This is a genomic window from Raoultibacter massiliensis (genome assembly GCF_900199545.1).
Lineage (GTDB): Bacteria > Actinomycetota > Coriobacteriia > Coriobacteriales > Eggerthellaceae > Raoultibacter > Raoultibacter massiliensis.
Genome location: NZ_LT962671.1, coordinates 1,282,419 through 1,340,089, shown reverse-complemented (window position 1 = coordinate 1,340,089; position 57,671 = coordinate 1,282,419). Strand labels below are relative to the sequence as shown.

51 protein-coding genes and 2 tRNA genes (2 of these 53 cut by a window edge) are annotated in these 57,671 nt (G+C 60.4%); 43 read left to right on the top strand and 10 right to left on the bottom strand.

Annotated elements, in window-relative coordinates; translation table 11 throughout:
* The 6 genes from rplU to nadD form a co-directional block, all read left to right on the top strand.
* Positions 1–316 carry the 3' portion of a 50S ribosomal protein L21 gene (rplU, locus tag C1719_RS09990; RefSeq protein WP_102374966.1) on the top strand. It extends 257 nt beyond the left edge of the window, so 316 of the gene's 573 nt are visible here — the last part of the coding sequence; the start codon falls outside the window, past its left edge; the stop codon is at positions 314–316.
* A 20-nt stretch (positions 317–336) separates the two neighbouring features.
* On the top strand, positions 337–588 hold the full coding sequence (gene rpmA, locus C1719_RS09985) for a 50S ribosomal protein L27 (protein WP_102374965.1): 252 nt from the start codon (positions 337–339) through the stop codon (positions 586–588).
* Positions 589–713: 125 nt separating this feature from the next.
* Entirely contained in the window at positions 714–2,108 is a 1,395-nt protein-coding gene (gene obgE / locus C1719_RS09980; protein ID WP_102374964.1) for a GTPase ObgE, read from the top strand.
* A 13-nt stretch (positions 2,109–2,121) separates the two neighbouring features.
* On the top strand, positions 2,122–3,237 hold the full coding sequence (proB, locus tag C1719_RS09975; protein ID WP_245874483.1) for a glutamate 5-kinase: 1,116 nt from the start codon (positions 2,122–2,124) through the stop codon (positions 3,235–3,237).
* Positions 3,234–4,541, top strand: coding sequence for a glutamate-5-semialdehyde dehydrogenase (locus C1719_RS09970; protein WP_102374963.1), 1,308 nt, complete (start codon positions 3,234–3,236; stop codon positions 4,539–4,541). Before proB ends, C1719_RS09970 begins: the two co-directional genes overlap by 4 nt.
* Before the next feature lies 1 nt (position 4,542).
* Positions 4,543–5,199, top strand: coding sequence for a nicotinate-nucleotide adenylyltransferase (gene nadD / locus C1719_RS09965; protein ID WP_102374962.1), 657 nt, complete (start codon positions 4,543–4,545; stop codon positions 5,197–5,199).
* Positions 5,200–5,265: 66 nt separating this feature from the next.
* Here the strand turns inward: nadD and C1719_RS09960 are convergent, their stop codons facing one another.
* Entirely contained in the window at positions 5,266–6,951 is a 1,686-nt protein-coding gene (locus C1719_RS09960) for an FAD-dependent oxidoreductase (protein WP_102376027.1), read from the bottom strand.
* 196 nt (positions 6,952–7,147) lie between these two features.
* Between C1719_RS09960 and C1719_RS16215 the strand changes: the two genes are divergently transcribed.
* From C1719_RS16215 to rsfS, 3 genes are all read left to right on the top strand, one after another.
* Positions 7,148–8,605 carry a LuxR C-terminal-related transcriptional regulator gene (locus tag C1719_RS16215; RefSeq protein ID WP_146007886.1) on the top strand — a complete coding sequence of 486 codons (1,458 nt, stop codon included), beginning with the start codon at positions 7,148–7,150 and terminating at the stop codon, positions 8,603–8,605.
* Positions 8,606–8,714: 109 nt separating this feature from the next.
* Positions 8,715–9,359 carry a bis(5'-nucleosyl)-tetraphosphatase (symmetrical) YqeK gene (gene yqeK / locus C1719_RS09950; protein WP_102374960.1) on the top strand — a complete coding sequence of 215 codons (645 nt, stop codon included), beginning with the start codon at positions 8,715–8,717 and terminating at the stop codon, positions 9,357–9,359.
* Positions 9,356–9,805, top strand: a complete 450-nt coding sequence (gene rsfS, locus C1719_RS09945; protein WP_102374959.1) for a ribosome silencing factor — start codon at positions 9,356–9,358, stop codon at positions 9,803–9,805. The genes yqeK and rsfS overlap by 4 nt, the downstream gene beginning before the upstream one ends.
* Positions 9,806–9,926: 121 nt before the next feature.
* On the opposite strand, the gene C1719_RS09940 is transcribed toward rsfS, so the two are convergent.
* The 3 genes from C1719_RS09940 to rlmD form a co-directional block, all read right to left on the bottom strand.
* A complete protein-coding gene (locus tag C1719_RS09940; protein ID WP_102374958.1) occupies positions 9,927–11,210 on the bottom strand; it encodes a chloride channel protein in 1,284 nt (427 codons plus the stop codon).
* Between the two features lie 9 nt (positions 11,211–11,219).
* Positions 11,220–12,209, bottom strand: coding sequence for a P1 family peptidase (locus C1719_RS09935; RefSeq protein ID WP_102374957.1), 990 nt, complete (start codon positions 12,207–12,209; stop codon positions 11,220–11,222).
* A gap of 116 nt (positions 12,210–12,325) precedes the next feature.
* Complete coding sequence (rlmD, locus tag C1719_RS09930) at positions 12,326–13,645, bottom strand: 23S rRNA (uracil(1939)-C(5))-methyltransferase RlmD (protein ID WP_102374956.1); 1,320 nt, start codon at positions 13,643–13,645, stop codon at positions 12,326–12,328.
* Between the two features lie 68 nt (positions 13,646–13,713).
* Here rlmD and C1719_RS09925 point away from each other — a divergent pair.
* The 25 genes from C1719_RS09925 (at position 13,714) to C1719_RS09805 (ending at position 41,398) form a co-directional block, all read left to right on the top strand.
* Positions 13,714–13,789, top strand: a tRNA-Arg gene (locus C1719_RS09925).
* A 446-nt stretch (positions 13,790–14,235) separates the two neighbouring features.
* The gene (locus C1719_RS09920) at positions 14,236–14,769 is read left to right on the top strand and encodes a peptidylprolyl isomerase (protein ID WP_102374955.1); all 534 of its coding nucleotides are present in this window, start codon (positions 14,236–14,238) and stop codon (positions 14,767–14,769) included.
* A 47-nt stretch (positions 14,770–14,816) separates the two neighbouring features.
* Positions 14,817–16,184, top strand: coding sequence for a tetratricopeptide repeat protein (locus C1719_RS09915; protein ID WP_102374954.1), 1,368 nt, complete (start codon positions 14,817–14,819; stop codon positions 16,182–16,184).
* A gap of 121 nt (positions 16,185–16,305) precedes the next feature.
* A complete protein-coding gene (gene ndk, locus C1719_RS09910) occupies positions 16,306–16,710 on the top strand; it encodes a nucleoside-diphosphate kinase (RefSeq protein WP_102374953.1) in 405 nt (134 codons plus the stop codon).
* A 68-nt stretch (positions 16,711–16,778) separates the two neighbouring features.
* On the top strand, positions 16,779–17,816 hold the full coding sequence (locus C1719_RS09905) for a 4Fe-4S dicluster domain-containing protein (protein WP_102374952.1): 1,038 nt from the start codon (positions 16,779–16,781) through the stop codon (positions 17,814–17,816).
* Entirely contained in the window at positions 17,806–18,717 is a 912-nt protein-coding gene (locus C1719_RS09900) for an FAD/NAD(P)-binding protein (RefSeq protein WP_102374951.1), read from the top strand. Before C1719_RS09905 ends, C1719_RS09900 begins: the two co-directional genes overlap by 11 nt.
* A 1-nt stretch (position 18,718) precedes the next feature.
* A complete protein-coding gene (locus tag C1719_RS09895; protein WP_102374950.1) occupies positions 18,719–19,504 on the top strand; it encodes an NADH-quinone oxidoreductase subunit B family protein in 786 nt (261 codons plus the stop codon).
* A 6-nt stretch (positions 19,505–19,510) separates the two neighbouring features.
* A complete protein-coding gene (locus C1719_RS09890) occupies positions 19,511–20,800 on the top strand; it encodes a Ni/Fe hydrogenase subunit alpha (protein ID WP_102374949.1) in 1,290 nt (429 codons plus the stop codon).
* A 174-nt stretch (positions 20,801–20,974) separates the two neighbouring features.
* Positions 20,975–22,030, top strand: a complete 1,056-nt coding sequence (mreB, locus tag C1719_RS09885) for a rod shape-determining protein (protein WP_102374948.1) — start codon at positions 20,975–20,977, stop codon at positions 22,028–22,030.
* A 63-nt stretch (positions 22,031–22,093) separates the two neighbouring features.
* A complete protein-coding gene (mreC, locus tag C1719_RS09880) occupies positions 22,094–23,746 on the top strand; it encodes a rod shape-determining protein MreC (RefSeq protein WP_245874481.1) in 1,653 nt (550 codons plus the stop codon).
* On the top strand, positions 23,736–24,362 hold the full coding sequence (mreD, locus tag C1719_RS09875) for a rod shape-determining protein MreD (RefSeq protein WP_180963556.1): 627 nt from the start codon (positions 23,736–23,738) through the stop codon (positions 24,360–24,362). Before mreC ends, mreD begins: the two co-directional genes overlap by 11 nt.
* Positions 24,363–24,374: 12 nt before the next feature.
* Positions 24,375–26,534: a penicillin-binding protein 2 gene (gene mrdA, locus C1719_RS09870; protein ID WP_102374945.1), complete on the top strand. Its 2,160-nt coding sequence runs from the start codon at positions 24,375–24,377 to the stop codon at positions 26,532–26,534.
* Between the two features lie 8 nt (positions 26,535–26,542).
* A complete protein-coding gene (locus tag C1719_RS09865; protein ID WP_102374944.1) occupies positions 26,543–27,730 on the top strand; it encodes an FtsW/RodA/SpoVE family cell cycle protein in 1,188 nt (395 codons plus the stop codon).
* A 12-nt stretch (positions 27,731–27,742) separates the two neighbouring features.
* Positions 27,743–28,933 carry a hypothetical protein gene (locus C1719_RS09860; RefSeq protein WP_102374943.1) on the top strand — a complete coding sequence of 397 codons (1,191 nt, stop codon included), beginning with the start codon at positions 27,743–27,745 and terminating at the stop codon, positions 28,931–28,933.
* A complete protein-coding gene (locus C1719_RS09855) occupies positions 28,930–30,798 on the top strand; it encodes a TIGR03960 family B12-binding radical SAM protein (protein ID WP_102374942.1) in 1,869 nt (622 codons plus the stop codon). The genes C1719_RS09860 and C1719_RS09855 overlap by 4 nt, the downstream gene beginning before the upstream one ends.
* Positions 30,791–31,411: a TIGR03936 family radical SAM-associated protein gene (locus C1719_RS09850; protein ID WP_102374941.1), complete on the top strand. Its 621-nt coding sequence runs from the start codon at positions 30,791–30,793 to the stop codon at positions 31,409–31,411. Before C1719_RS09855 ends, C1719_RS09850 begins: the two co-directional genes overlap by 8 nt.
* Positions 31,412–31,631: 220 nt before the next feature.
* Positions 31,632–31,708 (top strand) — tRNA-Asp (locus tag C1719_RS09845).
* Positions 31,709–32,023: 315 nt separating this feature from the next.
* Positions 32,024–32,524: a MarR family winged helix-turn-helix transcriptional regulator gene (locus C1719_RS09840; RefSeq protein WP_102374940.1), complete on the top strand. Its 501-nt coding sequence runs from the start codon at positions 32,024–32,026 to the stop codon at positions 32,522–32,524.
* Positions 32,525–32,558: 34 nt separating this feature from the next.
* A complete protein-coding gene (locus C1719_RS09835) occupies positions 32,559–34,712 on the top strand; it encodes an ABC transporter ATP-binding protein (protein WP_102374939.1) in 2,154 nt (717 codons plus the stop codon).
* Positions 34,709–36,577 (top strand): ABC transporter ATP-binding protein, encoded by a 1,869-nt coding sequence (locus tag C1719_RS09830; RefSeq protein WP_102374938.1) that lies wholly within the window; start codon positions 34,709–34,711, stop codon positions 36,575–36,577. Before C1719_RS09835 ends, C1719_RS09830 begins: the two co-directional genes overlap by 4 nt.
* Before the next feature lie 62 nt (positions 36,578–36,639).
* On the top strand, positions 36,640–37,455 hold the full coding sequence (locus tag C1719_RS09825) for an HAD family hydrolase (protein WP_245874479.1): 816 nt from the start codon (positions 36,640–36,642) through the stop codon (positions 37,453–37,455).
* A 214-nt stretch (positions 37,456–37,669) separates the two neighbouring features.
* Complete coding sequence (locus tag C1719_RS09820) at positions 37,670–39,175, top strand: ribonucleotide reductase subunit alpha (protein WP_102374936.1); 1,506 nt, start codon at positions 37,670–37,672, stop codon at positions 39,173–39,175.
* Positions 39,176–39,178: 3 nt separating this feature from the next.
* Positions 39,179–39,712 (top strand): RrF2 family transcriptional regulator, encoded by a 534-nt coding sequence (locus tag C1719_RS09815; RefSeq protein ID WP_102374935.1) that lies wholly within the window; start codon positions 39,179–39,181, stop codon positions 39,710–39,712.
* An 18-nt stretch (positions 39,713–39,730) separates the two neighbouring features.
* On the top strand, positions 39,731–40,588 hold the full coding sequence (locus C1719_RS09810) for an HhH-GPD family protein (RefSeq protein WP_102374934.1): 858 nt from the start codon (positions 39,731–39,733) through the stop codon (positions 40,586–40,588).
* 228 nt (positions 40,589–40,816) lie between these two features.
* Complete coding sequence (locus tag C1719_RS09805) at positions 40,817–41,398, top strand: manganese efflux pump MntP (protein WP_102374933.1); 582 nt, start codon at positions 40,817–40,819, stop codon at positions 41,396–41,398.
* Between the two features lie 113 nt (positions 41,399–41,511).
* On the opposite strand, the gene pheA is transcribed toward C1719_RS09805, so the two are convergent.
* Positions 41,512–42,360, bottom strand: a complete 849-nt coding sequence (gene pheA, locus C1719_RS09800) for a prephenate dehydratase (RefSeq protein ID WP_102376026.1) — start codon at positions 42,358–42,360, stop codon at positions 41,512–41,514.
* A gap of 269 nt (positions 42,361–42,629) precedes the next feature.
* Between pheA and rbr the strand changes: the two genes are divergently transcribed.
* The 6 genes from rbr to C1719_RS09770 all read left to right on the top strand — a co-directional run bounded on the left by rbr (position 42,630) and on the right by C1719_RS09770 (position 48,972).
* The gene (rbr, locus tag C1719_RS09795) at positions 42,630–43,169 is read left to right on the top strand and encodes a rubrerythrin (RefSeq protein ID WP_102374932.1); all 540 of its coding nucleotides are present in this window, start codon (positions 42,630–42,632) and stop codon (positions 43,167–43,169) included.
* Between the two features lie 284 nt (positions 43,170–43,453).
* On the top strand, positions 43,454–44,674 hold the full coding sequence (locus C1719_RS09790) for a hydrogenase small subunit (RefSeq protein ID WP_102374931.1): 1,221 nt from the start codon (positions 43,454–43,456) through the stop codon (positions 44,672–44,674).
* A complete protein-coding gene (locus C1719_RS09785) occupies positions 44,675–46,333 on the top strand; it encodes a nickel-dependent hydrogenase large subunit (RefSeq protein ID WP_102374930.1) in 1,659 nt (552 codons plus the stop codon).
* A 1-nt stretch (position 46,334) separates the two neighbouring features.
* Positions 46,335–47,021 (top strand): cytochrome b/b6 domain-containing protein, encoded by a 687-nt coding sequence (locus C1719_RS09780; RefSeq protein ID WP_102374929.1) that lies wholly within the window; start codon positions 46,335–46,337, stop codon positions 47,019–47,021.
* A gap of 156 nt (positions 47,022–47,177) precedes the next feature.
* Positions 47,178–48,059, top strand: coding sequence for an AraC family transcriptional regulator (locus C1719_RS09775; RefSeq protein ID WP_102374928.1), 882 nt, complete (start codon positions 47,178–47,180; stop codon positions 48,057–48,059).
* Between the two features lies 1 nt (position 48,060).
* A complete protein-coding gene (locus C1719_RS09770) occupies positions 48,061–48,972 on the top strand; it encodes a DMT family transporter (protein ID WP_102374927.1) in 912 nt (303 codons plus the stop codon).
* A gap of 65 nt (positions 48,973–49,037) precedes the next feature.
* Here the strand turns inward: C1719_RS09770 and C1719_RS09765 are convergent, their stop codons facing one another.
* Complete coding sequence (locus C1719_RS09765) at positions 49,038–49,601, bottom strand: NADPH-dependent FMN reductase (protein WP_102374926.1); 564 nt, start codon at positions 49,599–49,601, stop codon at positions 49,038–49,040.
* Between the two features lie 267 nt (positions 49,602–49,868).
* On the opposite strand from C1719_RS09765, the gene C1719_RS09760 reads away from it, so the two are divergent.
* Positions 49,869–50,306, top strand: coding sequence for a viscotoxin-A3 (locus C1719_RS09760; protein ID WP_245874476.1), 438 nt, complete (start codon positions 49,869–49,871; stop codon positions 50,304–50,306).
* 2 nt (positions 50,307–50,308) lie between these two features.
* Entirely contained in the window at positions 50,309–50,899 is a 591-nt protein-coding gene (locus C1719_RS09755) for a hydrogenase maturation protease (protein WP_245874474.1), read from the top strand.
* Between the two features lie 148 nt (positions 50,900–51,047).
* Here the strand turns inward: C1719_RS09755 and C1719_RS09750 are convergent, their stop codons facing one another.
* The 4 genes from C1719_RS09750 to nth form a co-directional block, all read right to left on the bottom strand.
* Positions 51,048–52,676: a vWA domain-containing protein gene (locus C1719_RS09750; RefSeq protein ID WP_102374924.1), complete on the bottom strand. Its 1,629-nt coding sequence runs from the start codon at positions 52,674–52,676 to the stop codon at positions 51,048–51,050.
* Positions 52,677–52,882: 206 nt separating this feature from the next.
* Positions 52,883–53,518 (bottom strand): hypothetical protein, encoded by a 636-nt coding sequence (locus C1719_RS09745; protein WP_102374923.1) that lies wholly within the window; start codon positions 53,516–53,518, stop codon positions 52,883–52,885.
* Positions 53,515–54,033 carry an RNA polymerase sigma factor gene (locus tag C1719_RS09740; protein ID WP_102374922.1) on the bottom strand — a complete coding sequence of 173 codons (519 nt, stop codon included), beginning with the start codon at positions 54,031–54,033 and terminating at the stop codon, positions 53,515–53,517. Before C1719_RS09740 ends, C1719_RS09745 begins: the two co-directional genes overlap by 4 nt.
* Before the next feature lie 95 nt (positions 54,034–54,128).
* Complete coding sequence (gene nth / locus C1719_RS09735) at positions 54,129–54,818, bottom strand: endonuclease III (protein ID WP_102374921.1); 690 nt, start codon at positions 54,816–54,818, stop codon at positions 54,129–54,131.
* 245 nt (positions 54,819–55,063) lie between these two features.
* Here nth and mfd point away from each other — a divergent pair, with 245 nt between their 5' ends.
* Positions 55,064–57,671 carry the 5' portion of a transcription-repair coupling factor gene (gene mfd / locus C1719_RS09730; RefSeq protein ID WP_102374920.1) on the top strand. 845 nt of this gene lie beyond the right edge of the window, so the window shows 2,608 of its 3,453 coding nt (coding positions 1–2,608); it begins with the start codon at positions 55,064–55,066; its stop codon lies beyond the right edge, outside the window.

Sequence of the window (57,671 nt, the reverse complement as noted above, 5' to 3'; positions counted from 1 at the left end):
CGGCCATCGCCAAAACCTGACCCGTATTCAGATTGCGGTCGTCGGTTCTGCAAAGGCTGAGGTCAAGGCCGGCAAGCCTGCTGCGAAGAAGGACGCTCCCGCCAAGAAGGCCGAGGAGAAGCCCGCCGCAGAGAAAAAGACGGCGGCAAAGGTCGAGGCGGCGGAGAAGAAGCCCGCTTCCAAAGCGGCTACCGCTGAGAAGAAACCTGCAGCCAAGAAGACTGCAGCCAAGAAGGACGAAGCGGCCGAGAAGCCTGCTGCCGAAAAGAAACCGGCAGCGAAGAAGGCTGCCGCCAAGTCTGAAGACGCCGAGTAACCGAGGGAGGAGGATTCGACATGGCACATAAGAAAGGTCTTGGATCTACCCGCAACGGCCGTGATTCGCACGCGCAGCGCCTGGGCGTCAAGAAGTTCGGCGGCGAGGTTGTGACCACTGGCAACATCATCGTCCGTCAGCGCGGCACCCATTTTCATCCTGGTGAAAACGTAGGCCGCGGCAAAGACGACACCCTGTTCGCCCTGTGCGACGGCACCGTCGAGTTCACCAAGGGCAATCGCCGTAAGGTGCACGTCCGTCCGAGCGCGTAAAGCGCCTCGACAGCGTACATTAACCGTGTACTTTTCGCCCCCTGCTTGGCAGGGGGCATTTTCATATACAATGGGTAAAACCAAAGCAGGAACCCGCGAGCGCATCCAAGGGAGTAGCAAAGCCCATGTTCATCGATAAAGTACGAGTATTCGTAAAGGCCGGCAACGGCGGTGCCGGATGCATGTCGTTTCGCCGCGAGGCCCATGTTCCCAAAGGAGGCCCCGACGGCGGCGACGGCGGGCATGGAGGCAACGTCGTCATCGAGGCGGACGCCGCCGTATCCTCGCTCATCGACTACCGTTTCAAGCATCATTTCAAAGCGACGCGCGGAACGCACGGCAAGGGGTCGAGGATGCACGGCGCCAACGGCGATGATCTGGTGCTCAAGGTGCCGATCGGCACCGTCGTGCGCGAATATTTCGAAGACACCCGCGAAACCGGCGAGCTGATCGCCGATCTGACCCATGACGGCGAACGGGTTGTCGTCGCCCAGGGCGGCGTGGGCGGTCGCGGCAACATACATTTCGTCACGCCTACGCGCCGCGCACCGGCGTTCGCCGAGCTCGGCGAACCGGCGCAGGAAGGCTGGATCGAGCTCGAGATGAAGCTCATGGCCGACGCAGCGCTTGTGGGCATGCCCTCTGCGGGCAAATCGTCGCTCATTTCGAAGATGAGCGCAGCCAAGCCTAAGATCGCAGACTATCCTTTCACTACGCTTGTGCCGAACCTCGGGGTCGCCCGCAGCGGCGATTACAGTTTCGTCGTAGCCGATATTCCCGGCCTGATCGAGGGTGCGCATGAGGGCAAGGGCCTGGGCCACGAGTTTTTGCGCCACATCGAACGCACGGCGCTTATCGTCCACGTGGTCGATTTAACGGGCGATTACGAAAAGCGCGATCCGCTCGAAGATTACCGCATCATCAACGAGGAGCTTGCGCTCTACGCCGATGAGCTGGCCTGCCGCCCCCGTATCGTCGTGGCGAACAAGATCGACGTTGAAGGTACCGAGGAAGCGGCAGAAAGGCTCGCCGCTCAGGTGAAGGCCGACTCGGTTGCGGCTGCCGATGGCGACGAGTTCGCACCAAGCCCCATCGACCCGAAGCTGTACCGCATCAGCGCGTTGACCGGCGAGGGCGTCGATCAGCTCAAGGCGGCCATCGCTGCCAAGGTGCACGAATTGCGCGAAGCGGCCCGCGAGGAGCTTGCAGGCGAAATTCAATACGACCACGTTTGGGAGCACAAGCGCGAGGAGCGCGACAAGCGCTTCGAAGTCGCGAAGCTGTCTGACGGCATCTTCCGAGTACAGGGCCCGATGATCGAGCGCATGGTCGTTCAGACCGATTGGGAGAACGACGAGGCCATCGCGTTTCTGCAGCATCGGCTCAAGCGAGCCGGCGTCGAGAAGGCCCTTGAGCGGGCAGGTGCGGTCGACGGCGACGAAATCCGCATCGTCGGGCGTTCGTTTGAATTCGAATCGGCGCAGACGGCCGAGGATATATACAAAGACCTCGATCTGTAGGGATGCGGTTCGCGTGAGTAGGAAGATCGTCATAAAAATCGGTTCGTCCACGCTGACGACCAGCGAGAGTTCTATAGATTACAAGTTCATGGGTGCGCTCGTCGATCAGATTGCACGGGTGCGCGCGCTTGGCTGGCAGCCCATCGTGGTGACGTCGGCAGCGATCGCCTGCGGCCTCGAAGCGCTCGGCATCAAGCGCAGGCCGAGCGATATGCCGAGCCTGCAGGCTTCAGCCTCGGTGGGGCAGAGCGTGCTTTCGACCGCGTACGCCGAAGCATTCAAACCCTACGGCATCACGACCTCGATCGTGCTGCTCACGCGTCGCGACACGGCCGACCGAACGGCGTACCTCCATGCGCGCGATACGCTTTCTCGCTTGCTCGAGCTTGAAGTCGTTCCCATCGTGAACGAGAACGACACGGTTTCGGTCGAGCAGATCCGCTTCGGCGATAACGATACGCTTGCTGCGCTGGTGGCGTGTTTGGTGGATGCGGACCTCATGGTCATCCTGTCCGATATCGACGGACTCTACGATGCGAATCCGCACTTCAACCCTGATGCCCAACTGATATCGCGCGTCGAGAAGATCGACGAATCGATTATGTCTGTAGCGGGCGAAGCGGGCACGACCGTCGGCAGCGGCGGCATGATAACCAAGATAAAAGCCGCGCGCGTACTCATGGTGGCGGGTATACAGATGGTTATCTGCAACGGCCGCACACCCGATGTGCTCGTCGATATCGTTGCTGAAAAACAGGTGGGCACGCGTTTTCTTGCAGCGGGAAAACCCCACGAGATCACTCCCAAGAAACTCTGGATCGCGCTTGGCGATTCGGCGCGGGGCGCGCTTATCGTCGATACGGGCGCGAAAACCGCGCTCATCGCAAAAGGGGGTTCGCTGCTTCCCGTGGGCATCGCCGATGTCGAGGGGAGCTTCGAGTCGGGCGATATCGTGGATATCAAGGATCGTGCGGGACACCTGTTCGCGCGGGGAAAGGTTTCCGCCTCGAGCGACGAGCTCGAGCTTGCCCGCGGTCTTTCGCAACAGGCGCTCAGGGCCAATCGGCTCCTTGAGGGGCTTTCCCGCAAACCAGTTGTTCATCGAGACGAATTGGTGGTGTTCGAATGACCGAACGAATGGAATCGACGGAATCGGTGCGCGCGATCGCCTTGGCGGCGAAGGCGGCTTCTCGGGAATTGGGAACGACGACGGGCGAAAAGCGGAATCAGGCGCTTGCCGCCATGGCGCAGGCTCTGCGCGCGCGTGCACCTGAAATCGTAGCCGAAAACAGCCTCGATATGGAGGCGGCGCGCAGGGCGGGCACGGCCGAAAGCCTGCTCGACCGCCTCATGCTCGATGAGAGCCGCGTAGAGGCCATGGCGGCGGCGCTCGAAGACCTCATGGTGCTTCCCGACCCCCTTGGAACGGTGCAGGTGCACCGCGAACTGTACAACGGCATCGAACTCGACCGCGTGAGCGTGCCGCTTGGCGTGGTTGCTATGGTTTACGAGGCTCGGCCGAACGTGACGGCGGATGCTGCGGGCATCTGCATCAAAACGGGCAATGCCTGCGTGCTGCGCGGCGGATCCCTTGCGGCGCGCTCTAACGCGGTCATAGCGCGCTTGCTTCACGAGGCGGCGGTTGGCGTTGGCATGCCGAGGAACTGCATTCGCGCGCTCGAAACCACTGACCGTTCCGCAACCGACGAGCTCATGGCTTTGCATGGAATCGTCGATGTGCTGATTCCTCGCGGCGGCGCGGGTCTCATCCGGCATTGCGTCGAGCATTCCAAAGTGCCGGTTATAGAGACGGGTACGGGAAACTGCCACGTGTACGTCCACGCATCGGCTGATGAAGACATGGCGTGCGCTATTGTTCTCAATGCGAAGTGCCGCCGTTACGGCGTGTGCAATGCGGCCGAGACGCTGCTTGTCGATCGCTCGATAGCCCGGTCGTTTTTGCCCGGGATGCTCAGCGCGCTGGCGCATGAAGGCGTGTTGATGCACTGCGACGAAGAGGCGTACGATTGCGCGATTTGGACGCGGGATGAAAGCGGCCGTACGGGCATCGAGTTGAATTTCGTCCGGGCGACCGACGAGGATTGGGCTACCGAGTACCTTGCCCCCGAGATAGCCGTGAAGTGCGTTGACGGCATCGATGAGGCTATCGAGCACATAAACCGCTACGGAACGAAGCATTCCGAAGCCATCGTTGCGAGCGACGATGGCGCGGCGGGCCGCTTCGTCGCAGGGGTCGATGCGGCTGCCGTATACGTGAACGCATCGACTGCGTTCACCGACGGGGGAGAGTTCGGCATGGGCGCCGAGATCGGCATCTCTACCCAGAAGCTGCATGCGCGCGGACCGTTTGCGCTTGAGGCGCTGACCTCGTATAAATACGTCCTTCGCGGTTCAGGGCAGGTGCGGATGTAGCATGGCGGTCGTATCGGAGCGCTTCGACGGGCTTGGACTTGACGATCCGGGCAGAACGTATCGGCTCGGTATCATGGGCGGCACGTTCGATCCCATCCACATTGGGCATCTGGCCTGTGCCGAGCAGGTGCGAGAGGCCTACTCCCTTGATGCCGTGATCTTCGTGCCTGCGGGAAACCCCGTGTTCAAACGCGATCAGCGGGTGACCGACGCAGCCGACAGGCTCGCGATGTGCCGTCTTGCCGTGCGAAGCAATCCAGCGTTCGATGCGAGTGCGATCGAGATCGAACGCGGCGGGGATACGTACACCGTCGATACGCTCAGGCAGCTGCGGGCGCACTATCCGGAAAACGTCGAGCTGTACTTCATCACGGGTGCCGATGCCGTGTTCAGCATCGTGAAGTGGCGCGAGAGCTCGGCTATCGCCAAGCTTGCCAAGCTCATCGGCGTTACGAGGCCGGGTTATGCGCTTTCCGAAGAGAAGAAGCGGTTTCTCGCCGAGCAGTCGGATTTCTCGGTGTCTTACACCGAGATCACGGCGCTCGCCATCTCATCGAGCGATTTGCGAGCGCGTGTAAGAGCCGGTAAATCGATTCGCTACCTCACTATGCAGGGCGTGTTCGACTATGTAAACGAGCGCGGACTGTACGGCGAATGACGGAAACCGGGCAGGGAAGGGGAACCGCTGAAAAGCGGTTCCCGTACGGTTTTCCAACAGGGTTCGCTACTCGACGCCTGCGAGTTCGCGCCCCACGAGATAGCCCCAGGTAACGCATCGCCCGTGGCTTACGGCGCTCAAATGATGCGGATAGGTTCCATAGAACATGCTGCCGCTTGCGTTGCCGAGAGCGTACAGGTTCGGAATGATTGCGCCGTCGATGCCGATAACCTGGGCTTCGGCATTCGTCCTGAGGCCGTTGACGCTAACGAGACAGCATCCGCTCTCGTCCACTGCGTAGTACGGACCCTCGTTCACTGGAAGCAGCGCGGTCGGATTCTTCCCGAAATCCACGTCTTCCCCAATTTCGCATAGCTCGTTGTAACGGGCGATGGTCTTTTCGAAATTCTCGTAGTTGATCCCGCATTTTTCAGCAAGCTCTTCAAGCGAATCGGCCTCTATGAGCACCTCTTTAATCGAGTCGTACATGTCCTCGGGCGTCCAGGGGGCTCCTCCTTTGGCTTTTTCGAGCGCTGTTAGGATATCGCCTGACATGATGACGTATCCGTGGGCTCCCGGTTGGTACATGATGGCATTCGACATGTACTCGAAGGAGAGGTTCTCGTTGACGAACCGCTCGCCGTTCTCGTTGACGCGAAGGAAGGCAAGCATCGCTCCGTTGGCCCGGTTTCCCGTTTTTGCGCCAGCGGGGTCGTTCATGAGAATGTGGGGGTAATCGTCTTCTGCGGCTCCGATATCGAGCCCCATGAGATGTCCGTCTCCAGTGTTCGTGAGCGTCGGGTTGATCCAGGCGTAAACTGCAAGATCGCGCGGGCGAATCGTTTGCGTCATCATGTCCCAGTTGTATTCGTATCCACCGGTGGCGAGCACGACGCCCCGCGATCCGTTCACTTGGATGTATCCGTCGTCCGTCTTTGCGATAACGCCGCTTACGACGCCCTCATCGTTTCGCACGAGCTTGCATGCGGGGGTTTGATAACGAATGTCCGCTCCGTTGCTCTGAGCGTTTTCCAGCATTGCCTCGACGAAGGAGGAGATGCCGTTTTCGAGCCGTACGCCCGATCCCCAGGTGGTTACTCCGGCAAACACCGAGTTCTGGTTCGCGCAGAAGAATTTTCCACAAGCATCCCCAACGGTGTCCATTCCCCAATCAAGAGCTTCGCCGGATCGATCGATCCATTTTTTCCAGACATTGCGGTCGCACCTGAAGTGCGCTGTCGCCATTGCGTCCTCCAGAAACGCGTTGCCGTCGAGTTCGATGCCCGCTTCTTTATGCGCGCGGTCGCCTATTGCCCCTATTTCGGTTCCGCGTGCTGCAAAGGAGGATCCTTTCTCCAGGACTACGACGTTGAGTCCATTTTGCGCAGCGGATGCAGCAGCGGTCGCTCCCGAGATTCCGGCACCGCAGATGACAACATCGCAGTCGATGGTTTCCTTGATTTCGCCGGCATCGATTTCTTGTGATTCGAATGCAACTGCGGCGCCTTGAGGCTTGGTGAACTCGAGCCCCTCGGGGTTGGGGAGCAGCGTTTCGCCTTCGCCTGAACCGGGCGCCGCATCACCCTGGCTCTGCGATGCCGATTGGCCGGAGCCGGATGCGGGCTGGTTCGCGCATCCGGCCATGCCTCCTGCGAGTGCGGCGGCCGTGACGGCGGCTGCTCCGATGAAGCTTCGGCGAGAGATTTTGACTTCGCTTGTCTCGCGCGATGCAGACTTGGTTTGCTCTTTCATTTTTTAGCATCCCTTCCTCGTGTTTGATGTGAGGGGCGATGCGACCGATGCTATACTTTTTGTGTTGAAGAAGTAGTCGTTTCGCATCGCCCCCGCCCTGACTTCAGGACTCGGCGAGTATAGAAAGCGAGTGTGTGTGTTGGCATCCTACGAAACGGCCAAATCTGCGAATACCGATGTCCGCCAAAAGGTAGGAATGGGATTTCGCGAGGTTTTCATCAGCGGAAACTCCTTTGTCTACATTGTCGGTCTTGCCCTTTTCTACGCGTGGAACCTGACTGACATATATGCTCAGCCCATAACCGGCGCAACGAGCGGCGTTGAGACGATCGTGTGGATCCCCACGCTTGTGTCGTCTCTATGCAATGTTTTGGGCTATATAGCGATTGCGGTATTCCTTTTTCGGACGAAAAGGCTTAAATTCATCGCTCTCGCAGCCTCGTTCGTTGCGGGCGCTTGCTGCGTTCTCGCATTTTTTCTATCGGTTGGCCTTCCCGCTTACGGGGAGGAGGCTTTGCTTGCCTATCGGGGCATCAGTCGCGTGTGCGCAGCCTGCGTGATCGTCATGTGGGGATCGGAATTCAGCGCGCTCGGGCCTCTTCGTATAACTGCTTACACCTTGGCATCCTTTCTCGTCGCCTGCGTTGCATATTTGGCTGTTGACGCGACTGCGGGATTTCTGAGGGTTGTCCTTATCGCGCTGCTGCTTCCTGCGTCGATGGCTCTGCTTTTTCGGGTGAAGCGTTTCGAGGCTGCGCCGCAAAAACCGCCATTGTCCAATGGTCTTCGGTCGTTCGTCTCCCAGACATGGCGGGTTCTCCTCGTGTTCTATCTGTTCGGAGTTGTTACGTGGATCGTCATTCTCAATTCACAGGCAAAACTTGGGTATGGCGAGCCGCTTGGCATGTTCGTCGCCCTCGGCAGTTTTCTCATCGTCGCGTTGCTTCTGGGGACATCTTTGGTTCTCAGGTCCACGTTCTCTCTTTCTTACATTTACAAGCTGGTATTTCCCGTGGTCATGATCGGGGTCGGTCTGATAATCGCTTTCAGCTTCGAGCGGAGCATCGGACCGGCATTGGTGTCGGTGGGCTATACTTGCTTCGATTTATTCTGCTTTGTCATGATCGCCGACGCATCTGGAAAAACGTCGGTAAATCCCATCAGGGCTTTCGGCTGGTGCCGCGCAGTCGAAAGCGGCGTGCCCCTCTTTGCACTCGGGATCATTTTTGCAGCGCAAAGCGTTTTGAACATAGAAGAGAACATACTGATCTACATGTTCGTGATTGCCTGCATCGTCGTTTTGGCCGCTTCGTTTCTTCTGGAAAAGAAAGGGATATTCGAACGGGACCATTTGAATCCCGATATCGACTATCCGCGTGCGGAAGTGATCGTCTTTGCTCGCCAATGCGAGAAGGCAATCGAAGACTATTCGCTGTCGATGCGCGAAGCCGAGGTGCTGAGTCTGCTTGTCAGGGGCAGAAGCGTTCCCCATATCGCAGAGCGGCTCTACATCGCCCGAAGCACGGTTAAAACCCACATCACTCGCATATATCAAAAGCTGGGCGTCGACAGCAGGCAGGAGATGATCGATGTCATAGAATCCATCGAAGTCCCTTCTCCTTCGCAAGATGCGTTCGGTGACCATCGGGGATGAACGATGGCAACGGTTCGGTTTCCTCTTGGGACCGTGCTCCAAGCGCGCTTGCAGGAATCATCGGTTTAGCCGATACTGGATGTGCATTCGATCGTGAAGGGGGGTTCGCGTGACGGACGGATCGTTGACGGACGAGTTCTACGAGCAGGCGAGAAAGCGCCTGAAAGAGCGGCTCGACCGCAAGCGCTACGAGCATTCGCTCAGCGTATCCGATATGGCCGTGCGCCTTGCGCGAGCCTACGGCGTCGATGAGCGGAAAGCCCGCCTTGCGGGGCTTCTCCATGATTGGGACAAGGATTATTCCGACGACGAGGCGCGAGCGCGCGCGAGGGATCTGGGCGTTAAGGCGAACCCCGTCGTGCTCGACAGCATGCCCCGCCTTCTTCACGGACCGACTGCCGCGCTCGATCTGGCTCGGGAGTATCCCGAGATCGGAGATGATGTTTTGCAGGCGATAGCCCGGCATACGTCGGCCGAGGTCGGTATGACCGATCTTGATATGATAGTGTATACCGCCGATGCCATCGAGCCGCTCAGGCCGTTCGACGGCATGGCGGCCATAAGGGATCGAATAGGAGAGGCGAGCCTCGAAGAGCTTTTCCTGGCTACGTTTCAGCATGTGATCGCCTTTTTGGTCGAGAAGAAACGCAGGATGCATCCCGACACCGTCAGCGTATGGAATTATTACGTCGAGCGATCGCGCGACGTGAGAGATAGGCCGCAGCATGCGGATCCGAGGAAAGGAAGCAAGTGACGCAAACGCCGACCGCTAAGGAGTGCGCTCTTATCGCAGCGCGCGCCGCCGACGAGAAGAAGGCGACCGACATTATGGTGCAGGAGGTCAAAGACCTCATATCCGTGACCGATTATTTCGTGATCGCGACGGCGGCGAACGGCCGTCAGGTTGATGCCATTATCGACGAGATCGAAGAGCAGGAACGCGTGCAGGCGAACGTGAAGCCGCTGCATCGGGAGGGAACGACCGATGGCTTATGGGCGCTGCTCGACTACGGCAATTTCGTCGTGCATGTGTTTCAGCCCGAGACGCGCGAGTACTACCGCCTCGAAGCGCTGTGGAACGACGCGCCGGTTATCGATCTCGCTGCTGAAGCGGGTCTTGTCGATGTCGAATATTCCGAGCGCATCGCAAAGCTTCTCGGGCAGAAACGGGCGCAGGCGCAGGCACAGGGCGAAGCGTAGAAGCTTTCTTTTCGCAGCGCGAAGCGCGGATCCGTCGATCGCTGCGCCGATGGAGCCGCGCCGAGGCGGGCCAAGCCGGTATCGGCTTGGCCCGCGGGCTAGTCGGCAAGGGCCTTTCTGGTCAGTCCGTTTTCAGCGAAGACGGTTTCAGGTTGTCGATTTCGGGATCGGGCTTCAAAAATCCCGGCAGGGGAATCGCCGATCCGATGATCGCCCCCACGAGCATGACGACCACGCCCTTCACCGGGAAGCAGAGGAACAGCAGCAGCACTGCCATAAGCGGCTGGCGCATGACGCCCCCGCATACCGCTGCTGTGCAGGCGCAAAGGCAGAAAACGGGATCGGCGCCGGTGAGCATCGCGCAGCCGTAGCCGATGGAGATCCCCGAAAAGATGACTGGGAAGAAGTGCCCGCCGCGCCATCCGGTGCGGATGCAGAACGGCGTGGTGAACAGCTTTGCGAAGCCGGTCAGCAGCAACACGAGAGCCGGCATCGTCATCCAAATTCCGCTCAGGGTGTGGACCTGGCTTTCTCCGGCGAACATCGTGAAGGGAAGCACCATTCCGCAAGATGCGAGCACCGCACCGCCGATAACCGCTTTGACAACGGGCCTGTCGCCGAGCAGCGTGCTGAAGCCAAGCGAGAAGCGGTCGAACAGATGGTAGAGCCATCCACCCGCCGCACCGACCAGCGTGATGGGCAGCAGCCAGACGAGCTCGACAGCTCCGATGGATATGTCGGTGAAACGGGGAAGCCCCATGCCCCCGCCGAAGAGCGCGCCGAGCCCCATGAACGCTCCGAGGGCGCCCGCTATGGCGCATAAATACACGACGATCTTCGATGTTTTCGGCAAGACGAGCACGTCGTCGTCCTGGTTGTCCTCGCAGCTTCCGTAGATGGGCGCCGCAAATCCGAACAGCGGAGCGGTAAAGATAGCCGAAAGTGCCGCCGAGGTGCCGATCGAGGTAAGGTTTTTGAAATCCGAACCGAACCGCTTCATGCGATCGCCGACCCAGGTGCACAATCCGGCGATGGCTCCGGTAAGGCCCGCTTCGGGTCCGATGCTCCCGCCGAATAGAAGCGGCAGCAGTGCGGCGACCGATGATACGCCGATATCGCTGTACTCGTAGCGGCCGTTTTCCTTTACCTTCTTCATGACCGAATTGAGATCTTCGGGGTAGGGGCCGAACCGCTTTTCGTACAGGCCGATGACGAGGCCGCCGACGATGCAGACCACAAGCGGGAAGAAAGCGAAACCCGTCTTTTCGGGAAGCGTCTTCCAGATGAAGTTCAACCCGATGTTCATGAGAAAGAAGAAAGCCCATACGAACGCACCGGCAAGGGCTCCGGTGAAAACGACCGCTGCTAAGAACAGCGCGCGGTTTCTGATCTTGTGCGAATCCACAGGCACCCCTTACGCGAGATCCCGCAGCGCGGGAAGTCCGTACGCCGATTCGGCTTGCGAAACTGCCCGGTATATCGCCTGCTGCATGGCCTCGGTTCCCATGATTGCCACAAGATCGGTGTTCGCTTCGGCCTCGCCTGAGGCGAACGTGAAAATCGTGTCGCCGTCGTTGGACGTGTGGACGGGCTTGATGGCGCGCGCGTAGGCATCGTGGCACGTCGAGGAAACCTTGGTTGCCTGTGCTTTCGAGAGGCGTGCGTTGGTGATGACGGCGCCGATCGTCGTGTTGGTGCACGGTCCCGATGCGCTGGCGCTTTCGGAAGCGGCTTGTGCCGCCATCCTCTGCGCGGCAAGCTCGAATGCGGCACCCCCATCCATGATCGAGCCGCTCTTGTCGCGACAGCCTGCAAGCCACGTGCCGTCGTCGGCACGGATGTTGCCGAGCGCGTTGACGGCGACGATTGCCGCTACGATGATTTCGCCGAAGCGAACCGCAGCGATTCCGAAGCCTGATTTCATGGCACGGTCGCCCCCGAGCAGCTTGCCGACGGTTGCACCCGTGCCGGCCCCCACGTTGCCTTCCCCGAACGGTTCGCCTTGCAGCGCCGCCTCGACTGCCTTTCGGCCCATCGCTTTGTCGGGGTGGCCGGGCTTTCCCACAAGGAGGTCGAACAGGCATGCTCCCACGACGATTGGCACCCGCGCCGTTTCCACGGGAAATCCGATGTCCCGAGACGAGAGCGCATCCATCGCCCCCGAACTCGCTTCGAGGCCGAACGCCGATCCTCCCGACAAGACGACGGCATGTACCGCCTCGATCATGTTCTCGGGTTTCAACAGGTCGGTCTCGCGCGTAGCGGGTCCTCCGCCGCGCACGTCGACGGCGCATGTGGCGCCGTTCGGGGCGACGACGACAGTGCATCCCGTTGCTGTTTCGGCGCATTGTGCATGGCCGAACCGGAATGCGGTCAGATCTTCAAGGCGGGCTTGCTCGAACATGGAAATCCCTTCGGTTTTATTCGAGCCTCGATTGTACTACGACTGCGTTAATCAGTCTGCCATAATGTTCGCTGCGGGCGCATGGTCGAAGGTCGGCGTTTTTCGAGCGCCGATCCCTAGCTTCGGCGCTCGAAGATGCTTGCGATTTCGGTGTGGTAGGTCTGCGGGAAGAGGTCTATCGGCTGCACGCGAACGGGCTCGTAGCCGACGGCCTGGAAGCGCGCGACATCGCGTGCCCACGTGGCGGCGTCGCAGCTCACGTATGCAATGCGTGCAGGCGCAGCCTCGGCAATGCTTTCGGCTACGCCTTTGGCGAGGCCCGCACGCGGCGGATCGACCACGAGCGCATCGAGCTCGCCGAGCAGCGGCAGCTCGCGGGCGCTATCGCCTCCGATGACCTCGACGTACACGCCGTTCGCATCGGCGTTGCGCCGCAGGTCCTTCACCGACGACGATGCCGATTCCACGGCGAGCACGTCGGCTCCCGCTTCGGCGAGGGGAATCGAGAACGTACCGCCTCCCGCGTACAGATCGGCGACGACGGCTTCGTCGAGATCGCCGAGTCCGTCGATGACGGTTGCGACGAGTTTTTCGGCCTGGGCGGTGTTAACCTGGAAGAACGAAGGGGCGCTCGTTTTGAACCGACTTCCCGCAAGCTCCTCTTCCCAAAAGCCCTTTCCGCTGAGCGCTTCGACTCCTTTGATCTTGCGTGTTTTGCCCGGATCGGCCATGACTCTGACTACGCTTGTTGTCTTGAGGGCGCTTTCAAGCGTGGTTGCGACCGCCTTGCGGGGAAACGGTCCCGGAGCCGTCCAGAGCGCGATTTCCAAATCGTGGGTGCGCAAGCTGTGACGGATGCCCACGCGGAAGATGCCGAGGTCCTCGGAGCGCTGGAGGTAGCGAAGCGCTCCCCGCAGCGCCTTTGGAGCTTTGGCGAGAGCTTCGTGGGCGACGGGGCAGGAATCGACGATGGCGAGATCGTGCGATTCGCCTTTGCGAAAACCGAGTTCGAAGCGCCCTGCTTTATCGCGGGTGGCGCCAAGCTCGATTTTATTGCGATAGCCCATCTCCCGTTTGCTCGGCAGGCAGGCGGATACGAGCTCTTCGGCCGCTTGGTCATTGAAGTGCGCCGTGCGCACGAGTGCCGAAACCACGTTGGCGCGCTTTGCCTCAAGCTGTGCGGCATACGCGATGTGCTGCCAGGGACATCCTCCGCATATCCCTGCGTAGACGCACGGCGCCTGCACGCGGTCGGGGGATGCTTCGACCACCTCGACGATATGGGCAAGGCAGAAGTTCGGCTTCTCCTCGTCGATGGTCACCCGCAGCGCATCGCCCGGTACGCCTCCGTCGACGAAGACGGTTTTACCGTCCGCCCGATGCCCGATGGCATCCTTGCCGAAACTCAGTCGCTCGATGCGAATCAATTCTTCCATGGGGTCCTGTGAATTCTCTAAAACTTGTTTTTATGATTGGGACATAATAGCGTATAATCTGGTCTCGTGCCCTTGTAGCTCAGGGGATAGAGCGTCTGCCTCCGGAGCAGAAAGCCGCAGGTTCGAATCCTGTCAAGGGCACCAGTTCAATTCTCCTGCTTCTTTGCGAACATCTGGGTTCTTCACCCGCAAAAGCGCTTTCGTATGGCGGCCAATGCAAGCTTCTGTCGCCTTCGCAGCGCTCTGCCTGAACGCTTGCCGACGTTTGCGCAGGTCGCGAAATGCCGAGCCGCCAAGGGGCGCTCGAAAACGTCTGAAACGGCGCGTTTTTTCGACGGAAGCGTGCCTTGACCGCCATTTCCAGGCGATTTTTCGGGAGAAGGGCTCATCCGAAGCGCTCCGTTGCGTCTAGCCAAAACCTTTTGCCTCAAGATCGGGTGTGGTTTTGAAGTCGAAATGTAAGGTTTTTGGACAGGTTCTGCACTTACCTGCTAAAATCTCCTTTCGTGTATGTTGAAATCCAAGGTCTTGCGTCCGATACGGGGTATCGTTCGCGCATGGACCGAAGCGATGTGAGAAGGAGCCATACCATGGCGTTATATACTCCCGAGTATCAGCCCTCAGGCGAGGAGATCGCCGTCATCAAAACATCCAAGGGCGATATCCGCGTCCAGCTTGCGGGTAAGGATGCTCCGATTCATGTGGGCAATTTCGTCGAGCTTGCGCAGAAGGGCTTTTACGACAACCTGAAATTCCACCGTTACGTTCCCGGCTTCGTGATTCAGGGCGGATGCCCCAAAACGCGCGATCTGGATACCGATCAGGTGAAAGCCGCCGAGGGAAACCCGTTTGCGGGACTCGGCACGGGCAACCCCGGCTATTCCATCAAAGAGGAGTTCTCCACCAACCCCAATAACGTCCATGAGGATGGCGCGCTTGCCATGGCCCGCTCTCAGGATCCGAACTCCGCAGGGTCGCAGTTCTATCTGTGCCTCGGGCCGCAGCATTCGCTCGACTCGGGCTACACCGTGTTCGGGCAGACCATCGAAGGCAAAGACGTTATCGCTCAGCTGCGTGTGGGCGATGTGATCGAGGGCATCGAAATCGAGAACGCCAACGCGTAAGACCGGCTTGCTCGGCGGCTCGAACAAACGACACTCAAAGGAAGCAGATGAACAACCAGATTTTCCAGCAGGCTCGATCTGCGTACGCCTCCAAGAACTACGAGGCGGCGCTCGGCGCCTACACTCAGTGTTTGCAGGATGTCAGCCATCCGCTGGCGCCGGGGGAGATGGGCCTTCTGTACCATCAGATAGGCAACTGCCTTGTCAAGCTGGATGACTACAACGAAGCTCTTCATGCCTACACCCAGGCGACTGCCGATTCGACGTACGACGCGGTTGGCGCGGTCAACTACAACCTTGGCATGGCATATGCCGCTCTCCATGATTACGAGGATGCGGTCAGGCATTTCGAAATCTCTGTTTCCGATGCCAAGTACGACACCCCGTACAAAGCGTATTCCGCGATGGGAAGCGCGCTTCTCAAGCTCGGCAAATCGGCTGAAGCCGGCGTAGCGTTTCGCCAAGCCGCGCTCGACGAGGGCAACCCCGATCCGACGAAAGCACTTCTGAACCTCGGCATCTGCTTCATGGCTCTCGACCGTCCCGCCGACGCGGTGACATCCTACGAGAGCGCTTTGCAGTTCGACATGCCTGCGGCAACGAAGAACAAGCTGTTCGCAAACCTCGGCCAGGCGTATGTCGCCTGCGGGCAGATGCAAAAGGCGGTTACGGCTTTCGAATCGGCTCTTGCCGACAAGACTTATTTCCTGAGCGATTCGGCCAATGTCGATTACCAGCGCGCGGTCGGCCAGGTTGCAAGCGGCACCTCCGAGATGACTGCCATCATGTCGCCGATCGGCGCGGACATGTCGGGACTCGACGTTCCCGCCGACGGAACGCCTGCATATCCCGTCGACGACCCGTATGCCTACGGCGCCGCCCCGCAGGATGCCTACTATTACAACGAGCAGCCCTACGGTGCCGAAGTGATGCCCGGTTATGCGCCCGACGATCGTTTCTTCAACGCGAGCGACGAAGAGCTCGAGCAGTGGTCGAAGGGCCTTGCCAAACAGGATCGCAAGCGCCGCAACGTCGGTTTGAAGATCCTCGTGTTCTTCATCGCGCTCATCCTGATCGTCCTTGCGGCGGGCGTGTTCCTGTTTACGCAGGGATACGGCTTCCCGAGCCAGGAAACCGTGATCGAAGAGCTGTTCGCCGATCCTTCGGCCGCATCGTCATCGGCGTTTGCGAAGGATTTGAGCGAAGAAAAGGTGCAATCCATGGTCGCCCTGGTCACGCAGGATTCGGGTGCAACCATCGACGGCATCAACAAATCCATGAGCGAGTCGACCGCCTACGTGACGGCTAAAACAGCCGAAGGCGGCGATGTGCAGTACGAGGTATCGCTTGTGCGCGATGCCATCGGCTGGAAGATTTCCAACGTCGAGCTGTATTTCGCATCTCAAAACCAGTAACGGAAAGGCGGGGCCGCCGTGTGCGGGCGTCTCCGCCTTCTCGCCTGACCCCATAGTCTTGCGACGCCGGGGAACCGCGTCGTGTGAACGAAAGCCCGAAGCATCATTCGAAAGGAAGAACATGGCAGTACAGAAGACCTACATCATGATCAAGCCCGATGGCGTGAAGAACAAGCATATCGGCGAGATCGTCAACCGCTTCGAGCGCGCTGGCCTTGCGGTCGAGCGCATGGAGCTCGGCATGGTGACCCCCGAGCAGGCGGCTGCAAACTACGCCGAGCATGAGGGCAAGCCGTTCTACAACGGCCTTATCGAATACATCACGTCGGGCCCGGTCGTCAAGATGATCATCTCCGGCGACGGCGCCGTGGCGAAATGCCGTTCGCTCATGGGTGCCACTAATCCCGCGGATGCGGCCCCCGGCACGATTCGCGGCGATTTCGGCCTTGTTATGGACGAAAATGTCATTCATGGTTCTGACTCGCCCGAGTCGGCTGAGCGCGAGATGGGCATTTTCTTCGCATAAGCCAATCGGACCTGCGCAGACGGGACCGTTTATCCATAAACGGGTTTTGAAAGAAGAGGAGCAGGTGCATGCTATATCGTGTTATCGACGCGACAGAGCTTCCCTCACTCATTCAGGCTTTCATGGATTCGTATGAAGTCGTAGCTCCGGTCAAGCGAGGCCGGGGCTACGTGTTTGATGCGATCGAAAGCCCCGATGAGATAGCACTCGATTACGATACGACGATCGTCTCGCCGAAAAAGTACTTCCTTCCGCAGACGGAGACGCTGTTCGAATTCGATGCGACCGTAAACGAGGTGACCGATTACACCGTCGAGATAACGCCGCGCGTCATCTTCGGGGCGCACGCGTGCGACATCAATGCCATCAACCGCCTTGACCTCGTGTTCAAAGACGGCAAATACCCCGATCCGTACTACACCGCCCGTCGCGAGGCAACGCTGATCGTGGGGATCTCCTGCATGCCAGGCGAACACTGCTTCTGCGACCTGTGGGGCAGCGATGAGGCGCGTTTCGGCTACGATCTGTTCTTGCAGGATATCGGCGGCAAATACCTCGTGAGCATATCGAGCGTTGAAGCGGCGAACATCCTCGAGGCCGCGTGCAACCCGCGCGTGGCAACCGACGAAGACCGCATCGAATTCCGTCACGCCACCCGCAAGCGCCAGGAAAGCTTCAACCGCGATGTCCCCGATATCCAGGAAGTCGCCATGCTCATGGACGCCTTCCATAAGGATCCGTATTGGGAAGAGCTCGGCGGCCGGTGCCTTTCGTGCACGGCGTGTTCGGCGGTGTGCCCCACGTGCTTTTGCTTCGACATCCGCGACACGCTCGATCCCAGTGGGAAGACCGGCAGGCGCGAGCGCACCTGGGATGCTTGCACGGCTCCTCAGTTCGCGCTGGTCGCAGGCGGTCACAACTTCCGCGAAAACGGGCGCAATCGCGTGCGTCATCGGATGTATCACAAGCTCAACGGATTTCTTGCCAACCACGACCGCATGCTCTGCGTGGGCTGCGGCAGGTGCGTGAAGGCGTGCAAGGCCAACATCAACCCGATCGAGGTGCTCAAGTTCTTCGAGAGGAAGGGGGCCGAAGATGGCGAATAGCTGTGCGGCGAACACCGTTCATGTATCTCCCGTTTCCGACTATGCGCGGCCTCTGACGGGCGAAGAGATGATGGCGGCGAATCCCTACAGGCCCTGGCCTGCGCGCATCACCTCGATCATCGAGATCACGCCCACCGAGAAGCTCTTCGAGTTCCGCCTCATCGACGAGCGGGTCCGCGAGGCGTTTCGCCACGAGCCCGGGCAGTTCGTCGAGGTGAGCATCTTCGGTGTGGGCGAGGCGCCCATCTCCATCTCGGGATCGCCCTCAAAGCAGGGTTTCATCGAGCTGTGCGTGCGGCGCACCGGCGAGTTCACCGAAGTGCTCCACAAGATGCAGTGCGGCGATATCGTCGGACTGCGCGGTCCGTTCGGACGCGGCTTTCCCTTCGAGGAGATGAAGGGTCACGACATCCTCTGCGTTGCGGGCGGCCTCGGCATCGCGCCTTTGCGTTCGCTCATCAACAACATCCACGACGAGCGCAGCGAGTTCGGCAAGGTTACGATCATCTACGGGGCGAAGAACCCGAGCGAAGTGATGTTTCGCGATCAGTTCGAGATGTGGCGCCATCGCAAGGATTTCGACCTGTACCTGACCGTCGATGTGCCCGACGACACATGGGATGGGGAAGTGGGCCTTGTGACCAAGCCGTTCGAGCATCTCGAACTCGACGCCGGCAATACGTTCGGTGCCATTTGCGGTCCGCCGGTGATGTATCGTTTCGTCATCGACGAGATGCGCAAGAAAGGCATCAGCTACGATCATATCTACGTGAGCTTCGAGCGTCACATGAAGTGCGGCATGGGCAAGTGCGGCCACTGCCAGATCGGACACCAGTACGTCTGCATCGACGGGCCGGTGTTCAATTATTGGGAAGCGAAGAATATCCAGGGGTCGATGTAATATGTGCGCTAACTGCATAGCCTGCGACGAGAAGCCCACGCCGCCTCGCGTGGTAATCGTGGGTTTGGCCAGCTGCTTCGGCTGCCAGCTGCAAATAACCAACGTCGAATCCCATCTGCTCGACGTGCTCGGGCAGATAGATCTCACCTACTGGCAGCTTGCTTCGAGCGAGCCGATGCCGGACGGCTTCGACGTTGCCATCATCGAGGGCGCGGTCACCACCGAAGAATCCGAGGCGCTCGTGCGCGAGCTGCGCGCGAAAGCCAAGGCGGTCATCGCCATAGGGGCGTGCGCCAACACGGCGGGCATTCCCGGCATGGCGGCGGCTCATCACCTCATGCGTCCGACCGAGGTGTACGACGAGGTTCCCGAGGCGTGCGGCGGTATGATAGCCCCGCGATCGGTACCGAGCGTCATCGACGTCGAGTATCGTGTGCCGTGTTGCCCGATCGACCCGTTCGAGTTCATCGAGACGCTTACCCGCGCCTTGTACGGATCGAACGCGACGCAGACGACTCGCACGATGTGCGGAGATTGCAAGCGCAACGAAACGGGCTGCTTCTACGGCGAGGGCACGCTGTGTCTCGGGCTCGTGACGCTGGCCGGTTGCGGCGCGCGCTGCGTGAATTTGGGACGCCCGTGCAACGGGTGCCGGGGCATCTCGCCCGATGCGAACCTCGAATCGGCGCGCGAGTCGGTGGCTCGCTACGGCGTGTCGGTCGAGGCGTTCGACAAGGCGCTCGAGATGTTCAACCAGACGAATCCCGTCTTGAAAGCGAAGGACTAGGCAGCAATGACGAAAACCTCAATACAGGTCGATCATATCGCCCGCGTCGAGGGCCACGGCAACGTGCACGTGGTCATCAAAGACGGTGCCGTGGAAACAGTCGAGATGAACGTCGTCGAACCGGCTCGCTTGTTCGAAAGCATGGTGCGGGGCCGCTCGTACTCCGAGGTGTCCTACATCTCGTCGCGCATCTGCGGCATCTGCTCTGCAAGTCACGTGGTCACCGATCTCAAGGCCATCGAGCGCATCTTCGGGGTCGAGCCGACCGAGCGGACCCGCGCGCTGCGCGAGCTGCTTATCTACGGATCGTATCTGCAGAACCATGCGACGCATCTGTTCGTGTTCGCGGCTCCCGATTTCGTGGGCCTGCCAAGCGTGTTCCCGCTGGCTGAAAGCGATCCGGCGCTCTTCGAGCAGGCTCTTGCCCTGAAGGCGCTCGGAAACGAGCTCTGCACGAAGGTGGGCGGCAGGAGCGTTCATCCCATTACGGCGGTCGTCGGCGGGTTCACCTATGAGATCGGTGCGGGCGAATACCTCGAGCTTGCCGACAAGATGGAGTCGATGATCCCGTTCGTGCTCAAGACGGTCGATCTGTTCGATTCTTTCGAGGTTCCCGACATCGCTACCGACGGCGACATGCTGGCCATGGTTATGGAAGGCTATTATCCGATCGAGTGCGCCGATACCGCGCGCTTCCTCAAGGCGGGCATCGAGTTCGATGCGAACGATGTCGACGAGTGCATCGAGGAATACGCCGTGCCCCACTCGGGTGCATTGTTCGCGCGGGTCCGCGAGACGGGCTCCCCTTACATGACCGCGGCGCTTGCCCGAATCAACGCGTCGTGGGCGCATCTGAGTTCGCGAGCGAAAGTCGCCGCTGCGAAAGCGGGCCTCCGCCCGCCCGAGCTGAACCCTTTCATGAACAACGTCGCGCAGGCGGTCGAGCTCGTCGATGCGCTCGACCGATGCGCGGGCATCTGTCGCAAACTCGCCGCCGATGAGATACCGGGGTCGAGCTCTCCGGTTGCGTTCGAGGTGAAAGCCGGGCGCGGCGTCGGGTTCACCGAAGCTCCTCGCGGCGCGCTGTTCCATGACCTCACGCTTGATGGAAAGGGCAGGGTCGTGCGCGCTTCCATCATGACGCCGACCGCTCAAAACGTCGCGAACCTCGAAGCGGATATGCGCCTGCTTGCGGAAAAACTCGCAGGCGAGGGGCGTTCTGAGGATGCGATCAGGCTCGAGATAGAAAAGCTCGTGCGGGCATACGATCCGTGCCTGTCCTGCAGCGTGCATTAGCATCTGTTCCGAAGCGGGATGATTGCGGGGTCTTTGCCCATCTGGGCAAAGACCCCGTTCGCGTTCGCCTGATTCAATCGCAGCATGTACCGCCTGTGGATTTTCGCCTGCGCATCGACCCCTGTGTTAAAATGCAGGTTCGCATGTTTGAAGTTGATAAAGGGGTTAGCCTTTATGTCCATTTTCGATATGTTTTCGGGGTTCGGGGGCCAGATGTCGTCCGACATGGCCATCGACCTCGGGACTGCCAATACGCTGGTCGCCATAAAGGGCGAGGGTATCGTTATCAACGAGCCCTCGGTTGTTGCCATCGAGAAGAGCACGCATCGCGTTTTAGCGGTCGGCCACGAAGCGAAGAACATGATCAACCATACGCCCGACGCGTTTTCGGCGGAGCATCCGCTGCGCGACGGCGTGATCGCCGATTACGATGTGACCGAAGCCATGCTGTCGGCGTTCATCAGCAAGGCGTCGGCGCGCAAGTACCCATGGCAGGCCAAGCCGCGTATCGTCATCTGCATTCCGTGCGGTGCGACGTCCGTTGAGAAGCGCGCCGTTTTCGAGGCGGCCATCCAGGCCGGTGCTCGACAGGCGTACCTTATCGAGGAGCCCATGGCTGCGGCGATGGGCGCCGATCTTCCGGTGACCGAACCGACGGGCTCCATGGTCGTCGACATTGGCGGCGGAACCACCGAGGTGGCGGTTATCTCGCTCGGCGGCATCGTAACGTCGTCGTCTCTGCGTCTGGCGGGCAACCGCATGGACGAGGCGATCGCCGTGCATCTGCGCGATCTGCTGGGCATCAAGATCGGCGAGCGCACGGCCGAGGTCATCAAGATCAAGATCGGCTCCATCCTCCCGTTCGAGGACGGGCGCGAGCGCGACATGATCATTTCGGGGCAGGATGTGGTAACCGAACAACCCAAGGAAGTCACGATCCAATCGGAAGACGTGCGCGCCGCATTGCAGGCGCCCATCGACGAGATGGTCGTGCACATCAAGGAAACGTTCAAGAAAACGAATCCCGACCTTGCGTCGGATATCATTCAGAACGGCATTTTGCTTACGGGCGGCGGCGGCCTGCTTTCGGGCCTCGACCGCTACTTGACCGATAAGCTCGAGATTCCCGTTTGGGTGAGCGAAACGGCCCTCACCAACGTCGTTACCGGATGCCTGAAGGTGCTTGAGACCCCGACTGCCCTCAAACAAACCCTTATGCGATCGAAATAAGGCGGTGCGACGCACCTCGTGGCTCTCAACCAGCAGAGAAAACCTTTTTCAATCGGCGGCCCTGTGCTGCTGATTGTTCTTTTAGCGCTCTCGCTCGCCTGCGTGGTTCTCTATGCGCGGGAGGATGAGGACGGCACGATGCACTCCGTGCAGAACGCCGTGTCGGGCATCGTTGCGCCATTCAAGTTCGTCGGCTCGTTCGGCGGCTCGCTCATCTCGTCGGCAGGCACCGCCATCGGCGATGCGACCGCATCCGAATCGGCCAGGGAGGCCTTGCGCGAACAGAACCTTGAGCTCTCCGAGCGCGCCGGGCAGCTCGAACGGTACGTGCAGGAAGACCAGGCGCTGCAAGAGGTGCTCGACTTGCGCGACGTCTACGGCTCGGCATCGGTCGGGGCCCGCGTGATCGGAAGAAGCGCCGATGCTTGGAATCGGATCGTCACGATCGACAAGGGTTCGGATGCCGGCATCGAAAGCGGCTATGCCGTAACGGGGCAATCGGGTCTTATCGGCACCGTCGTCTCGACGACGGCGTCGACGGCGGACGTCCGTCTGGTGAAGGATGCGCAGAGCTCCGTTTCGGCCATGGTTCAATCGAGCCGGGTCGAGGGATCCGTGCGTGGCTCCATTGGGGGAGCGCTGCACTTCGAGAACATGGCGTCCGATGCGACGGTGGAGGAAGGCGACGTGATCGTGTCGTCGGGTCTTGACGGCATGGCGGCGCGGGGCATCATCATCGGCACGGTTACCGGCGTTGAGAAGAACGCGAACGGCGCGACCGTCCGCGCGACCGTGGCGCCGAACGGCGAGGTCGCCCTGATGCAGGATGTCCATGTCGTCATAGGTGCGCAGTCCGAAGGCGCGAATGCGCCGAGCGCCGAGGAGGCGGAATCCGACGGCGATGCGTCGTCGGCCTCATCGCTCAGCGGCTTGCGGGCCGAAAACCAAGAGCTTCGCGAGCGGGTGGCTCGGCTCGAGGAGTACATGCAGGAGTCGGAGCGCCTTCAGGCCCTTGTCGACGCGCAGGAGGCATACGGCTTCGAATCGCTCGGAGCCCGCGTGATCGGCCGGAGCTCCAGCGAATGGGAGCGGTCGATCACGATAGACCGAGGTTCCGACGACGGGCTGAAAAGCGGCATGCCCGTCATGGGCCAGGCGGGTTTGGTCGGCATGGTCGTTTCGACGACCTCCGAAACGGCGAAGGTGCGTCTCGTACAGGATGCGCAAAGCGGGGCTTCCGCCATGGTGCGATCCGGCAATATCGAGGGCATCGTTCGCGGCTCGGTCGAAGGCGTCCTGTATTTCGAGGATATGGCGGCGGATGCGATGGTGAACGAGGGCGACGTCGTTATAACATCGGGCATCGGCGGCAGCTATTTCAAGGGCCTTGTGATAGGCACGGTTACGAAAGTCGAGCGCAATGCGAGCGGATCGACGATGCGCGCGGTGGTAGCCCAAAGCGGCGATGGAGGTCTTTTGCAGGAAGTGCTCGTTGTTTTGAGCATGCAGTCCGAGGGGGCGGCATCGAGCACGTTCAAAGATCCCAATGCGCAGGCGGGCGCTTCGGCGTCTGGCTCCAACGCCGCCGGATCGAACGGAGCGGGCGGTTCCGACGCTTCGGGGAGTGCGGGGACTTCTGGGGATGATGGAGGAGACGGAAGCGGGGAAGATCCGTCTTCAACCGACCCGGAAGGAGATGCCGGCAATGAATCGTGATACTCTTGCGGTGATCGTTGGCGCCGTGATAGCGGTACTTGCCCAGCTTGTCATCGCGCCGAACATCGCAATCGCCTCTGCCATGCCGAATTTCCCGGCAGCTTACGTCCTTGCGGTCGCCATCGTGCGGCCGGCGAATTCGACGCTCGTCCTCGCATTCGCATTGGGGCTCGTCTACGACTTGATCGGCTTCGGCCCCGTGGGAGCTATGGCGCTGCTGTTCGTGCTGGCTGCGTTTGCGGCGTCGCGGGCCTTCATGATCCTCGACAACGAATCGCTGTTCATGCCGATCGTGATTCTCGTGGTGTCGATGCTTGCCATCGAACTGCTCTATACGATGATCCTCTCCGGCCTCGGGCTGGTATCGGGGGTGGGCACGGCGTTTTTGCAGCGCGCTCTTCCCTGTGCGCTCTACGATTGCGTTGCCGCGCTTGTCTTCTACCCGCTTGCACTGCGGTTCGTCGTCTCCGAATCGCCTTTGGGGCGCGCCGTTCCCTCTGCTGGCCGCATCGTCAAGACGGGCGCCGCCGCATCTGCGGGCCGCATCGTCAAATCGACCGCTGCTCCGACGGCGGGCCCTCTTGTGGGACCGCCGTCGAAGTCGAAGCGTCGATGATCGGGGCCGGCCATGCTAGCAGCGATCATTGCAACCATCGTCACCATCGTCGTGCTCGTCATCGCGCTCGTCGTGGCGTTCACCGTGCGAAACCGAACGAAATCCCCCAAGGCTTCGAGCAAGCGCATGGACGTTCGCTCCATCGGCACCGTCGGAGTCGGTGGGCGACAGGGTGGCAGGGGACGCGCCGATGCGCGGGTCAACGCGCCGCAGACCTCTGCGACCAACCTGGGCGAAACGCTTAAGTCCCGCTTCATCGCCATGGGCGTGCTTGCGGCGGGCATATTCGGATCGCTTGCCGTGAAGGCCTGGGATTTGCAGGTGGTCAATGCCGGGCAGTATCGCCAGGAAGCAGACGAGAACCAGTACAAGACCGTTTCGACGCCGGCGCCTCGCGGCTACATCTACGATGCCGATGGCATCGAACTCGTGCGCAACCGCAAATCCTTGACGGTGCTGGCCGATGTGGAGGTGGCCGACGACCGCACGGTCGTGCAGCGCCTGTCTGCGGTTTTGGGCATTCCCCATAACATCGTGCGCTACCGCATCCAGGATGCCAAGACCGGCGCGCAGAGCCAGCGCGTGGTCGCAAGCGATGTCGATCTTCGCGGCATCGCCTATATATCCGAGCATTTGGAGGCTTTTCCCGGCGTAACCACGCAGGAGCGTTCGGTGCGCGAGTATCCATGGGGCGCACTTGCCGCCCATGCCCTCGGCTATGCCAGCACCGCCGACGACAAAGACCTCGAGACCCCGATCGACGGTGCAGAGCTCGAAATGGGCGATGTGGTGGGCAAATCGGGCGTGGAGGCGGGCTACGAGCGCTTGCTTGCCGGCACGCACGGCCAACGCGTGCTGGTCGCCGCTGCCGACGGTTCGGTTCAGCGGGTGGTGAGCGAAACCGATCCAGAGAAGGGCAACGATATCTACCTCACCATCAAAGCGCCCGTCCAGTACAAGATCGACCAGATGCTCGCCGATCTCGTGGCGCCCACTGACGGCACGATCGGAACCGGCAAAGGAGATTCGGCTTCGGCCGTCGTCATGGACGTGCGCGACGGCGCCATCGTTGCGATGGCAAGCTATCCCACCTATTCGCCCGAGGTGTTCGTCGGCGGCATCGGGGAGGATATGTGGAGCCTGTACACTCAGGATTCGGAATTCCAGCCGCTTCTCAACCGCGTGATCGCGGGGAACTACGCGGCGGCTTCGACGTTCAAGGCGTTCACGGGCCTTGCCGGACTCGCGTACGGGTTCGCCGATACAGGCAGAAGCTGGGATTGCACGGGCTCGTGGGACGGTTTCAATACGGGCGCTCCCCAGAAGTGCTGGTTGCGAACCGGCCATGGGGCCATTGGCTTCAGGGAAGGCATTGTGGAGTCATGCGATACGGTGTTTTACGAGATTGGCAAGAGCTTCTTTCAGGCGGGCGCCTCGCAGGGAGGCACGATCAGCGATACCGCCATGCAGGAGTACGTGGAAAAGTACGGGTTCGGAAAAACGACGGGTATCGACATCCCTTCCGAAGCGGCGGGACGCATCCCGACGCCCCAATGGAAAGCCGAGCATTGGGCGGATGTGCCCGAAGCGCAGCAGTGGATGGGCGGCGATCTTACCAACATGGTCATCGGCCAGGGCGACGTGCTCGTCACGCCGCTGCAGGTGGCCGTTGCCTACGGCGCGATTGCGACCGGCAACCTCATGCGGCCCCACCTGTTCAAGGAAGCCCGCAACTCTTCGGGTGAAGTAGTTGTTTCGTACGAGCCCGAGATCATGGGGGTGCCCGACGTGCCTCCCGAGAATCTCGAGGTCATGCGAGACGCGCTCCATGGCGTTGCAACCGAAAACGAGAGCGTGGCAAAGCTGTTCGGCGAGCACGGCATCGATGCGGCGGCCAAAACGGGTACGGCGGAGTACTCAGACGGCAAGAACGAATCGGCCTGGTTCGTATGCTACGCCCCCTTCGACGATCCGAAGTACGTGGTTGCCTGCCAGGTGAACCACGGCGGGGGAGGCAGTGAAGTCGCCGCACCGCTCGGCGTTGAGATCATGGCGACCGTCCTTGCGGCCGACGCCGGCGAGCTCGACCCGACCGTGGGCGTCATCGCCGCATCGTCGGGCAAGTACATACCGCTGCCGCTTAAGAGCGACGGCTCGGGAAGAACGGACTAGGAGCGCCGATGCCTCAGTTGCCGCAAATACAATCGGTCAAAGCGCCCGACAGAGCCGTCGTCGACGCCACGAAACCCCGTCGCTTCAAGTATATCAACCTGCCGTTCCTCATCGTCGTTTCCCTGCTTGTGGGATACGGTTTGATCATCGTCTATACGGCGGTGCTCGGTAACGCGGATTACAGCTTCTCACGCCAGCTTGCCTGCGTTGCCATAGGCGCCGTGATCATGATCGTCATCGCGCGCTTCGACTACCGCAACCTTTCCGATTTCACGACGGTTCTTCTAGTCGTCAGCGTCGCGCTTATTCTTTCGCCCCACATTCCCGGTCTCGGCACCGATGCGGGCATGGGCGCCCAATCGTGGATCAAGGTCGGCATACAGGTGCAGCCCGGCGAGTTCGCCAAGATCACCGTTATCCTGCTAGCCGCAAGCGTCGTCTCGCGTTACGGCGGAAGGCTCGACGATGTTCGCGAGTACCTCAAAGCGCTCGGCATCATGCTCGTGCCGTTTCTCTGCATCATGACGCAGCCCGATCTCGGAACCGGCCTCGTGTACCTTTTCATCACGGCGGTCGCGCTCGTGGTCGGCGGGGCTCGGCCGAAGTTCCTCCTGATCACGCTTGTCGCGGGCATTGCCGCCATTGCGGCCGTGTTCGCCGTCGATCAGGTGATCTTCGATACGACAGGCGAGTACAAGCTGCTCAAGCAGTATCAGCGCAACCGCCTGCTCGTGTTTCTCGAACACGACAGCGTGAACCTTTCCGACGAGGGATGGAATCTCAAGCAGGCGCAGGTCGCCATCGGGTCGGGTGGCCTGTTCGGCAAAGGGCTGTTCAACGCGACGCAGGCGACGCTCGGCTTCCTGCCCGAGGCGCCGACCGATTTCATATTCTGCGTCTTGGCAGAACAACTCGGGTTTTTCGGTGTAATGGTGCTGCTTGCGCTCTACGCCGCACTCGTTTTGCTATGCTTCCGAATTGCCGGCTCCGCGTCCGATTTGTTCGGGACGGTTATCGTCATGTGCGTCGTCGGCATGTGGTTGTTCCAAATTCTTGAAAACATCGGCATGACACTCGGTCTCATGCCGATTACAGGCATACCCCTGCCGTTTATGAGCTACGGATCGACGGGCATGGTGATGAACTTCATGCTCCTCGGGCTCATCGGGTCCGTGTGGGCCCATAACGGCCGCTAGATAGGAGGCACTATGCAGATCCCCGTGGATATCAAAGCCGTCATCGACGAGGCTACCAACATCGACGAGGCCCGCGCCACGCCGATTTCGGTGAGCATCTACATGGACGAGACGGCACCTGGCGATGTGCAGGCTCACGTGCGTCAGGCGTTCGCAAGCGCGAGCGCGCATGCCCGCGTAAGCATGGTGTACTTCCCGAGTTTCCCTGTGGTTGCGGCGCCCGATGCCGATATGGCGGTGATCGTGGCGGGGCTTGACGAGCATGTCGGCGCCTATGCGGCCGACATTCGCGCGGCGGGCGTTCCCGTCATGGTCGTGACGACGCTTCCCGGGCTTGCGGCTGAAATCGCCGAGGCGAGCGGGCATCCCATTTTGGAAGACGATCTGGTTGCGCCTGCCATCGATGACGTGCTCGCGCTGCCCGAACAGGCGGGAAGCGCGAACGAGCCGTATTCTCTGACGATCGACGGCGCGCTTTCCCTCAACAAGCGTATGGGGGAGTGGGTCATCGAGGCGTGCCGTGAGAAGCGCCTTGCCTTCGCCCTTGCGTTCCGGTTCGTGCGCAAGCCGCTTTCGCTCGAGGCCGTCAACGCGACGGCCGTGCAAAACGCCGGCATCGGCCTTGTGGTGATACTGCCGGGCGCCGATCTTCCCATCATGACGCTCAACCAGGCGAAGATGCTGCTGCAGATTGCGGCTGCGTACGGCCAGCCCATGGCCGTCGAGCGCGTCAAGGAGCTTGCGGCGGTGGTCGGTGGAGCTTTCGCGTGCCGTGCCGTCGCCCGCCAGCTCGTCGCTTTCGTTCCGGCTCTCGGCTGGGCGATCAAGGCTGCTATCGGGTACAGCGGCACCGTTGCCATGGGGCGGGCCGCCATCGAATACTTCGAGGGCGACGGCAAGATCGACCATCTCGCCGAAGTGGTGGGCCGTGCGCGCGACAAGGTGGTTTTGGTTGCCGATTCCGCTCGCAAACAGCCGAGCGTTGCTGCAGCGGCCAGGGCTGCCGCAGCGAAGGTGGGCCATGCGGCCAGTGCCGCGGCGAGCAACGCCGTTCCCGCTGCCTCCTCGGTTGCGGCATCGGCGGTGGGCGCCGCCGCTTCTGCGGGAGCGGTTCCGAAGCCCGCCGCGAAAGCGGTGACGAGCGCTGCGAACCGATTGAGCGCTTCGGTGTCGAACCGTTTCGGAAGGGGCTCGCGCGCATGACCGACCTCTGGCCGCGCCTGGCGGCGCTGCTTGGCGATGCCGAGCGTCCGGCACGCTACATCAACCACGAATGGGGCTGCACGTACAAGCCGGACGAACCGTATCGCTTCTGCATGGTGTATCCCGATACCTACGAGCTCGGACAGGCGAACCAGGCGGTTCGCATTCTATGCAACGCCGTGAACGAATGCGATGGCATGGCTGCCGAGCGCGCGTTTCTGCCCGCCCCCGAGTTCTGCGATCTGATGCGGCAAAAAGAGCTCCCGCTCTTTTCCCTCGAGAGCTGTGCGCCTCTTTCGGAGTTCGATGCGGTGGGCATCACGTTGCCGCACGAGCTTGCGGCAACCAACGTGCTCGAAACGCTTGATCTTGCGGGCATCCCGCTGCGATCGAGCGATCGCAGCGAGGGGGATCCGCTTGTGTTTGCGGGCGGCCCCTGCGCCTTCAACCCCGAACCGTACGCCCCTTTCTTCGACGCTTTCTCCATCGGGGAAGGCGAGGAGTCGGTTCCCGAGATGCTCGCTTTGCACCGCTCGCTCAGGGAGCAGGGCGCTTCGAGAAGCGAGATTCTCGCCAGGCTCGCCGAGCTTCCGGGGTGCTACGTGCCTTCGCTCTATGATTGGGTTTCGGAAGACGAGGCGCAGAGAACGGGTTCGTGGATTCGCCCGAAACGCGAGGGTCTTCCGACGACGTTCGTCAAGCGCCTGTTCGACGGATTCTCCGACAGCTCTGCTTGGGAGCCGTGCATAGTTCCGTTTACCGAAGCGGTACACGATCGGCTCAACGTTGAAATCCTGCGCGGCTGCACGCGCGGGTGCCGTTTCTGCCAGGCGGGTATGATGTATCGCCCTGTGCGCGAGCGTTCGGCCGACAATATCGTCGAGTCGGTGATAAAGGGCCTTGAGGAAACGGGTTACGACGAAGTGAGCCTGACGTCGCTTTCATCGACCGACCATTCGCAGATTGCCGAAATCCTCACGCGCCTCAACCGCGCCTGCGAGGGCAAGGGCATCAGGATTTCCATCCCGTCGCAGCGCCTCGACTCGTTCGGCGTCGACATGGCGGGCCTTGTGGCGGGGCAGAAGAAGGGCGGTCTTACCTTCGCGCCCGAGGCGGGAACGCAACGGCTGCGCAACGTGATCAATAAAAACGTCACCGAAGACGATCTGTTCAGCGCCATCGACGCGGCGTTCTCTGCGGGGTGGCGGCGCTGCAAGCTCTACTTCATGATCGGGCTTCCCACCGAGACCGATGACGACATCAAGGGCATTGCAAGCCTCGCGCAGCGCGCCTACGACCGTGCGAAAGCAGCGGTGCCGCCCGAGCAGCGCGGGCACGTGCGCATGAGCGTATCGTGCGCGCTCTTCGTTCCCAAGGCGCAGACGCCGTTTCAGTGGGACGGGCAGATTGCGCCCGAAGAGGCGATGCGCCGCGTGAATCTTCTGCGCTCGTCGGTCAAGTACCGTGCGGTCGACGTGCACTGGCACGATCCCTCGACGAGCTTCATAGAGGCGGTTATGAGCAGGGGAGGCCGCGAATGCGCCGATTGGGTCGAGCGGGCATGGGAGCATGGTGCGCGTTTCGACGCCTGGTCGGAGAGTTTTTCGCAGGCGGCGTGGGATGCGGCGTCCGACGAGCTTGGGTTCGATCCCGTATCGGTGGCGCAGCGCACCTGCGATCTATCCTATGTGATGCCATGGAGCCATGTATCGACCGGTGTCAGCAATGCGTTCATGCGGCTCGAACGGAAGCGCGCCGATAGGGAAGAAACCACGCCCGACTGCTCGTTTGCGTCCTGTACGGCGTGCGGCGCCTGCCCTGTTCTCGATGCCGATATCGTGACGAGGGAGGTTCGCCATGCCTGATCCGTCGAACTTCCGCCTGCGCGTATACTTCCGCAAAAGCGGTCGTTGCGCGATGCTTTCGCATCTCGAGGTTGCTCGCGCCCTCGAGCGCGCCGTGCGACGCGCGGGGCTTCCCTATGCGATCTCGCAGGGATTTTCGCCCCACATGAAGATTGCCTTCGGCGCTGCACTGCCTGTTGGCGTCGGCGGTACGCGCGAGTGCTTCGATTTGCAGATGACGCGCTACATCGCTCCCGAGAAGGTGGCTGATGCGCTCATGGAGGCAAGCGTGCCCGATCTCATGGTGACCTCGTGCGAATATATCGGATCGCGCGATTTGGCTGCTTCGGTCGCTTATCCGATAAGCACGTATCGCGTCGTGCTTTCCGATACCCCGGAGCACCTGGATGTGCCCGATGAAATTACGGTGGTGCGCAAAAAGAAGGAAAAGATTCTCGATCCCGCCGAATTCTTGGTGGGGGAGATCGATCAGAACAAGAACATCCTCGTGTTCACCCTGCATGCAAAGCCGACCGGAAGCCTTCGCCCTGATGTGCTGCTGGCGAACATGCTTGACGGCGATTCTGGCATCTACGCGCTTTCCATCACGCGCGTCGAGCAGCGGGCGGTGTAGCGCCTGCGCCGTCGTCGCGCGCAGGCGGCGCAGCAGGTACCGCATTGCGTTCGGTCCGTCCTGCCATGCGTGCTGTGCGGCCTGCTGTCGGAAAGCGCATCGGTTCGTGTACTGGGATGCAGCGTTTCCGTGGAGAGAGGTTCGAGTGCGCAAAGTTTTTAAAATTGGGTATTGCGCGCGCCTCGGTTTACCAGTAATATATCCTTCGCTGCGAAAGCACGGGGTGTTAGCTCAGTTGGTTAGAGCGCCGGCCTGTCACGTCGGAGGTCGCGAGTTCGAGTCTCGTACATCCCGCCATTTAAATTTTGAAAAGCCTCCTTCGGGAGGCTTTTTCAGTGCCAGGGCCCTGGACTTCGCGGCGCAGGCCGAACTGCGCCTCGGGCGGGCGCCGTTCCCGCCGAAAGGCGCTTTACCCGTAATTTCTCTTCTTCTTTGCGGCCTTTCGCCGCAATCGCGTGTGCGAACTGTGAAAGATTTCTTACGACGTCGTGGTGATGTTGCAAAACAATTAAGGAGTGATAATGTTTAGAAGCTAAATTGTATTGGCATGCGGTGGACATTGGAGCTCGGCGATGCCCACCGCATGCTTGCGAAATATGAGAAGGGCGCGCAATGGCTGGTTTACCGAAAGAGACGAAGCAGGGTCTGCTCGAGATCATGAGGCGGTTCAGGAAAGGGGCGTACGTTCCGTTCCTCACGCCCGAAGGGCTGACCTTCACGGAGTCGCGTGTGGTCGTTGGCATCTATACGGCTCGGGAAGAGGGCGAGCCGATCGTGCAGCCGCGCTTTCTGGCCGAGCGCATGCATATGACGCCGAGTGCGCTCTCCCAGACGCTCAAGCTGCTCGAGGAAAAAGGATACGTCGAGCGCCATCGCGTCAGCGACGATTTCCGGGCCGTCTCGCTCGAATTGACCGAACGGGGCTACGAGATAGCGCAGAAGGCCGATGAGATGCGCGAACAGCACCTGACGGAAATGGTCGAATACGTGGGGATCGAGGATATCGACCACATGGTCGCCACCTTGCACAAGATACTCGACTTCCATGAAAAACAAGCGGAGGCGGGAAAGATCGAACGCGTCGATCATCATTGCCCGCGCACGAAACGATAGACAAGACGAAACTTACGATTCGAAAAGGATACCCATGCGAATAATCCGTTATCTCAAGGATTCCAAGCTCGCGGTTTTGCTGGTTGTGCTCCTGCTGGTAGTGCAGGCGTTTACCGACCTCTCGCTTCCGCGTTATACATCGCATATCGTCGATGTTGGAATCCAGCAATCGGGCGTCGAACACGTTGCACTCGACGAGATGCGCGCCGATACGTTCGACGAAGTCTGCATGCTCTTGCCTGCGGAAGACGAGGCGAAGGTCCGCGCTGCCTACACCGAAAGCGATCAGGGAACATACCGGCTCAACGACACGGGAAGAAGCGAAATCGAAAAGCTCGATTCGATCATGGCCATGCCCCTTGTTTCCATCCATTACGCCGGCCAGATCCCCGATTTCGATATCGCGCAGCTCAAGGCTGCCTACGATTCGGGCGCGGTCACCAAAGACCAGCTTCTCGAAATGGTCGACGAGGCGAAAGCGAAGATGGGCGAAGTGGGCGATTCCCTGGTCGAGCAGCAGGCCATCCAAGCTGCTATCGGCGAGTACGAGGAGCTTGGCTACGATATGGGCGCCATGCAGATGAATTACCTGCTGCGCATCGGCGCGATCATGCTCGGCCTTGCAGCGCTCGGCATGGTGGCGGCCATATTCATCGGCCTCATCGCCTCGCGAACCGCGGCCAAGATAGGCCGCAGCCTTCGCGGACGGCTGTTCAAGAAGGTCATCTCGTTCTCGGACGCAGAGGTTCAGAGCTTCTCGGCTGCATCGCTTATCACGAGGGGCACCAACGATATCCAGCAGATTCAGATGGTAACGGTCATGCTGCTGCGCATGGTGCTGTATTCGCCGATACTCGCCATCGGCGGCATCATCATGGTATCGCAGACCAATCTCGCCATGAGCTGGATCATCGTAGTTGCGGTGGTCATCATCGGCATACTCGTCGCCGTTCTCATGGTGGTGGCCATGCCCAAGTTCAAGATCATGCAGAAGCTCATCGATCGGGTGAACCTCGTATCGCGCGAGATACTTACGGGGCTGCCTGTCATCCGCGCCTTCGATCGCCAGCAGTTCGAAGAGGAGCGCTTCGACGACGCGAGCACGAAGCTCATGAAAACCCAGCTGTTTACGAATCGCGTCATGACCTTCATGATGCCCGTGATGATGCTCGTGATGAACGGCATCTCGGTTCTCATCGTGTGGGTCGGCGGTTCCTACATCGATGCCGGCACCATACAGACCGGCGATATGATTGCGTTCATCACGTATTCGATGGTCATCATCATGTCGTTTCTGATGATCGGCATGATCTCGATCATGCTGCCGCGCGCCGATGTCGCCGCCCAGCGCGTGAACGAGGTGCTCGAAACCGAACCGACGATCTGCGATCCCTCGTCGAGCGAGGATGGGAGAATCGAGCCTGCGGGCGGTGCGCGCATCGCGTTCAACGACGTGTGCTTCAAGTACGCCGATTCGAAGGAGTGCGTGCTCGAACACGTCGACTTCACCGCTGAACCCGGAAAGACGACCGCCATCATCGGGTCGACCGGTTCCGGCAAATCGACGGTCGTAAAGCTCATAGAGCGCTTCTACGACGTTACGAGCGGGTCGATCACCATCGATGGCGTCGACGTGCGCGAGCTTTCTCAGGAAAAGCTCCGCAGCATGCTCGGCTACGTTCCCCAGAAGGCGTTTCTGTTCTCGGGAACCGTGGCTTCGAACATCGCGTATTCGGATGAGGGCATGCCCGAAGACCGCATCGAATTCGCCGCCTCCATCGCCCAGGCAAGCGATTTCATCGAATCGAAGGAAGACGGATTCCAAAGCGAGATATCCCAAGGCGGCACCAACGTTTCGGGTGGGCAGCGCCAAAGGCTCGCCATTGCGCGCGCCCTTGCGACCGATGCCCGCGCGTTCTTGTTCGACGACAGCTTCTCGGCGCTCGACTACAAGACCGACGCCGATCTGCGCCAGGCGCTTCATAACCAGCTTGGCGAAGCGACGGTCGTCATCGTGGCCCAGCGCATCTCGACGGTGCTTTCGGCCGATCAGATCATAGTCCTCGACGAGGGAAAGGTCGTCGGGAAGGGCACGCACGAGGAGCTCATGGCCGATTGCGAGCCGTATCGGGAGATTGCCCTGTCGCAGCTCTCGGCTGCTGAACTGGGAGGAGGTGATGCCGCATGAGCGCGGAAGAAACGAAGCGACCGCCTCGGCGCGGATTCGGCGGAGGCCATCACGGCCCCGGAGCGATGATGGCGGGAGAGAAGCCGAAGGATCTCAAGGGCACGCTTTTGAAGATGCTCAAATTCATGGGCAACTTCAAGGTTGCGATAGTCATCGTGTTCGTGTTCGCCATCGGTTCCACCATTTTCAACATCGTGGGGCCGAAGGTCCTCTCCACGGCTACGACCGAGCTGTTCAACGGCATCGGGGCGAAGATTGCGGGAACCGGCGGCATCGACTTCGATGCGATCGCGCGGATTCTGATGTTCACGCTCGGCCTGTATCTGCTCTCGGCTCTGTGCTCTTTCGTGCAGGGTTGGATGATGAGCTCCGTCTCGCAGCGGACGAGCTATCTTATGCGCAAGCGCATATCCGAGAAGATCGACCGCATGCCCATGGGGTACTTCGAGCGCAACTCGGTGGGGGATACGCTTTCGCGCATCACCAACGATGTGGACACGCTCGGCCAGAGCCTCAACCAGGGCGTTACGCAGCTCATCACCTCGATCACGACCATCATCGGCGTGTTCGTCATGATGCTCTCGATCAACCCGCTCATGACGCTCATAACCGTGGTCATGGTGCCCATCTCCATCGTCCTCATCATGGTGGTGGTCAAGCGAAGCCAGGGTTACTTCAAGGCTCAGCAGAAAACGCTCGGTGCGATCAACGGACAGGTTGAGGAAACGTTTTCGGGCCATGCCATCGTGAAGGCGTTCAATCAGGAAGATGCTGCGGCGACGCGCTTCGACGCGACGAACGACAAGCTCTACGAATCGGCCTGGAAATCGCAGTTCATCTCGGGTCTTATGATGCCGATCATGACGTTTGTGGGCAATCTCGGCTACGTCGCCGTGGCCGTTGCGGGCAGCTTCCTTGCCGTGCAGGGCGTCATCACGGTCGGCGATATCCAGGCGTTCATCCAGTACGTGAAGAACTTCACGCAGCCCATCACGCAGCTGACGCAGGTGTCCAACGTGCTCCAGCAGATGGCCGCTGCCGCCGAGCGCGTGTTCGAATTCCTCGAGGAACCCGAGGAGGCGCGCGACGATGTGAAGGTCAAGTCGGAAGAGGTCGAGTGCAAGGTCGAGTTCGACCATGTGCGCTTCGGTTATTCGCCCGACAAGATCGTCATCAACGATTTCTCGGCGAAGGTGACCGAGGGTCAAACCGTCGCGCTTGTCGGACCCACCGGCGCGGGCAAAACCACCATGGTGAAGCTGCTCATGCGCTTCTACGATGTGAATTCAGGTTCGATCCGCATCGGCGGATACGATATCCGCGATTTCGCGCGGGACGATCTGCGCTCGATGTTCGGCATGGTTCTGCAGGATACATGGCTGTTCAAAGGCACGATCCGCGAGAATATCCGCTACGGCGATCTCAACGCGACCGACGAGGAGGTGGAGGCTGCGGCCAAGGCGGCTTACGCGCATCACTTCATCCAGACGCAGCCAGGCGGCTACGACATGGAGATCAACGAGGATGCGAGCAACATTAGCCAAGGTCAGCGCCAGCTGCTCACGATCGCGCGGGCGATTCTTGCGAACCGCCGCATGCTCATCTTGGACGAGGCGACGAGCTCGGTCGATACGCGAACCGAAGAGCGCATCCAGAAGGCGATGGACAACCTCATGCGGGGTCGCACGTCGTTCGTGATCGCGCATCGGCTCTCCACCATCAAAAACGCCGATCTCATCCTCGTGATTCGCGACGGCGATATCGTGGAGCAGGGAACCCATGAGGAATTGCTCGCACTTGGCGGTTTTTACTCGGAGCTGTATAATTCACAGTTCGTTGACTGCATCGACGAAGTGGAGGACTAGGCCGCGCGCCCGCGCATGCCTGCGATCCTTTACGCGTCGAATCAAACCGTAGAGACTGGGGCATGGCAGATACTCGAAATGAAGAAAGCGCATCTGATCCGGCAATATCGTCGGATCAGATGCGCGTATGCGCTGCGAGCGAGGACGGCTGTCCGGCTGCGGCGCTTGAAACGCCGGAGCCGGCCGATGGCGCCGTTCAGGCGGCGGGCGCTCCCGTTCAGCTTGCGGTGTTCGATTTCGACGGCACGAGCATCTCGGGCAATTCGCCGGTTATGCTCGTCCGTTACCTGATGCAGCACGACATGCTCGAAAACAGCGTGGTGCTCAGGATCCTTTTGTGGGCGGCGGCTTACAAGCTGCGCCTGCCCCAGAACGAAAGCTGGGTGCGGGGACTGGTGTTCAGGGCGTTTCTCGGCGTGCGGCGCGAGGATGCGGACGCGTTCATGCGCACGTTTTACGACGAGAAGGTCGATCGTCGTTTTCGCAAGCAAGCCGACGAGACGATGGCCGCCCATGCGGCTGCCGGTCACGACGTCGTGATCGTCTCGGCCACGTTCGAGCCGATCATTCTACGCGCGATGGAGCTCCACCGATTCTCCCATCAGGTTTCGACGCGAATGCGCGTTGACGAAGCGGGCTGCTATACGTGCGAGGTTGAGGGTCTGCCGGTCGAGGGTGAAGAGAAGATCGCCGCCATCCGCCGCTATGCCGACGAGCGTTACGGCGAGGGGAATTGGGAGCTCGGATACGCATACGGGGATCACCATTCCGATTGCGCGCTGCTCTCTTCGGCGAAGCACGCCTACGCGGTTACGCCCGATAAGCCGCTGGCACGCGCCGCGCGGCGAAAAGGCTGGGAGATTCTCGATTGGAACTGACCGTGTTTCCTGGGGTTGCACTATACTGTAATATATTATATATAGCTGGAAGCGATATGCGTGCAGGAAGCGATGGTCTCCTTTCGGTTGTGTGACGATTTCTGCATAATACGATCTTTACCGTATGCGTTCGGCGCGGACATACTAAAATGATACCCGAACTTACACATTTATGAACCGTACAAGATACGCGAGCGAAAAGGGGTGAGAGACGATGTTTGAAAACGATGCGGATACGAACAGCTCACCAAGCCAGAACAACGATACGAACAACACGGCGGCAGAATACCTGCGCCGCGCCGCCCAGGCGTGCGCAGCGGGCGATGCCGTTTTGGGCATGCACCTCTACTTAGCGGCCTTCGAGAAGGCGACGCACGGCGCCTACATGCCCAACGATGCGGCAATTGACGGGCTGCGCCAGGCATGGCGTCTTGCCTGCAAGCTCAAAGAACGCTCTTTGGCGGAATACATCTTCGAGAAGCTCGAGCCGTACATGACCCCCGACGAGGTCGCGGAGTGCGCCGAGCAGCTGCAGCGCCTCGCCCTCGATAAACTCGAAGAGTTCGGGCTCACGCGCGAAGATCTCGAGGATATGACCGATATGATCTCGCAGGATTTCCTCGGCCTCTCGTCGGCTCCGTTCATGATGAAGGTCGAGCACCGCGAGACGGGAGCCCCCTCCCTCATGCCTTTCCGCAAAGAGGAGCGTAAGGCCATTGAGAAGGCGGGGGGAGAGCCGCAGCTTTCGGAAAAGGCCGAGGGCAAGGCTGCTTCCGTTTCGAATGCCGAATACATCGAGAAGCTCACGTATCGCGATATCGTGGGGTTTCGGGACGCCGTCAAGACGATGAACGGCTTCGGTGTGGGCATGCAGGACGACCCTCAGTTCCAAGAGCTCGTCGAGACGCTCAACGTCCGCCACGGCCTCAAGAAGATGCCCATCATCGACACCTACCTGTTCCGCGCGCCCGTGCGCGAGGATGCGAACCAGTTCATGTCGGCCACGCTCGGAGAAATCGGGCTGCCCGCCATCCGCATGCACATGGAGGAGAACCTGCAGGGCATGCCCGTGCTGTGCGTCATGGCGCAGGCCGACAACCAACCGAAGCTCAACGCTGCGAAGAACGCTTTCGAGGGCGGCGGCATCCTGGTGCTTGAGGACGTCGATCTGTGGGGATCCCCGCTTGCCGATGCCGGCTCCGACGAGATGGGCATGTTCGCATACGCCCAGCTGTCGCGCGGAGCGCGCGAAGCTATCAACCTCATCCGTTCGGCGGTGGAGAATCCCGAAGTGTACGTGCTCGCCTCCGCGGGAGGCGACGGAGAAATCGACGGGTTCTTCTACGATCTGCTCGATCCGGTGACGGTGGTCGACATCGACGACCCTTCGCCTTCGGAGCGTGCCGATCTGTGGATACGGATCGCATCGGAGCATCCGTCGATGCGTTCCATCGATCGGTCCGCGCTTGTGCGGTATTCGGCGGGTATGTCGCGATTCGACATCTACATGGCCGCTCGCGAAGCGGTCGAGGATGCGTACAAGGCGAGCCTGGTCGCTCGCCGCTACATGCCGGTAACGGCCGACAACATGTTTGAGAAGCTTGCGGCCTACCAGCCGCTCGATTCCGAAGAGTACCGACAGCTCGAAGATGCTGTAATCGAAGATTTCCGTGCTCAGATTGACCGGATTGACGACCTTCTGAATGGGATGGGGGACTAACCGATGGATGTAACACGACGCTGCGATTACGCGTGCCGTATTCTCCGCGCTGCGTTCGAGAGCGGCGAACAGTACGTTTCGGTCTCGGAGATTTCCGAGAAAGAGGACATACCGTATGCGTTTGCGCGCAGCATTCAGCACGACCTCGTGAAAGGCGGTCTCATCAAGACGGTCCGCGGCGCGCGGGGCGGGCTGGTGCTTAACTGCGATCCCGCCGAAGTGACGCTGCTCGATGTGCTCGAGGCGGTCCAGGGGCCGGTGAGCGTCGCTTTGTGCTCCGTCGATCCCGAGTATTGCGAGAAGCAGGGCGGCTGCGCGTACAATCGCGTGTGGCAGGGAGCCGACAAGCTTCTGAACGATTATTTCGCGTCGTTCACCCTCTCCGATATCCTCACCCTAGGCGACGAGCACCCGAAGATCATCGAGGTGCTGGGACCCGAGGGCCAGTACGAGAAATGGACGTGCACGCAGCGGATCGCCTCTTCGGGCGGTTCAGCCGCCGAATCCGAAGCCACCGATCGCGTCGAAGCGGTTTAGCGGAGGACCGGCTCGGTGATGGAAAGCGGATGCGATGTAAGCGAGCGCGAACTCGAGCGCTTCGTCGAGCGCGTTTGGGCTGAGGGGGGTTCGCGTTACCGCGAGCTTCCCTGGCGCAACATCGACGACGCTTACAGCGTGCTCGTTTCCGAGGTCATGCTGCAGCAAACCCAGGTGGTTCGCGTGCTCAAGCATTGGGATCGCTTTCTGGGCGTTTTTCCGACGATCGATGCCCTGGCCTCGGCCGATACGGCGCTGGTGCTCGAGCAGTGGCAGGGTCTCGGCTATAATCGCCGCGCCCTCGCCCTGAAACGCGCTGCAGAGCAGTGCGCCGAGCGGTATGCGGGCGAACTTCCCCCCACTTTCGACGAGCTTGTCGAGCTGCCGGGCATCGGGCAGGCCACCGCAGCGGGTGTCATGGCCTTCGCGCATAACAAGCCTTCGGTGTACATCGAGACGAACGTTCGAACCGTTTTCATCCATGAGCTGTTTCCCGATGCGGAAACCGTGTCCGATCGCGAGCTCAAGCCCTTGGTCGAGGCCACGTGCCCGCCCGATCGGCCCCGTGCGTGGTACTACGCCCTGCTCGATTGGGGCGCGCACCTCAAGCAGACGACGGTCAATCCTTCGCGCAGAAGCGCGCATTACGCGAAGCAGAGCGCTTTCGAGGGATCGAGGCGCCAGAAGCGTGCAGAGATGCTCAGATGCGTGCTCGCCGATCCGGGTATGGCCCCTGACGATCTGCTCGCGCATCTCGAGGAGTTCGAACGCGAGGCAGGGCGGGGCGGAATGGACCGAGCGGAATTCGAATCCATTCTTGCGGATATGGTTGGCGAAGGGTTTTTCAGGCGCGAGGGGGAAGTTCTCTTCGCGTAGGCCGCGTTATGTGGTAGGATACCCGAAACCCGTAGGGGAGTAGTCGGCGGCGAAATAGCTGCGGCCATGTCAACATACTGCTTTTTCGAGAAGCTGGCTGGCCTTAATTGACAAGACTTGCGGTGTGACGAGAGGTCGCACCGTTTTTTTTATGGCCGGTGCGATGCGCCGGTTTTTTTGCGCCCGCAGCGCGGAGGCCGGCGGGGCTGCAAGCGAGAGGAGAAACCCATGGGGTTCGTGGAATTGGCGCTCATCGCCATTGGATTGTCGATGGACGCGTTTGCCGTTTCGGTATGCAAGGGGCTTGGGATGAGCAAGCTCAACTGGAAGCATGCGCTTGTCATCGCATTGTTCTTCGGGGCTTTCCAGGGGATCATGCCCGTGATCGGCTGGGCGCTCGGCACGCAGTTCGAGGGCTACATCACGAGCATAGACCACTGGATCGCATTCGTTTTGCTGGCATTCATCGGTGCGAAGATGCTGTGGGACGCCTTCCATGAGGATGACGAGTGCGTCGAATGCGCCGAAGGCGAGCAGGCGCGCCTCGACGTCAAGGAGCTTGTGATGCTTGCGGTGGCGACGAGCATAGATGCGCTTGCCGTCGGCATCACGTTCGCCTTCTTGCGGGTCGACATCGTGTGGGCGGCTCTTACGATTGCGGTAACCACGTTCGTGCTTTCGTTCATCGGAGTCGCGACGGGTAACCAGTTCGGGTCGCGCTTCCGCAAGCCCGCCACCATAGCGGGCGGCATCGTGCTTATCCTGATCGGTCTTAAGATCCTGCTCGAGCATCTGGGCTTTCTCGGGTAGGCGGCGGCGCTTTCGAGCGTGCGGGCAGAAAAACAGAACGGATGTTTCACGTGAAACATCCGTTCGTATTTTTTGGGATATTCTTCCTGTCGGATGCTTGGGCGACGGCCGGCTTAGAGAATCGGGTAGCTTCCGAGCACCTTCACTTCGCGCAGCTTCAAACGGAGGCAGTTGAGCGCCGTTTGCACCTCGGGATCGGTGGTGGGGCGCTCGAACGTGACGAAGAACATGTAGTCGCCGAGCGCCTGCTTCGTCGGGCGCGATTGGATCATCGTGAGGTTGATGCCCGCGTAGGCGAACTCCGAAAGGATCATCGAGAGCGTGCCCGCCCGGTCGATCTGCATGAACAGCGCAACAGATGTCTTGTGCTTCGTTCCTTCGAACACCGGTGCGTGGCCCTGCCGCGCGATCAGCGCGAACGACGTTTGGTTGCCGAAGTGGTCCTCGATGTCTTGCGCGTAGATCGCGGCGCCGTAGAGCTTCGCGGCGAACGCGTTGGCGATGCCCGCGATGTTCTTGTTCTCGGCGGCGAGGCGCGCGCTTTCCGCGGTTGACGAAGTGGTGACGGTGTCGCGGCCGGGCAGGTGCTCGGCGATGTAGCGACGGCACTGCGCAAGGCCCTGATGGTGCGAGGCGATGGTCGTCACGTCTTCGATTTTGGCCTCGGGATGAAGCAGCAGGCAGTGATGGATGTCGAGCACTTGCTCGCCGAGGATGTTTGCGGTGCTGTTGAACGCGAAGTTGTCGAGGGTGGCGGTTACCGATCCTTCGAGCGAATTCTCGGTGGCGACGACGCCGAACTCGCATTTGCCGCGATCGACGCTGTCGAACACCTCGTCGAACGATGTGCACTCGATGAGAACGGGATCGTCGATGCCGAGGCGGGCGGCGAAGGCGCGCGCCGCTTCGTCTGTGTAAGTGCCGGCGGGTCCAAGGTAGGCGAGTGCTTGGGGTTCGGTCATGTCGGTTCCTTCGGTCTTGGGCTGCCGTGCGCGCATTCGCGCGAACAGCAGCGTTTCGGTAGCCTGACCATCTTAGCCATAGGTGTGCATGCGTTGCGATCATCGGGGGAAAGTTATCGGAATATTTCCACGACAGCGCCGAGCGGGTCGCCGATGCTTTATAGTGCATTGTACAGACGATGCGCCTGAGGCCATGCGCGGCGCATCGGTTGAAACGATGGAACACCAGGACGGCCGGGCGCAGGCTTCGGCACGAGAGGAGCGAGAACATGGAACTTTCGGGATCTCAGACCGAGAAGAATCTCTGGTACGCCTTCGCGGGGGAGTCGCAGGCTCACACCAAGTACGAGTACTACGCTTCGCAGGCGAAGAAGGACGGCTACGTTCAGATCCAGAACATTTTCCTCGAGACGTCGAAAAACGAAGCCGAACATGCCAAGCTGTGGTTCAAGGCGCTTCACGGCGGAGCCATCCCCTCGACGCTCGACAACCTTGCCGATGCGGCGGCGGGCGAGAACGAGGAATGGACCGAGATGTACGCTGATTTTGCGAAAGTGGCTCGCGAAGAGGGATTCGAGGACCTCGCTGAGCTGTTCGACGGCGTGGCTGGCGTGGAAAAGGAGCACGAGGAGCGCTATCGCACGCTCATCGTGCGCATCAACAACGGCGAAGTGTTCAAGCGCGGCGAGGTGTACGCGTGGAAGTGCAACAACTGCGGGCACATCCACATTGGAACCGAGGCTCCCGAAGAATGCCCGGTGTGCGCTCATCCGCAGGCGCATTTCGAGATTCGCTGCGAAAACTACTAGGCGATTCCCGCCTATCATGCGTTCCGGTTCCTCGGGGCGAATGCGATGCAGATTTCTGCATGAATATGCGAAAACGACCCTGCTTTCGAGCGGGGTCGTTGCATATCATCCTACATTTTATGCGGAGATGGGGATATATGTTACGAGTAAACAGGTTTGTAACATTTTGATGCCATTTGCGGCTGAAAAGCGGCACTTGGCTTAACCGAGCACGACAAAAAATTCATCCTCGGGGAAAATACCGACAGTAGTAGTAAGACGAGAGCACCTGAGGAGGTGTGCACATGGAAACAGAGGCCACTGTATCAGAGTTTCAGCAAATGCTATCCGAACGCGGGGTATCCCGTCGTGATTTCATGAAACTCTGCGGCGCTGTTGCGGTTGCGGCCGGTTTTACCGAGCTCGCTGCTCCGCAGGTAGCCCAGGCCCTCGAGAGTTCTGTGATCGGCGCAACTAAGGGCAACCTGTATCCGGTTATCTGGATCGAAGGAGCATCCTGCACGGGTTGTACCGAATCGTTCGCCCAGGCCGATGCACCGGACCCTGCGACAGTTGTTTTGGAAATGATCTCGCTCAATTATTGCGAGACGCTTTCCGCCGCAGCCGGTTGGTCGATGGAAGAGGCGAAAGAGCAGACGATCGAAGCTGGCAACTATATATTGGTGTACGAGGGCGGTGTCCTGAAGAATTGGGGCGGTCAGGCCCTTCGCGTCGCCAACGAGACGGGAACCGACATTCTCGTCCATGCGGCGGAAAAAGCCAACGCAGTCGTCGCACTCGGTTCGTGCGCCGTCAACGGCGGCTGGATGGCCGCGCATCCGAATCCTTCGAATGCGCTCGGCGTGCAGCAGTATCTGAAAGAGGCGGGCGTCGAGACCCCCGTCATCAACGTTCCGGGTTGCCCGGCGAACCCCGAATGGCTTGTCGCCGTTCTGGTCGACGTGGTGCTCATGCAGCAGCTTCCCGCCCTTAACGGCGAGGACAAGCCGTCGGTGATCTACGATCAGACGATTCATGACAACTGCCAGCGTCGTGGCCACTTCGAGAACGGCGAATTCGTGTACGAGTTCGGCTCACCCGAAGAAGCCATGGGCTATTGCCTTTATCCGCTCGGCTGCCGCGGACCGCAGACCAAGTCGAACTGCGGCATCGTTCGTTGGAACCATCGTCGTAGCTGGTGCGTCGAGGCCGGTTCTCCCTGCATCGGATGCTGCGAGGCTAACCCGATGAACCCCGGGCAGAACTGGGTCGAGGTCAACACCCCGTTCTACAAGCGCCATCGCGATCTGCGCATCGGCGATTTCGTGTTCCAGCCCGGTACCGTGGCGCTCATCGTGACCGCCGTCGTCGCCGGCGCTCTTGTCGTCCACGGCTTCGGCATGAAGATTTCCGGCCGCATGGACGGCGGCGCAGACTTCGAGAAGAAGCGCGCTTGGGATGCGAAGCACCCCGATAAATCCATCGGCAAGTACGATGACGACGACGCGAAGGGAGGCCAGGAGTAAATGACTCGTTCAATCATCGATCCGATCACCCGAATCGAAGGCCACCTGCGCGTTGAGATGGAAGTTACCAACGGCAAGGTGTCCGAGGCTTGGGTTTCCGGCGGCTGCTTCCGCGGCATGGAACTCGTCGTGCAGGACCGCACCCCCGAGGATGCTGCTCAGATCGTGCAGCGCATCTGCGGCGTGTGCCCCGTGTCCCACGCCCATTCATCCGCCATTGCGGGCGAGCATGCGTACGGAATCAAGATCTCCAACAACGCCCGCATCATCCGTAACCTCATCGAGGGAGCCCAGTTCCTCCACAGCCATATCCTGTGGTTCTACAATCTGGCTGCACTCGACTACGTGAATCCCCTGAATGCGCTCAAGGCCGATCCTGCCGATGCGTACGATTTGGCTCTCGCGGCCGGCACTTCCACCAACAGCGACTTCGTCGCATTGAAGGAGCGCCTCGCCAAGTTCGCCGACAACGGTCAGATGTCCATCTTCTCGGGCGCCTGGTTCGAGGCCGACAAGGGTCAGGCTTACAAGCTCGATCCCGAGCTCGATCTCATCTGCACCGCGCACTACCTTGAGGCTCTGCAGATGCAGGCCAAGGCATCCGAGGTCGCAGCTCTGCTCGGCGGCAAGATGCCCCATGTCATGACGCTTATCCCCGGCGGTACCGCATGGGTTCCCACCGAGGAGAAGCTCGACGACCTGTGGGCGCTTGTCAACGAGATTTACAACTGGGTCGAATCGACCATGATCCCCGACACCCTCGCGATTGCGCCGGCATACGTCGATGCTCTCACCTGGGGCAAGGGCGTGGGTCGCTACATCGCCTGGGGCGTGTTCGAGAACGAGAACATGGAAATGAACGACCGCTATCTGCCGGCCGGCGTTCTCGACGAGAGCCTCAACCTCTCCGATGTCGAAGAGAGCATGATCACCGAGTACATGGGCCATTCTTGGTACAAGGGCGACGAGACCTATACCTCGCCGTACTTCGTTACCGAGCCCGAGTTCACCGAGTACTACAAAGAGGGCACCGACACGGTGAGCGATCGCTACACCTGGGTGAAGTGCCCTGCATACGACGGCAAGCCCGCCGAGGCCGGCGGCCTTTCCCGCGTGCTCGTTGCCTACAAGCGCAACGTGCCGTTCATCGTCGAGCAGGTCGACGCCTTCACCAAGGCCCTCGGCATCCAGCTCGGCCAAGCTCAGTCGACGCTCGGCCGTACCGCCGTTCGTCAGATCGAGACGCTCTACATCGCAGGCCTCATGAAGGAATGGGTCCAGGAGCTGATGGAAGCGGTCAAGGGCGGCGACTCCGAGTACTTCCGCAAGCCTGAAACCATCACCGGTTCCGGAACGGGCTTCTGGGAGGCTCCGCGCGGCGCCCTCTATCATCACGAGGACGTCAAGGACGGCAAGATCACGGGTTACCAGATCATCATCCCGTCCACGTGGAACCTTGCACCCCACGACGCGCAGGGCAACAACGGCCCCATGGAGGAAGCCCTCATCGGCGTTCCCGTGGAGGACATCGAGATGCCGATCAACGCGCTTCGTACCGTGCATAGCTTCGACCCCTGCACCGCGTGCGCCGTGCACGTGAGCGAGCCTGCGACGGGCAAGAGCTTCAAGACCGTCACGAGCCCTTGGGGGGTGAAGTAAGATGGCACATCTCGCACATTACCGCGAAGCACATCCGATGCCGTTCGTCATTACGCACTGGATCAACCTCGTGTGCATGATCCTCCTGATCATCACCGGCTTCTCGATCCATTTCCCGTTCTGGCCGATGTTCATGGGCATTGCCCGCGGCGTCCATGTGTTCTGCGGCGCGATTCTGCTGATCAACTGCATTGTCCGCGTCATCATGGCCTTCTTCGTGAAGAGCGCGCCCGACGGCGGCACTCGCTATCAGGTTGCCGACTACAAAACCTGGCTTCCCCAGGCCGACAACCGTCATCAGCTCGGTGCCTGGATCAAGTACTACCTGTTCCTCAAGAAGGATCATCCGCTTGGAGCCAAGCTCGGCGTTCCGCAGAAGATCTCCTACTTGCTGATCCCGATCCTGATCCTCGTCATGGCCTATACCGGCTTCGCCCTGTGGGCTCCGACCATGGATCTCGGTTTCTTCGCTGCAGGCACGGATCTCGTCGGCGGCCTCATGTCGATGCGCATCATCCATTATTTCATGATGTACATCTTCATCGTCTTCATGTTCATCCACATCTACCTGGCTAACATCGAAGGCATTTCGCCCACGCTGCTCATGTTCTTCTGGAAAGAGCACGGCGGATTGGTGTACGATCCCGAGAAGCACACGATCGTCGGAGAGGATCGCATGGAGCATTAGCTCTCTGCGGTAACACTCGAATGCACAACGGAACCCGGCTCAGGCGAGCCGGGTTCTTTTTTGATCCGTTGCAGAGCGATCGGACATACGGGCAATATCGTTCAAGAACGGAGCCGTACATCGGGGTATACTCGTTCGACGAAAGAAAGGAATCACGTGCAACAGGATATCGAGTCAGACGCGCGAAGCGTGCTGCTGCGGGATTACGGAAGCGGCGTTGCGGTGGAACTCTGTACGCTGTTCGGCGTGATCGAGCCGTTTCCGAGTCATTTCCACGATTACTATATGGTGGGGATCGTGGCGGGCGGAAATCGGCGTTTGACGGTGTGCGGGCGCGACTACGATTTGAGAAGCGGCGATCTTCTCGTCATAAACCCGGGCGATCCCCATTCGTGCGAATCAGCGGACGGGACGAAGCTCGAGTACCGAAGCTTCAGCATCCCGTCTTCCGTTATGGATGCCTTGCTGGCCGATTTCGGCGTTTCGCGCGAAGGGGTGCAAGTTCCTTTGTTTCCCGAGCCGATCGTTCGCGATGCGGGCTTGTTCGCCCTTGCGCTCGACTGCCATGTTCGGGGATGCGAGGAGGCGGGCGACGTCGACGGCGTCGTGGAGGATGCCGAGCCGTTCTACTTGTTCTTCGAGCGGTTGCTTTCGGCGAGTTCCGCTCGGCGTCGAGAGCTGGGAATGCCCGATGCCTTGCCCGAATCCGAATCGGTCGCCTCGGTCTGTCGGTACATCGAGCAGGGGTTTCGCTCGAAGATGACGCTTGACGATATGGCGCAGGTCGGGCGGATGGGCCGCTATACGCTGATTCGGGCTTTCGCGCGGGAGAAGGGGATAACGCCCTACCGCTATCTTCTGACCCTGCGCGTTATCGAGGCGCGCAGCCTGCTCGCCGGCGGCGAGAGCCCCGTTGAGGTTGCAGATAAGCTCGGATTCGCCGATCAGGCGCATTTCGGGCGGGTGTTCAAGGACATAACGGGTGTCTCGCCCGGGGCTTATAGGGCTTCGTACGCCCTGAGCGGAAAAAAGCGCTGAGATGGCGGCATCGGAGTCCCGCGGGCATGCGCTCGCGCTTGTAACCATCGCCATATGGGGAACCACGTTCGTTTCCACCAAGGTGCTGCTTGTCGAATTTCAGCCGATAGAGATTTTATTCTACCGTTTCCTCATCGGGCTGCTCGCCCTTGCGGCGCTGAGGCCTCGACGTTTCAAGCTTGGTTCGTGGAGGCGCGAGGCGCTGTGTGCGGCGGCGGGCCTTTCGGGCGTGACTCTGTATTATCTGTTCGAGAATATCGCGCTTGTCTACACGACCGCCTCGAACGTGGGGGTTATCGTTTCGGTGGCTCCGTTCTTCACGGCTTTGCTGGCGTTCTTCGTCACACGTGACGAGCGGCTGCGTCCGGGCTTCTTCGTCGGGTTCGCCGTTGCCATGGCGGGCATCGTGCTCATCAGCTCGCAGGGGCTGTCGGGCGGAGGTTGGGGCGATCTGCTTGCGGTTGCCGCGGCGGCGGTTTGGGCCGTGTACTCGACGATCACGCGGAAGATCGGCTCGTGGGGCTATGACAACATCCAGATGACCAAGCGGACGTTTGCGTGGGGCTTGCTGTTCATGGTGCCCGTGCTGTTCGGATCGGGGTTCCAGTTCGGGTTTGCGCGCTTCGCCGATCCGGTAACGGTTGCCAACATGGCGTTTCTGGGCTTCGGGGCGTCGGCTCTTTGCTTCGTCACCTGGAATCTGGCCGTAAGGATACTCGGTGCAGTGAAGACGAGCGCTTACATATACCTCGTCCCGGTGATAACCGTGGCGGCTTCGGTTATCGTGCTCCATGAGCCGCTGACCGCCCCGATAGCCTGCGGTGTCGTTCTGACGTGTGCCGGCCTGCTGATATCGGAGTGGGGCAAGGGGGAGCGCAAGGCAGGCGGGCGCATAAGGCGCCGACTGCGATGACGGGTCTCGTTTCGCATCGCCCCGCGACGGCCCGGCAACGCGGGGCGATTCTCCGCCAAGGACCCCTAGCGGTTTCGGTGCCGTTCGATGAAACCGACGAAGGCGGCGGCCTGTTTTTCGAGATAGGGCGCGGAGCTCGATAGCGAGAGAGCGCCGTTTTCCATTTGCTGTCCGATGTGCGGGATGGCGAGCCTCGGCGCGTTCATAATGTCGGCCTGCAAAAACGAGAGCATTGTAACAAGGTGATCCTGGGCATGCGAGGTGCCGCTCATGCCAGGCGTCGTACCTGCAAGGGCGATGGGCTTTCCCCGCAGCACCTGGCCTTCGGTATCGCTTACGGGACGGGAGAGCCAGTCGAGCAGATTTTTCAGGGTACCGGGGAAGAAGTGGTTGTATTCGGGGCTGAAAAGCCAGATGCCGTCGGCTGTTTTGACTTTTTCGCGCACGCGTGCAACCGCTTCAGGCGCGGGATGCTCGATATCTTGGTTCATGAGCGGGACATCGGCCCAATCGAGCAGTTCGTATTCTACTTCGGGATGGTTTTGGGCCAGTACGGCTCCCGCCGCGCGGGCAAGCTGGAGGTTGTAGCTTTCCGTGCGCAGCGATCCCACGATGGCAAGTATTTTCATATATCCTTCTTTCGTGCAAGCGCCCTGCGGGCGAATCGTGTTTGCCTGTCATGCTAGCACAACGCGAGGCGCGAGGCGGGTGTTTTGACGCAACGGTTAACGAGCTTGGGCGAGCGCGAGTCCGTCGCGCGGGGAAGCGATGGCTTTGGCTTTGCCGTCAACCGTGAATCTGGGCGGTGCGGGACGGCGGGCAAGCGCATTTGGCTATAATGGGGCCGATGCAAGACGTCCCGGATTCCATCGCGATCCGGGTTCAAGCGATAGGTGATGACTGTGGCCGAGCTGACCGACGAGCAGATTGCGCAAGAAGAGAAGTTCCTCGAGGGTATTCCGAGACTGAACATCGGGGCGTTGTTCCTGCCGCCCATCTGGGGACCTGCGCATGGCATCTGGATTACGATACTGTGGTATCCCGTCTGGCTGTTCGCCGACAACACGTTCTATGCGGCATTTACCGAGCGCAGCGTGCTTTCCATCGTCATAGCCCTGATCGTCTTCGTAACGCTGACAGCGGGAACGGTGGCGTTCGCCATCGTAAGCCAGCCGCTGGCCGCGCATCGCGCGGCGGGTCGGGGCGTATCGAAGGAGGAATACCTCAAGCGCGAACGCATCTGGGCAATCGTCTGCGTCGTCGTGGGGTGCATCATGATTGCGGCTGCGGCGTATTACAATCTGGTCATACGTCCGACGTTGACGGGGGTGTAGCTGTGGGCGGTGGTTTCGCGCCGGGCGGGGCTCCGCAGAAGCGGATCGCGGTGTTCTGCGTGGGAAACAAGCTCATGCTCGACGAGGGCATCGGCCCTGCGGTATACGACGAGCTTACGGCGACTTACGACATCCCCGACGAGGTAACGCTTTTCGATGTGGGGTGCATGGGCCTCGATATGCTGCCCCATGTACGCGACTACGACTACCTCGTGACCGTCGACGCCGTTGACGGAACCGGCAGCAAGCCGGGTACGATCTTCGAATTCGAGCCCGACGACATGGCCCGGCGCTCGGGAGCCATGCAATCGTTGCACGATCTGAAGCTCGTCGATCTGTTCGATGCCGCAGCGCTTATGGGCTACGCTGCCGAAGGGCGCTGCTTCGGCATGCAGGTAGAGAACATGAACCCCCTCGATCTGACGATCGGTTTGACACCGCCGGTCTACGAAGCGCTGCCGATGCTTGTCGATACCGTATTGGCGGACCTTACTCGGTCGGGGGCTGTCATCCGCGTTAAGGCCACAGGGGAAGTCGTCGGGCCCGGATGGCATCACGTCATGTCCCCTGATACCGGCGAAACGTCCGTCTGAGCGTCCGCACTTGCTTGCAGCCGATATCGAGCGGCGCGGATCGGTCGATCGCTTCTTCGAGGCGTACGGTGACCGGAAAAGCGTCTGCTTGCTCGGAACGGCAACGCGCAAGCGCAGAAGCCACGTCGAAATTCTTGCGGCGATGCTGTCAGAGCGTCTGTAGGAGGCGCTCGAAATCGGCTTTCGGATCGTTTCTTGCGAGCGCGAGATCGTCGAGGAGCGCTTTCGCATCGCGCAGGCTCGCCGTACCCGCGTACTTCGAATCCCGCAACACCATGCCGCATTCGATGACGGCTGCGGCGAACAGCCAGTCATCGCTTGGCTGTGCAGTGCAGCTTGCTGAGCCGATATCGTATGAGCGCTCGACCGATTCTTGCGAGCCCGCCGTTTTATACCGCATGGAGCAAACGAGCCATGTTTCGTCATCGATGCATTCGACAATCCGACCCTCTTCTTCGCTCGGGCCTTCTTCGCGCGCGAGGCTGGACGGCAGTGATTCGGGGGGCGAATCGAACAGTACAAGTTCGTAGGCGATGGTGAACTGATGTCCCGTGCCGATCTCTGCGGCATCGACCGCGTCGTCGGTAAAATCGTCGTCGGCAAGCGCTCGGTTTTCGTACCCGATGAGCCGGTATCCCCTGACTATGGCCGGATCGAACTCGATCTGCAGCTTCACATCGTCCGCTAAGGGGATGATGTTCGCTGCAAGGTCGCTTCCGAATACTTTTTCGGCTTCCTCGATGCAGTCGATGTAGTGGTAGGTTCCGTTTCCGTGGTTGGCGAGCGTTTCCATCTTGTTGTCTTTGTAATTGCCGGAGCCGAAGCCGAGTACCGAGAGGTAGACGCCCGTGCTCCGCTTTTCGCTCACGTACGCATGGAGCTCGCTTTCCGATGAGATTCCGACGTTCAGATCGCCGTCCGAAGCCATGACGATGCGGTTCACGCCTCCTTCCCGGCGGTACTTTTCGGCGATGCGGTAAGCTTGCTCCAGCCCCGCTTCGCCGTTGGTCGAGCCGTCGGCGACGAGGCTGTCGACCGCGCGGGTGATCGCGCGCTTGTCGGCTCCCGAAACGCCCTCGAGCACCACGCGCTCGGTCCCCGAGTACGTGACGATCGAAACGGTGTCGTTTTCGGTGAGGCTCTCGGTGAGTTGTGCGAAGGAATCTTGAAGCAAGGGGAGTTTGTCAGGCGCGCTCATCGAACCCGACGTGTCGATGAGGAACACGAGATTCGCGCCGTCTTCGCTCTCGTATTCGACTGGATCGGCGGCGAAGCCCATGACGAGCAGCTTCGTATCGTCATTCCAGGGGCACTCGGATATCTGCGCCGTCACGCCGAACAGATCGCCGTCTTGCGGTTTCCCGTAGTCGTATTCGAAGTAATTGAGCATCTCTTCGATGCGGATCGCATCATTTGGAATGTCGGCTGCGCGCATGCCTTCGGCAACCATGCGACGAAGATTGCAGTACGATGCCGTGTCGACGTCGGCGGAAAACGTCGAAAGCGGATTGGTTTTCGCAGAGTAGAACCCCGGTTCGTCGATGGCGGAGTACTCCTCGGTGTTGCCTTCGGGGCGGTACGGATCAAAAGGCATCGGACGGTCGCTGCTATAGGGTTGCGCGGGCATGGAGAGCTTTCCCGAGGCGGTTTCGCCCGACGAGCCGTTCGGGTCGCTCAGGCCGAGCAACGTATCCGGCGTCGAGCATCCTCCCAGAAGCGCGGCTGCAAGCACAAACGAGAGCAGGCAGCAGGGAAGCGGTTTTCGCGATGGCTGCATAAAATCCTCCTTCGGTTCACGTTCTCTTCTAATACGAACCGGGGGGAGGAATTGTCGGATGGGGATTGACGGAATGCAGTCGGCGGCGCTGAGGGCGGGGCCGAATGCGCCCTCGATCGATCTCCTTGCCGTCTGACAGGCGAAACCGTGTGGTTTTTCGGAGTTGGCGATTCGGCTCACGCGCCTGCGCGGTTCTTGGCAGCCCGCTACTCGACAGGTACGGCGAGGTAGCAGGCGGGATCGTCGGGGTAGCGCACTGCGAAGGGGGTTTTGTCGTTTGCGTAGGCGTACACGGTGCAGGGTTCGGTCGTCGCGCCGTCCTCGCTTCGGGCCGTCGCTTCCTGCGCTTCGCCTCCAACGAGCTTTTCATCGGCGATAAGCGGTAACGAAGAGCCGTCCTTCGCGATGAGCAGCACCGTGCCGTCTTCGAACTCTATCGCGGGGAAGCGCTCGGCTGGGCCGTTCGGGGCGAGGGCTATGCTTGGAGACGCTTCGTCTCGAGAGCTCGACGCATCTTCAGGCGAAGCGCTGTAGGATTCGACTGCCTTTTCCTGCATAGAGCTTCCGCTATCGCCGAGCTGGTTGCCCAATGTGGCGAAATACGCTTGTCCGACGACGAGCATGCCGATGCCGGCTAAAACGACAAGGCATGCGGCGATGGGCAGGGCGAGTGCGCGCAGGTTGTTCCGCTTCGGTGCGGCGGCGTGCCTCGCTTTTTTCGGTGCGGCGGCGTGCTGCCCGACGGTGCTTTTGGTGGCGAGGATGTTTGCGAGCATGCGATCTTCCGCTTCGGGCGTCGGTCCCATGCGCTCGAATGCGTCTTTGATATCGGAATCGTTCATCTCTCACCGCCTAGGGTCTCTTTGAGCAGCGCCCGCGCTTCGCTCAAATGGCTTCTGACCGTCGAGGGCGGGCGTCCCGTCATCCGGGCGATCTCGTCGGTTTTGTATCCTTCGTAATAGTGCAGATACAGGCAATCCTTGTACTTTTCGGGCAGGGCGAGCACGGCTTCGAGCGTTTCGTCGTAGCCGTCTGCCTCCGAGGACTCGTCGGCTACGTCTTCGGGCATGGAGCCCGCCTTGGAGCGGGCGGCGCTTTTGAGAACGTCCTTGCAGTGATTCGAAGCGCATACGATAAGCCAGGCCTTTTCGTGCTCGGTGCTTTCGAACCGCTTATCGCTTCGAATCAGCTTCATGAACACGCATTGCACCGCATCCTCTGCATCCGCGGCCGTTTTGAGGAACGAGAAGCATAGGCGATATACCGTCGCGACGTGACGGCGGTATATCGCTGTTATGTCCTCGTTTGTGAGCAGAGGGGTTCCTTTCTGAAACGGATACGAGCGTGCGTGCGGCATTGTCGGGTCGAATCGGGATTATTTCGAGTACGCTGCCGTATCAGGGGGCGAACGGCTGCTCGGTGCATCCGCTCGGCGGGGTTTTGGGCGAAAGGCTAGTTCGCGGCAGTCCGTTTCTCGGTCTTCTTAAGCGAGGCGGCGTACGTGGGGCAGAGGTCGTTGATGAAGCACGTTTCGCACTTCGGCCGGCGAGCTATGCAGGTTTCGCGTCCGAAGAGCACCCATTGGTGGTTGATGGGGCCCCAATACTGCCGGGGGTAAAGCTTCAGCAGGTCGGTTTCCGTCTTCGCCGGAGTATCGGCGTTGGAGAACTTCAGCTTGTGGGCGATGCGGAACACGTGCGTGTCCACGGCGATGCCCTCGACGATCCCGAATGCTTCGTTGAGCACGACGTTGGCGGTTTTGCGGCCGACGCCGGGAAGCTTCTGCAACTCGTCGATGTCGCGGGGGATCTCGCCGCCGAAATCGGAGACCACCATCTGGGCCGTTTTGATGCAGTTTGCTGCCTTGGCGCGGTAAAAGCCGATGGTTCGCAAGATGTTCTCGACGTCGGTTGGGTCAGCCTGAGCGAGATCGGCCGGGGTGGGGTATTTCTCCCAAAGTGCAGGCGTTACCTTGTTCACTCCCTTATCGGTGGTTTGCGCCGATAGGAGTACGGCGATGGTGAGCCTGAACGGATCGCCGCCGTAGTGAAGCGCGCATTCTGCCTGCGGGTAGTGTTCGTTCATTCGATCCGCTACCGCCAGGGCGCGTTCGAGTTTTGCTTGCTTGGTTTCTCGGGGCATTGTGATCCTTTGCGACGCGCTTTTACCTTCGGTGATGGAAAACGAATTGCATTCGATGGATGTTTACGATTATATGATATCGCAAACGCCGGTCGAGTGCGCGCGTGTCGGGTGTAGTACAATTGGTGCGCCGAAGACGGGTTGCATGCCCGTTTTTCACGAGTGAACAACCGCATGAGCCGCACAAGCGGCTTTTCGTGTTGCGGCTGATCCGGCCTCGCAATCAGGGATAGGAAAACAACCATATGCTCATCGATGCACTGACGAAGGCCCTCGAACGCACCGAATCGCTCGATGCGTTTTGGAACAAACTCGACGGCGGGCAGGACGGCGCGCTCGGCGTAGCCTCGTCAGCCCGCCCGTTTCTCGTCGCGGCTCGCTTCACCCATAAACCGCAGCCGACGCTTGTGGTGGTGGCGGGGGAGGATGCCGCCGATGCGTTTTCGCGCAGCCTTGCGGCGTATGTGGGGGAGGAGCGGGTGCTGCGCTTCTTCGAGCGCTCCGATTTCCCCTTCAATCCGAAAACCCCCGATCCCCGTCAGGTAGCGAAAAGGATGCAGGCGCTCGGATCGCTCGCATCGGGGCAGCCCCGCATCGTGGTCGCTTCGGCTCGCTCGATGCTGCGGGCGCTGCCCCCCGCGGGATCCGATACCTGGAAGCCGCTCTCCTTTTCCGAGGGCGATGACCTTTCGTCGCTCGGATCGGACGAGATGGCGTCGTTCGACGACGTTGCGCGAAGCCTTGAGGCGCGCGGCTACCAGAATACCGGCGAACTCGAAGGCCCTGGAACCTTTTGCGTGCATGGGGGAGCGATCGACGTGTACCCTGGCAATCTCGTCTACCCGGTGCGCCTCGATTTCTTCGGTGACGAGCTTGACGAAATCAGGAGAATCGTTCCCTCGACGGGCCAGACCATCGCCGAGCTTCCCTCCGTCGAGATATACCCCGTCCAGGAGTTCGCCCTCTCGGCGCGCGGCGCGCATCGCGCGAAGGAGAAGCTTCTGAACCCTGCGAAAACCAATCCCGTTCTGCGCGAGATGCTCGAAAAGCTCGAGGGCGGCGCGCGTTTCGACGGATCGGATGCGCTTTTGCCGTACCTGTATTCCACCACTTCGACGCTTGGAGACTACCTGCGCTCCGATACTCTGACGGTTCTGCTTGAGCCGCGTTCGCTGTTCGACGATGCAAGCCATGCGTTCGAGGACATCGAGGGGCGTGCCAAGGGGTCGAGCATTCCGGTTCAGGGGCTCTACGTAGCTCCTACAGAGCTTGATTTCGGCAAGAACCAGCGCGCCACCTACGTATCGATCATGAGCGTAGGCGGCCATGTCGATGAGGAGCTGCCGGTGAAGCGGGTGGAGGTGGCGGGGCATCCCGAAAAGCTGTTCGGACGGTTGCGGACGCTCGTCGACGGCAACTACACCGTGGTGTTCTCGGCGCCGAACTACCGCGCGAGGCAGGATATGAAGCTTGCGTTCGTGGATAACAACCTGCCCATCTCCGAGGTTCTCGATGCGGAAGGGGAGGCGCCCGCAACGCTCAAGCGCGGGATCGTGAACGTGGTCGATGTGGAGATACCGCTCGGCATGATCATACCCAAGGCGAAGCTTGCGCTCGTTTCCATTTCCGACACGCAGGGTTCGACGGCGCTGAGGTCGAGCAAACGCGTCGATATCACCGAGATAACGTTTCCCTACAAGCCGGGAGATTACGTGGTGCATGCCGCCCACGGCGTCGCCTTCTTCAAGGATCTGGTGCGACAGGACGTCGGCGGTGCGATGCGCGATTACCTGCTGCTTGAATACGCCGAAGGAGACAAGCTCTACGTTCCGGTCGAGCAGCTCGACCGCGTCACGCGCTATGTGGGACCCGAGGGCGCATCGCCTCGGCTCACGCGCCTCAACACGTCGGACTGGTCGCGTGCGCTCGGCAAGGCGCGCAAAGCCACCAAACAGCTTGCCTTCGATTTGGTGGACGTGTACACAAGACGAGCGGCGAGCCAGGGATTCCGCTATGCGGCGGACACGCCGTGGCAGCGCGAGATGGAGGAGGCTTTCCCCTACCAGGAGACGCCCGATCAGCTTGCCGCGATTGCCGATGTGAAGGCCGATATGCAATCGGCGAAGCCTATGGATAGGCTTATCTGCGGCGATGTGGGATTCGGCAAGACCGAAGTCGCGCTGCGTGCGGCATTCAAGGCGACGCAGGATAAAAAGCAGGTCATGGTGCTCTGCCCGACGACCATCCTCGCTCAGCAGCATTATACGAACTTCAAGGATCGCTTCGAGCCTTATCACGTGAAGGTGGAGGTGCTTTCCCGCTTCAAAACCCCTGCCGAACAGCAGCGTGCGCTCGACGGTTTTGCCGACGGCAGCGTGAACGTGCTCGTGGGTACGCATCGCCTGCTTTCGCGCGATGTGAACCCGCACGATCTCGGCCTCGTCATCATCGACGAGGAGCAGCGCTTCGGGGTGGGTCACAAGGAGCAACTCAAGAACCTGCGCGAGTCGATCGATGTGCTGACGCTTTCGGCTACGCCTATCCCGCGCACCATGCAGATGTCGCTTTCGGGCGTTCGCGATATGAGCTTGATCCTCACGGCCCCCGATGACCGGCGGCCGGTCGAGGTGCACGTGGGCGAGTGGGATCCCGATGTCGTGTCGGGCGCCATTCGCCGGGAGCTTGCGCGCAACGGGCAGGTGTACTACGTGTCGAATCGCGTGCGCTCGATCGAAGATGCCGTTCGCCGCGTGACCGAGGCGGCGGGCGAGGCGCGTGTGGGCGTTGCGCACGGACAGATGGGCAAAGAGGAGCTCGAGCGCGTCATGGAGGATTTCGTGGCGGGCGAACTCG

Excerpts from the sequence above, each read along its gene's own strand:
- pheA (WP_102376026.1), bottom strand. The coding sequence starts at position 42,360 with ATGACCGAACCCCAAGCACTCGCCTACCTTGGACCCGCCGGCACTTAC.
- rbr (WP_102374932.1), top strand. The coding sequence starts at position 42,630 with ATGGAACTTTCGGGATCTCAGACCGAGAAGAATCTCTGGTACGCCTTC.
- mreD (WP_180963556.1), top strand. The coding sequence starts at position 23,736 with ATGAATCGTGATACTCTTGCGGTGATCGTTGGCGCCGTGATAGCGGTA.
- C1719_RS09815 (WP_102374935.1), top strand. The coding sequence starts at position 39,179 with ATGGATGTAACACGACGCTGCGATTACGCGTGCCGTATTCTCCGCGCT.
- C1719_RS09750 (WP_102374924.1), bottom strand. The coding sequence starts at position 52,676 with ATGCAGCCATCGCGAAAACCGCTTCCCTGCTGCCTGCTCTCGTTTGTG.
- mreB (WP_102374948.1), top strand. The coding sequence starts at position 20,975 with ATGTCCATTTTCGATATGTTTTCGGGGTTCGGGGGCCAGATGTCGTCC.
- C1719_RS09780 (WP_102374929.1), top strand. The coding sequence starts at position 46,335 with ATGGCACATCTCGCACATTACCGCGAAGCACATCCGATGCCGTTCGTC.
- C1719_RS09810 (WP_102374934.1), top strand. The coding sequence starts at position 39,731 with ATGGAAAGCGGATGCGATGTAAGCGAGCGCGAACTCGAGCGCTTCGTC.
- C1719_RS09825 (WP_245874479.1), top strand. The coding sequence starts at position 36,640 with ATGGCAGATACTCGAAATGAAGAAAGCGCATCTGATCCGGCAATATCG.
- C1719_RS16215 (WP_146007886.1), top strand. The coding sequence starts at position 7,148 with ATGGGATTTCGCGAGGTTTTCATCAGCGGAAACTCCTTTGTCTACATT.
- C1719_RS09765 (WP_102374926.1), bottom strand. The coding sequence starts at position 49,601 with ATGAAAATACTTGCCATCGTGGGATCGCTGCGCACGGAAAGCTACAAC.
- C1719_RS09920 (WP_102374955.1), top strand. The coding sequence starts at position 14,236 with ATGGCGTTATATACTCCCGAGTATCAGCCCTCAGGCGAGGAGATCGCC.
- C1719_RS09820 (WP_102374936.1), top strand. The coding sequence starts at position 37,670 with ATGTTTGAAAACGATGCGGATACGAACAGCTCACCAAGCCAGAACAAC.
- C1719_RS09905 (WP_102374952.1), top strand. The coding sequence starts at position 16,779 with ATGCTATATCGTGTTATCGACGCGACAGAGCTTCCCTCACTCATTCAG.
- C1719_RS09855 (WP_102374942.1), top strand. The coding sequence starts at position 28,930 with ATGACCGACCTCTGGCCGCGCCTGGCGGCGCTGCTTGGCGATGCCGAG.
- nadD (WP_102374962.1), top strand. The coding sequence starts at position 4,543 with ATGGCGGTCGTATCGGAGCGCTTCGACGGGCTTGGACTTGACGATCCG.
- rlmD (WP_102374956.1), bottom strand. The coding sequence starts at position 13,645 with ATGGAAGAATTGATTCGCATCGAGCGACTGAGTTTCGGCAAGGATGCC.
- C1719_RS09805 (WP_102374933.1), top strand. The coding sequence starts at position 40,817 with ATGGGGTTCGTGGAATTGGCGCTCATCGCCATTGGATTGTCGATGGAC.
- C1719_RS09760 (WP_245874476.1), top strand. The coding sequence starts at position 49,869 with ATGACTGTGGCCGAGCTGACCGACGAGCAGATTGCGCAAGAAGAGAAG.
- C1719_RS09790 (WP_102374931.1), top strand. The coding sequence starts at position 43,454 with ATGGAAACAGAGGCCACTGTATCAGAGTTTCAGCAAATGCTATCCGAA.
- C1719_RS09740 (WP_102374922.1), bottom strand. The coding sequence starts at position 54,033 with ATGCCGCACGCACGCTCGTATCCGTTTCAGAAAGGAACCCCTCTGCTC.
- nth (WP_102374921.1), bottom strand. The coding sequence starts at position 54,818 with ATGCCCCGAGAAACCAAGCAAGCAAAACTCGAACGCGCCCTGGCGGTA.
- C1719_RS09890 (WP_102374949.1), top strand. The coding sequence starts at position 19,511 with ATGACGAAAACCTCAATACAGGTCGATCATATCGCCCGCGTCGAGGGC.
- C1719_RS09935 (WP_102374957.1), bottom strand. The coding sequence starts at position 12,209 with ATGTTCGAGCAAGCCCGCCTTGAAGATCTGACCGCATTCCGGTTCGGC.
- C1719_RS09850 (WP_102374941.1), top strand. The coding sequence starts at position 30,791 with ATGCCTGATCCGTCGAACTTCCGCCTGCGCGTATACTTCCGCAAAAGC.
- obgE (WP_102374964.1), top strand. The coding sequence starts at position 714 with ATGTTCATCGATAAAGTACGAGTATTCGTAAAGGCCGGCAACGGCGGT.
- C1719_RS09785 (WP_102374930.1), top strand. The coding sequence starts at position 44,675 with ATGACTCGTTCAATCATCGATCCGATCACCCGAATCGAAGGCCACCTG.
- C1719_RS09960 (WP_102376027.1), bottom strand. The coding sequence starts at position 6,951 with ATGAAAGAGCAAACCAAGTCTGCATCGCGCGAGACAAGCGAAGTCAAA.
- C1719_RS09865 (WP_102374944.1), top strand. The coding sequence starts at position 26,543 with ATGCCTCAGTTGCCGCAAATACAATCGGTCAAAGCGCCCGACAGAGCC.
- C1719_RS09830 (WP_102374938.1), top strand. The coding sequence starts at position 34,709 with ATGAGCGCGGAAGAAACGAAGCGACCGCCTCGGCGCGGATTCGGCGGA.
- C1719_RS09915 (WP_102374954.1), top strand. The coding sequence starts at position 14,817 with ATGAACAACCAGATTTTCCAGCAGGCTCGATCTGCGTACGCCTCCAAG.
- mrdA (WP_102374945.1), top strand. The coding sequence starts at position 24,375 with ATGCTAGCAGCGATCATTGCAACCATCGTCACCATCGTCGTGCTCGTC.
- C1719_RS09895 (WP_102374950.1), top strand. The coding sequence starts at position 18,719 with ATGTGCGCTAACTGCATAGCCTGCGACGAGAAGCCCACGCCGCCTCGC.
- C1719_RS09860 (WP_102374943.1), top strand. The coding sequence starts at position 27,743 with ATGCAGATCCCCGTGGATATCAAAGCCGTCATCGACGAGGCTACCAAC.
- C1719_RS09835 (WP_102374939.1), top strand. The coding sequence starts at position 32,559 with ATGCGAATAATCCGTTATCTCAAGGATTCCAAGCTCGCGGTTTTGCTG.
- C1719_RS09970 (WP_102374963.1), top strand. The coding sequence starts at position 3,234 with ATGACCGAACGAATGGAATCGACGGAATCGGTGCGCGCGATCGCCTTG.
- C1719_RS09745 (WP_102374923.1), bottom strand. The coding sequence starts at position 53,518 with ATGAACGATTCCGATATCAAAGACGCATTCGAGCGCATGGGACCGACG.
- ndk (WP_102374953.1), top strand. The coding sequence starts at position 16,306 with ATGGCAGTACAGAAGACCTACATCATGATCAAGCCCGATGGCGTGAAG.
- rpmA (WP_102374965.1), top strand. The coding sequence starts at position 337 with ATGGCACATAAGAAAGGTCTTGGATCTACCCGCAACGGCCGTGATTCG.
- C1719_RS09900 (WP_102374951.1), top strand. The coding sequence starts at position 17,806 with ATGGCGAATAGCTGTGCGGCGAACACCGTTCATGTATCTCCCGTTTCC.
- C1719_RS09770 (WP_102374927.1), top strand. The coding sequence starts at position 48,061 with ATGGCGGCATCGGAGTCCCGCGGGCATGCGCTCGCGCTTGTAACCATC.
- C1719_RS09840 (WP_102374940.1), top strand. The coding sequence starts at position 32,024 with ATGGCTGGTTTACCGAAAGAGACGAAGCAGGGTCTGCTCGAGATCATG.